The organism is Proteus appendicitidis (genome assembly GCF_030271835.1).
In the GTDB taxonomy this organism is placed as follows: domain Bacteria; phylum Pseudomonadota; class Gammaproteobacteria; order Enterobacterales; family Enterobacteriaceae; genus Proteus; species Proteus appendicitidis.
In genome coordinates this window covers 1,205,344-1,263,014 of the sequence record NZ_CP127389.1, presented here as the reverse complement: position 1 = coordinate 1,263,014, position 57,671 = coordinate 1,205,344, and the positions used below count along the sequence as shown (strand labels likewise).

The window sequence follows — 57,671 nt, the reverse complement described above, 5'->3', positions numbered from 1 at the left end:
CGTTCCGTGGAATGAGCTTGTTGTTAATGGGCAATTGAAAAGCAACGCAGAGCTAAAACAAATTTTTGAACTCGCAGATGTGAATTTATCACAACCGATTATTGTCACTTGTGGCTCTGGTATGACAGCAGCAATTTTATTTTTAGCGTTAACGGTATTAGGTTGCCAATCTATTGCGCTTTATGACGGCTCTTGGGCGCAATGGGGTGCTGAAAGCGCCCTGCCTTGTGAATGCTAATTTAATTGGTTTTTGCCTTAGAAAAAGTAAACCCGCATTATGCGGGTTTATTATCAATAACTATTTGATGCGAAAACATTAGCTTGCAAATACTTTTGCAAGATAGAGTACAACAATGGCACCAATGACAGCGACAACAAAACTACCAAAGTTAAAACCATCCACTTTGCCTTTGCCAAAGAAGCTACTAATTGCGCCACCAACAACCGCACCGACAATACCCAGAATACAGGTCCATATCAGACCAATATCATAAGAGCCAGGCATTAAGAATTTCGCTAAAATACCTGCAATCAGACCAAAGATAACCCAAGCAATAATTCCCATATTTCCCCCTAAAAATAGTCATGATATAAACAACATACCTAAAATTGTCACTTATTGAGTGTAAGTCGAAATAGTTATTTTTTCCAATTATTGGAGATAAGTAACATTATATTTAAGATAAATAGAGAGATTATGGCTTAGCAGACAAAAAAATAGTGCTGATTGATTAGCACTATTTTTTATCGAATGAGCGAATTTTTAAACTACAACGCTTCTATTGCAACCGCAATTTCTGGTGAGGTTTTTAGTGTTCGAATTTGCCTAAATAACTCATCTGCCTCTGGATACTCTTTGCGTAAATAGCTAAACCACTGCTTAATACGTGATGCATGATAAATCGTCGTATCGCCGCGCTTTTCTAAACGAACATAGCGCTTTAATAATTCAATAACCTCTTGCCAAGGCATTCTAGCTTCTATGCCTTTTACAACACGGCTTAAGTTAGGGGTATTCATGGCACCACGACCAATCATTATCGCATCACAACCTGTTGTGGCTAAACAGGCTAATGCATCTTCACGGTTCCAAATTTCACCATTAGCAATCACAGGAATTGAAAGCCTTTGACGAATATCTCCAATGGCTTGCCAATTAATTTTTTCCGCATTATAGCCATCTTCTTTTGTTCTGCCATGTATGGTGATTTCCGTAGCACCACCTTGCACCACAGCATCGGCAATTTCATGACTATGCGCTGAAGAATCCCAGCCTAGTCTCACTTTAACAGATACAGGTAACTCTAAAGGCACTGCGTCACGCATTGCTTTTGTTGCTTGATAAATCGTTTCTGGCTGTTTTAGAAGTGAAGCGCCACCGCCACTACCATTGACTGTTTTTGAAGGGCAACCGCAATTTAAATCAACGCCCCAAGAGCCTAAAGAAACCGCTCTAAAGGCATTTTCAGCCAACCATTGTGGATGTTGTCCTAATAATTGCACTCGCACCAATGTTCCACTTTTAGTGCGGCTTTCTGTCTGCAATTCAGGGCATAAGCGATAAAACGCTTTCGTTGGCAGTAATGAGTCTACAACTCGTACAAACTCTGTAATACAGAGATCGTAATCGTTAATCGAAGTGAGTAATTCTCTCACTAGGGGGTCTAAAACCCCCTCCATTGGCGCTAATAGAACTCGCACTTTTTAACCTCAAAACTCTTTTCTAGCTTTTGACCAAGGGCTTTGATTATCACTATCTTCATCACTTTTACGTGAACGACGAGGCCCTAATTTTCCGGTACGAGAGCCATCTTTGTTACGGTAGTTTTCTTTATTTTTATTACGTCCAGACTCTTTACCTTCGCTATCACCGTCTCTACGACTATTATTGCGATTGTCTTTACCACGAATATCTGCACGACCATGATTACCACCACTTCTACGCGGGGCATTATTCTTTGGTTTTTTATGTAAAGGTGCTGCTTTAATTGAAGGATCAGGATCGTAACCTTCTAATGCTAAACGTGGAATTTCGCGTTTTAATAAACGTTCAATATCCGCTAATAAACCATGTTCATCAACACAAACAAGCGAAATAGCCTTACCCGTTGCAGCTGCACGACCGGTTCTACCAATACGGTGAACATAATCTTCTGCCACTTGCGGTAATTCAAAATTGACCACATAAGGCAGTTGGTCGATATCAAGACCACGAGCCGCAATATCTGTTGCGACTAACGCTTTTAATTTGCCATCTTTAAAGTCAGCTAAAGCGCGCGTTCTTGCACCTTGGCTTTTATTACCGTGAATAGCAGCCGATTTAATTCCATCTGCATTTAAATGTTCAGCAAGCTTATTCGCGCCGTGTTTAGTACGCGTAAAAATAAGCACTTGTGGCCAATTTTCTAAACCAATTAAGTGTGATAACAACTCTGTTTTACGTTTTTTATCCACTAAATGAACATATTGATCAACAGATTCAGCAGCCGAGTTTTTTGGTGCAACCGAAATGCTCACTGGGTTATTTAAGAGTGAATTGGCAAGCCCTGTGATCTCTTTAGAAAACGTCGCTGAAAACAGTAAGTTTTGACGTTTTTTCGGTAATTTGCTAATCACTCGGCGAATATCGTGGATAAAGCCCATATCTAACATACGATCAGCTTCATCAAGCACTAAAACTTCAACGCGAGAAAGATCAACTGCATTTTGATGTTCAAGATCGAGTAAACGTCCCGGTGTTGCAATCAGTACATCAACACCGCCACGTAACTTCATCATTTGTGGGTTAATGCTCACACCACCAAACACGACTAACGAACGAATAGGAATATAACGGCTATACGCTTTTACGTTTTCAGCAATTTGAGCCGCAAGCTCGCGCGTTGGTGTCAAAATCAGCGCTTTAACAGGTTGGCGACCTTTTGTTTTTACTGCTGATTGAGATAACTTTTCCAATATTGGTAATGTAAAAGCTGCTGTTTTACCTGTGCCTGTTTGCGCACTTGCTAATACGTCTTTACCCGCCAAAATCGGCTCAATCGCCTGCTGTTGAATAGGGGTTGGGGTTTTATACCCTTGTTCATCAATAGCGCGGAGAAGCGCCTCACTTAAACCAAGCGATGTAAAATCGGTCAAAACAGTAGTCTCCTACAACCAGAACGTATAACACGGTGATTGAAATTAAAAATGACGGGCTTTCATACTGTCAATCTATAGGTACTATTACTCTATAGGTACTATCATTTCTAGGTATAGACAGTGATGAAAGAGAATGAACCTTGTTAGGTTAACCTAATAACCCCTATTCTAACAGTTTTTGCTATATTCAGAATACAAAAATAATTTTCAATAATAGATTACACTTTTTTTATTACACATCAGCTTTATTTGATTATTTATCACAAATTTTCCCTATTGTTCAATATCATCTAATATAATACGCCTTGTTATCGCTGTTTTTAATATCATTGGTTTTGTTACATTTTACTTAAGTAAGGTATCTTCTATTATGTCAGACACCCAACAGAAGACGACGCGTGGTGAACTAGCAAAACGACAATTATTGGAAGCTGCATGTGAGATCTTTGGTAAAAATGGGCCAGATGCCGCCACAACACGCCAAATTGCACAAGCTGCTCAACAAAATATTGCCGCTATCGCTTATTATTTTGGGTCTAAAGAAGGGCTATATCTCGCCGTTGCACAACATATTGCTGATCTTATTCGTCTTGATTTTGAACCGACAGTGGTCATTCTTGACGAATTTCTTGAACGACCTAACCCAGCAGAACATCTCCCTTTACTGCAAACGCTTATTACAGATAGCTTTTTGCAATATGCCCGCCTTGTGCTTGATAAAGAAAATATTCATCTTAGTCGCATTATGGCAAGGGAACAGCTTGTTCCAACCGAAGCATATTCCTTGATCCACCAGCAAGCGTTATCGCCTCTTTTAACGCGTGTAAACAAGCTATTAGCTATTTATATTGGTTTAGATGCTGCACTACCTGCAACGATGTTACATACTCACGCTATATTGGGAGAAGTGCTATCATTTCGTTTAGTCAGGGAAACTATCCTAAGACAAACAGGATGGGATAGAATTGGTAAAAATGAGTATCAGATTATCTCCAATACGTTAAAGACTCATATTACTTTATTACTCAATGGATTAAGAGAGATTTACACTAACAACCATCACGCATAAATAGAGTTATTATGAAAACTAAAAAAGTCAGTTTGTTTATTATCTTAATGATTATTATCGGTATTGTTGCAGGTATCTATTATTACGAAGAAAACAAAGAGTCTGAATTAGTACTCTATGGCAATGTCGATATACGTACAGTCAACCTTAGTTTTCGTGTGGCTGGAAGATTAGACACATTACAAGTTGATGAAGGCGCTCCTGTTCAAAAAGGGCAATTATTAGGTAAGCTTGATGATGCGCCCTATCGCAATGCACTAAATAAAGCTTATGGTGAGCGTGATAGTGCAATTGCGTCGCTAGCTTTAATGGAAGCGGGATATCGCACTGAAGAAATTGCGCAAGCTCAATCTGATGTGTCATTAAAGCAAGCTGCTTGGCAATATGCAGAAAATTTTTATAAACGCCAGCAAGATCTTGCTAACCGAAAAGTAATTTCAGCCAATGATTTAGACAGTGCAAGAAATAATCGCAATCAAGCGGCAGCCGCCTTAAAAGCAGCGCAAGATAAGCTTAATCAATATCAAAATGGTTATCGAAAAGAAGACATTGATGCGGCGAAAGGACAAGTTATGCAAGCTAAAGCCGCCGTTGCCCAAGCTGAATTAAACCTCCAAGACACGCAATTAATTTCTCCATCACAAGGTACTGTGCTAACTCGTGCTGTGGAACCCGGTACTATGTTATCGGCTGGAAGCCCAGTATTTACGGTATCATTAACTAACCCTGTTTGGGTCAGAGCTTATATCAGTGAAACTCACTTAAGCGAAGCTGTTCCTAATCGAGAAGTTTATCTCTATACCGATGGACGTAAAGATAAGCCTTATCACGGTACGATTGGTTTTGTTTCACCAACAGCCGAATTTACTCCAAAAAGCGTTGAAACACCGGAGTTAAGAACCGATTTAGTGTATCGCCTCAGAGTGGTTGTAACGGATGCTGATGACGCATTGCGCCAAGGTATGCCTGTCACCTTAAAATTTGCTTCCTCTCATTAAGTGCGGGGAAAAAATGGAACACACTGATTACACTATCGAACTTCACGGTGTTGAAAAGCACTTTACAGGGCTGGAAAAACCCGCTGTTTCGTCATTAACAGCCACCATCACTGGTGGCTCTGTGACGGGTTTAGTTGGCCCTGATGGCGCAGGCAAAACAACCTTAATTCGTATGCTTGCAGGATTATTAAAGCCTGATGCGGGTGATATTCGTATTTTAGGAATGGACCCACAAAAACAGAGTATCGATGTCAGAGCTATCCTTGGTTATATGCCACAAAAATTTGGTCTGTATGAAGATTTAACGGTATTAGAAAATCTCAATCTTTATGCTGATTTAAAAAATGTTGTGGGCGAGGAGCGTAAAAAAGTTTATCACCAACTGCTCACCTTTACCGATCTCACTCGCTTTACATCTCGCCTTGCAGGCAATCTCTCAGGAGGGATGAAACAAAAACTTGGACTGGCTTGCACTTTATTAGGTAGCCCTAAGGTTCTGCTTCTTGACGAGCCGGGCGTGGGCGTTGATCCCATTGCACGTCGCGAACTTTGGCAAATGGTGCATGCTTTAGCCAGCGATGGTATGTTGATCTTATGGAGCACCTCTTATCTTGATGAAGCAGAGCAATGTAAAAACATTCTCTTACTTAACAAAGGAGAGCTACTTTATAGTGGTATTCCTCAAGATTTAACAGCAAAAATGACAGGGCGCTCTTTTCTACTTAATGTTGAAGGTCATCAGCGTAGAAAAGTATTACAACAGGCAATTATTCAACCTCAGGTAACGGATGGCGTTATTCAAGGGCAATCCGTTCGTTTGATCCTGAAAAAACAGAGTAATCAAACTGAATTATTAAGCGCTTTGGGTAAACCTGATGCGAAGCTTATTCCTGCTACACCTCGCTTTGAAGATGCTTTTATAGATTTATTAGGAGGCGGTCCTTCTCATAAGTCTGAATTAGCTGAAATTATGCCTCAGATCCCCCCCGCACCTAATGAAACCGTAATTGAAGCGCAACAGTTAACCAAAATGTTTGGTCAATTTGCAGCGACCGATCATGTCAATTTCCAAGTGAAACGTGGTGAAATTTTCGGTTTATTAGGGCCTAACGGGGCAGGTAAATCGACAACCTTTAAAATGATGTGTGGTTTATTAGTCCCCACCAGCGGTAAAGCCCTTGTGCTAGGTATGGACTTGAAGGAAAGCTCTGGTAAAGCACGTCAGCATTTAGGTTATATGGCACAAAAATTCTCACTTTATGGCAACCTTAAAGTGGGACAAAACTTGAAATTCTTCTCAGGTGTTTATGGCTTACATGGCAAACAACAGCGCGATAAAATCAACGATATGATAACTGCCTTTGGTTTACAGCCGATGGTCAATCAAATCACAGAAACCTTGCCTTTAGGTTATAAACAACGCCTTGCCCTTGCGTGCTCATTAATGCACGAGCCTGATATTCTCTTTTTAGATGAGCCTACATCAGGCGTTGACCCATTAACGCGAAGAGAATTTTGGCTGCATATTAATGGTATGGTTGATAAAGGAGTGACCGTCATGGTTACCACTCACTTTATGGATGAAGCAGAGTATTGTGATCGCATTGGTTTGGTTTATAGAGGAAAAATCATTGCAGCAGGAGAGCCTGATTCTCTGAAAAAAATGGTTGCAAGCAAAGATAATCCAACGCCTTCAATGGAAGATGCCTTTATTGGTCTAGTGCTGGATTACGATAAAAAACTTGAAAGTGAAAATGATAAAGGGAGCGAAAAACATGCATAATTCAGCTCAATCATCTCATGTTCGCTTTTCTTGGCGACGTTTATATGCACTGTGTTTAAAAGAAACAAAGCAAATTACTCGTGATCCCAGTAGCGCCCTTATTGCTATTGTTATCCCACTTACTTTGCTGTTTATTTTTGGATATGGCATTAATTTAGACTCCAGCAAATTAAATATTGGCATTTTAACTAATCAACAAAGCCAACCAGCACAAGAGCTTGTTTACACCTTCACGAATTCACCATATATCAATGCAACTATTAGCGATAATCGGCAATTATTAATCGATAAAATGCAGGCGGGACAAATCCGTGGCATTGTGGTTATTCCGGTTAATTTTGCTGAATTACTGGCTCGCCAAGATACCCAAGCACCGATCCAAGTGATCACCGACGGCAGTGAGCCTAATACGGCAAACTTTGTGCAAGCGTATACCAAAGGGGTTTGGCAAGTATGGTTACAACAACAGGCTATCAGTAAAGGTATTGATACAACCCCATTAATTGAAGTAGAACCTCGTTATTGGTTTAACCCTGCGGCAATGAGTCAGCACTATATTATTCCGGGTGCGGTGACGATTATTATTACGGTCGTAGGGGCTATTCTTACTTCATTAGTGATTGCCCGCGAATGGGAAAGAGGCACTATGGAAGCCCTACTTTCCACTCAAATTACACGCACAGAACTCTTACTTTCAAAGCTTATTCCTTACCAAGTGTTAGGGAGTTTTGTCATGGTGTTATGTATGGTCGTCACAGTGTTTGTGCTTGGTGTGCCTTATCGAGGATCGTTGTGGATTTTAGGCGGGATCACCTCGCTCTTTTTAGCTACGGCTTTAGGAATGGGATTACTTATTTCCACACTAACGCGTAATCAATTTAATGCCGCAATGATTTCGTTAAATGCTGCATTTTTGCCCGCAGTTATGTTATCAGGCTTTGTTTTTGAAATTGATAGCATGCCCATTTTTATTCAAGTGGTGACCTATTTTATTCCTGCACGTTATTTTGTGAGTAGCTTACAAACACTATTTTTAGCTGGCGATATTCCATTGATATTAATGTTAGATATGTGGTTGTTGATCGTTTCTGCCATATTCTTTATTGGCTTAACCGCGTTAGCAACACGACGTCGATTAGATTAAAGGGAGAGTGTTTATGTTTTATCGTCTTCTCACCCTGATAATGAAAGAGTTACAGTCATTATTACAAGAGCCTCAAACGCGTATTATTTTAATAATGCCCGTTATCTTTCAGATGATCTTATTCCCATTTGCCGCAACATTAGATGTTACCAATGCCTCTATTGCTATTTTTGATGAAGATAATGGTAAACAATCTATTGAGTTAACCCAACGTATCGCCAAAGCAAGTGCATTCTCTCAAACTCTTTTGCTTAAAAATGAACATGAAATAAAAGAGGCTATTGATAATCGTAAAGCGCTTTTATTAGTTCGTTTTCCACAGAATTTTAGTGCTGATTTAGAAAGCAGCGTCCCGGTTAAATTGCAAATAATCCTAGATGGTAGAAATTCTAATAGTGCGCAAATTGCTGCTAATTATGTACAGCAAATCGTACAAAACTATCAAACTGAATTAACAGGCAATACACCTTCTTTGCTAAATAAAACAGAGCTTGTTGTTCGTAATTGGTATAACCCTAATTTAAATTATAAATGGTTTATTGTGCCCTCTTTAGTTGCATTAATTATTACCATTGGCGTTATGATTGTGACTTCACTTTCTGTTGCTCGGGAGCGTGAACAAGGTACGTTAGATCAATTGCTAGTTTCTCCTCTATCAACATGGCAAATCTTTGTCGGTAAAGCCGTTCCCGCAATGGTTGTTGCTGCTACTCAAGGCACTATTGTGTTAATTATTGGTATATTTGGTTATCAAATTCCCTTTTCTGGCTCCTTATTGCTGTTTTACTTTACTATGTTGATTTATGGCTTATCGTTGGTAGGATTTGGTTTATTAATATCGGCATTAAGTTCAACACAACAGCAGGCTTTTATTGGTGTCTTTGTGTTTATGATGCCCGCGATTTTATTATCCGGCTATATTTCCCCCGTAGAAAATATGCCTGTTTGGCTGCAACATGCCACATGGATAAACCCAATTCGTCATTTCACTGATATCACAAAACAGATCTACCTTAAAAATGCCGACATCACTGTTATATGGCACAGTTTATGGCCTTTATTGGTGATTGCAGTAGGAACGGGTAGCATTGCCTATTATCTTTTCCAAAGGAAGATAGCTTAAAATCTGTACTTTGATAACTAACTCTAATAGACTGATACCAAAGAAAAAATCAATAGGCGTGCAATATGCAAATCAGCAAACTACGACTTGAAAATTATGGTGTTTTTACTGATGCCGACATCACGTTAGCCACAAAAGATGGCAACAAGAATGGCTCAAATATTACTGTGTTTATTGGTAATAATGGTTCGGGTAAAACCAGTATTTTAGATGCTATTGCAACAGGTTTAAGTTGGTTTGTAGCGAAGCTTGAAGATAAAGATGCTCAGGGTAAATTTGCAAATAAATCCAAAATTAATGTGTCGTCTGATTATTGCCTAATTTCCTTTCTCAAAAGAGATATCGAACAAGAAACCAATCTTTCATTTTATAAATATCATGATGATCTCTCACTAGAATTAATTACAGCACTTAAAAACTCAAAAAAATATGCATTAGGCTCATATGCAATAGATTCTGATCTAGCTCAGTACGTATATAACCGTTATAGAATTTCCTCAAGACAAACAAAGTATCATAGAAATTATCCTATTGTTGCCTACTATGGTGCAACTCGCCACACTTATGACTCAACAATTAATACTGCAATTCAGCCTATTAATAGTCATCCATTTGATATGTTAGCGGGTTATAACGGGAGTTTAGAAGCTAAAACAGATTATGCCGATTTCTTTGCTTGGTTTCGTTACCGTGAAGATATCGAAAATGAAACGGCACCTCACACAAGCATTATGAAATTGTTAGAAAAACATACTGATGTAAACAGTGAAATTTACCAAAGTATGTTAGCCGAGCAAAAGAAATTGCAAGATAAAGCACTCACTGCGGTACGCGAAGCCATTAAAATTTTCTTATCTGATGGTAGTTCAACAATTGAAAATATCTATATTGAGCGTACACCCGATCTTTCAATGAAAGTAGTTAAAGACGGTACTCACTTTTCAATTGAACAGCTCTCTTATGGTGAAAAATCACTACTTGCCATGATTGGTGATATTGCACGCCGTTTAACGCTTTTAAATATAACTTTGGATAATCCTTTAGAAGGCAAAGGCATTATTTTAATTGATGAGCCTGACGTCCACTTGCACCCTCAATGGCAACGACGATTAATAGCTTTATTGGATAAAACCTTTCCTAACTGCCAATTTGTATTAACAACGCACTCTCCGTTATTAATCAGTGATCACAAAGATATTCTTGTTTATAGCATTGAAAAAGGTCAGGTTGAAAAAGTCTCTTCGCCTTATGGGCAAGATATCAATAGCGTACTGTCAGAAATTATGGATACTGACTTTATCAATCAAAAAGTACAAAGCCAAATTGGCGATGTTCTTGATGCTATTCAAAATGCCGATATTGCAACAGCAAAAGATTTACTAACTGAGTTAGAAAAAGAGATTTCTACCAATAACATCGAAGTCGTAAAAGCACGGTTATTGCTAAAGAAAAAGGAAGTTCAACTTGAGAAAAATCAGCAAAAGAAATAATTATGAACCCACAAGTTTAACTCAATGGAAAAGGCAAAATAAACATAAAAAATACGCTGATTTAACCTCAGAAATTCGAACAGAAATAAGAGAAGTATTGCTAGAAGAGCAGTTCTATTTATGTGGTCATTGTTGTCAGCAAATAAAATCAATTCATGACTGCCACAATGAACATATCGAACCTCAACAATTAGCACAAAATAAAACGCTTGAGTTCTCTAATCTTATCGCCAGTTGCAATGCTAAGAAACAATGCGGCAATTCTCATCAACATCACGCACTTCCCCTCACTCCACTTATGGATGAGTGTGAGACTGAATTACAGTTTTCAATTAGTGGTAGAGTTAATGGTGTAACTTCCCGTGCTGAAAAGGCAATTGAAATACTAAATTTAGGCTCTAGCACTCTTCCCAATAACTTATTAATCAGTAAAAGAAAAAACGCTATTGAACAAATTCTATTTATTAATGGAATTGATCCTAGTCAAGGACTAGAAGATGATGATTTACTTAATGATTTAATCATAGAACTAGCAAAACCTAATGATGATGGGAAACTAGAAAGCTTTTCACCTATTATTATTAATATATTGAAACAGTGGTTAACTTAACAGTAAGAGTAATAATGACTTCTTTTATTTTTGGTGTTCACGTTCTCTTTGTTGTCGGTTATTAAGCCCTGAAGGGGCTTTAGTGAGGTTAACTATTACGTCTTGGTTACGAGATAATTAAACTTCATTCTATTTCAATTGGGTAACGACAGAAAAAGCCCCTTAATAAAAGCACAAAAAAATCCCACAACTTATTAAAGCTATGGGATTTATTTTTATGCTGTTTTTAAACTAGGTTTACCCGTAGATACCGTTAAAATTAACGACGGTCGCCTAAAATACGCAGTAACATTAAGAACAGGTTGATGAAATCTAAATAAAGCGTTAATGCCCCCATAATTGAATAACGGCGCATATTTTCTTTATCTTCTTGGTTAATTTCATTACCCATATCTTTTAATTTTTGTGTGTCATACGCGGTTAAACCAGCAAAAATTAACACACCTGCGTAAGAGATAACCATGCTCATCATGGAGCTTTGCATAAAGATATTCACGATAGAAGCAATAATGATACCGATAAGCCCCATAAACAGGAAGCTACCCATACCCGTTAAACTACGCTTAGTGGTGTAACCGTAAATACTTAATGCGCCAAACATTGCCGCACAAATAAAGAAGGTGCTCGCAATTGAAGATGCAGTATAAACCAGTAATACGCTTGAGATAGTCACACCCGTTAACACGGAATAGAGCATAAATAATGAGGTTGCCATTACACCACTCATTTTATGAACCATACCGGATAACACGAAAACTAACCCTAATTGAGCAATGATCAGACCAAAAAAGACGATCTTGCTTGAGAAAATCATTGATAATAATGTTTCGCTTGATGCAACGTAGAATGCAACAAACGCAGTTAATAACAGACCTACAGTCATCCAACCATAAACCTGAGCCATAAAGGTTTGTAGGCCAGAACCTGTGCGCTGTACTATTGAATCATTTGAACGTGAAAATCGATCCATGATGATTACCCTTTAATCATAGTGATAACGTTAGGTTTAACAATAACGTTTATTTCAGTAAAAAGCCCATTATGGACTCATTAGAATTTAATTTTATCACACTGATTTTACATTTCCATGAAATAAACTGTATGAAATGTCATCACAAAATAAATTTAGGTAAAGTAATGTAGCGTTTAATTGAACGTAATAATTTATTCCCAACGCTCGGCTGAATCATAATCACTTTGGCGTGCATCCACCCATCTATCGTTATTTTCAGAAAGCCCTTCTTTTTTCCAAAACGGTGCGCGTGTTTTTAAAAAGTCCATAATAAATTCAGCGGATTCAAACGCACTATTGCGATGAGAACTGGTGACACCAACAAACACTATCTCTTCACCAATTTGCAAAGTTCCAACGCGGTGAATAACACTTACACGTTGCAAAGGCCAGCGAGAGCGAGCTTCATTCACAATATCTGTCAGTGCTTTTTCAGTCATTCCCGGATAATGCTCAAGGGTGAGTGTATTCACTTCATCACCTAAATTATGATTGCGAACTTTACCCGTAAATGTCACAACAGCGCCATCGCTGTCACACTCTGAAAGCCATTGGTATTCATCACCAACACTAAAATTTTCGGTTTGTACTGAAATGCGAGTTGATGCGCTCATCTTATCCTCCTGTAACAGGTGGGAAAAAGGCGATTTCATCACCATCATTAATAACGTGAGAGCCTTGAACAAAGGATTGGTTTACCGCAGAAAGTAATTTGCCATCTTCTAATGCGAGTGACCAACGATCACCTTTAGTAATTAAGGCGTTACGTAAATCATCTACTGTGTGGTATTTACAATCTAATTCGAGAGAATCAACACCCACTAATTCACGGACTTGAGCAAAGAAAAGAACCTTAATCATGCTTCCACCTTAAAGTGACCTGATTTACCACCTGTTTTTTCTAATAAACGTACAGGTCCTATCACCATATCTTTTTGAACGGCTTTGCACATATCATAAATCGTCAATGCCGCTACCGATGCCGCAGTTAATGCTTCCATCTCAACCCCTGTTTTACCCGTTAAACGGCAAACAGATTCAATGCGTACGCGGTTAGATCCAGTGAGTGCTTCTAAACGCACTTCGACTTTAGTTAATAACAGCGGATGACATAACGGGATTAACTCCCATGTTCTTTTTGCGGCTTGAATACCTGCAATTCTTGCAGTCGCAAATACATCACCTTTATGATGTTTACCTTCGGTGATCATGCTTAATGTTTCTGCCGACATTTCAACAAAGGCTTCAGCACGCGCTTCTCGCACTGTTTCAGCTTTAGCGCTAACATCCACCATGTGAGCTTCACCGGCAGCATTAATATGAGTTAGTTGAGACATGCACAACTCCTGAAATTAACGAAATAACAGAGCGAAAAACTACCCACCAATCACAGATAAGTTCGGTGTAATACCGCTATCGCCTTGATGAAGAAAATGAGTTTCTCGTTTATGAAGAAGACCACCTTGAATACGCTGTTGTAATGCTTCTTGCTGACTATCATCAGCAAGCAGATCACGTAAAGGAATACCATTCTCACCAAATAGGCAAAGATGGAGATTACCAATAGCTGAAACACGTAAACGGTTACAAGTTAAACAGAAGTCTTTTTCATAAGGCATGATAAGACCTATTTCACCTTGATAATCAGGATGGGTAAATACTTGAGCAGGCCCGTCACTGCGAGCGCGAGGAATTTGTAACCAACCTTCGTTAAGTAAGCGCTGGCGAATCACTTCACCAGACAAATGAAAGCGGTTGAATATATCACTACCATCACCGGTTTCCATTAACTCGATAAAACGCAGTTGGATAGGTCGGTCTTTGATCCAACGAAGAAAATCTGGGAGGTTTTTATCATTCACATTGCGCATTAGCACAACGTTAACTTTTACTTTTTCGAAACCCGCGGTAAATGCAGCATCAATACCTTCCATTACTTGGCTAAATTTATCTTGTCCTGTAATAGCATGGAATTGACGAGGATCGAGGCTATCAACACTCACATTAATTGCACTTAAACCAGCATCACGCCATTGTGCAACATCTCTGGCTAAGCGATAGCCATTGGTTGTTACTGCAATTTTTTTAATTGCCGGATTGTCTTTAATGGTTGCGATAATATCAGTAAAATCACGACGCATTGTAGGCTCCCCACCTGTTAGGCGGATCTTTTCTGTCCCTAACGCGGCAAAAGATTGTGTCAGTCTGCTGATTTCATCTAACGAAAGAAATGATTTATGACCGTTAGGCTTATAACCATTAGGTAGGCAATAAGTACAACGAAAATTACACACGTCTGTAATTGAAAGACGTAAATAGAAAAATTTGCGGGAAAACGCATCAACGAGTTGTTGCATAGTAACACCTTTCCAAATCGGGAGATGCTGGCATTTCTACCTTGCACCCTGGTGACTGGTTTCGTCACGGCCAGAACATCATATCTTGTAAATACATGACTTAGACATTAAGGCTAGGAGTTAATCTTTACCTGTTGTTCACAGGTTTCTAATACCTATATATTTATTGTGGATTCTACCTTCTAATTTTTCAAAAAGCGAATAATGTTTTCGCTATATAATTTATAATACAACGACTTACGACACTTTAGTCACTCTAATAACATAAGTAAAAACGCTTTCATTGATTAAATATTAGGCTATCAAAAGTGAAATTAAACTAGGAATGTGATGAAATCACGTCGTGATCATAGGCTTAAAATTTAATTGTGATAAATTAGCGGCAAATTTTTAAAGATGAGTAGAACAAATATGCGAAATCGCACGCTAAGTGATTTAGATCGTGTTGTTGCCCTTGGTGGTGGTCATGGCCTTGGACGTGTGCTTTCAGCACTCTCCTACTTAGGCTCTCGTCTTACTGGTATTGTTACAACAACTGACAATGGCGGTTCTACTGGCCGTATTCGCCAAGAAGAAGGTGGTATTGCGTGGGGAGATATGCGCAATTGTATTAATCAGCTAATTACTGAGCCTTCCGTTGCTTCTGCAATGTTTGAATACCGCTTTTCTGGTACAGGCGAGCTGGCAGGGCATAATTTAGGTAATCTAATGCTTAAGGCACTTGATAACTTAAGTGTTCGACCTTTAGAAGCCATTAATCTTATCCGCGGATTATTAAGAGTGAATGCTCACCTTATTCCTATGTCTGAACAAGCCGTTGACCTTATGGCGATAGATGACCAAGGAAATGAGATTTATGGTGAGGTCAATGTTGATATTTTACCTAAGATCCCCCAAAAGCTTGATCTCTACCCTAAAGTGCCTACTACACGAGAAGCCATTGAAGCGATTGAACAAGCCGATTTGATCTTAATTGGTCCCGGTAGCTTTTTTACCAGTTTAATGCCTTTGTTATTACTGCCAGAGCTTGCACAAGCATTGCGTCGTAGCAGTGCAACAACGATTTATATTGGTAATCTAGGCAAAGAGCTAAGCCCTGCAGCAGCCAGTATGACGATGTCTGATAAAATCGCCATGATGGAGAATTATATTGGTTTACAAACAATAGATGCCGTGATCATTAGCCCTGAAACACAATATGAATCGATGAAAGGTCGATTAATTGTACAAGCTCAATTGGAAGCCAAAGATATTCCTTATCGTCACGACCGCCATCTATTAGGTAAAGCTATTGAGTTAACGTTGCAACAATTAGGGCAACGTAATGCATCACCTCAAACCGTTAAATAATATTTAATGACTTGCGTTCATAAAAAAAACCGCATCTGCAATAAACAGCAAGTGCGGTTTTTTGTCGATAAAAACACAATATCACTATTGGTTTTCAACGTGTTATTAGCTATGCGTTAGTTATTAGCTATTAAGCTGCTTTAATGTAATACGCTGGCTAATTGCTTCTTCAATTTCATCAAGCGTCATTGGTACATCATTTTTCATCAAACCAAGACCCGCTACGGTACGAGAAAACGACATTAAATCTAATGGAGGTAGCTCCATGATCCAGTTCTCTTCTGTTGCCAACGTGTCTGCAGCATTCAGAATATTTTGTATAACATCCGTAAAAGCTTGATGAGAAGATACCCAATCTTGATCGCCACTGGCCCAAAACCAACGGGCTGCAATAAAATTTCTCCACATATCTTCCCATCCATCATAGATCCGACGCAGCATTGATGCGCTCATTAATGACCATGTTTGGGCTTCTTGTTGAGTAATATATCCTTGTTGGCAACCTTCTAAGCAGAGCTTGTTAAAACGGCAGAGATCCCAAATAAGGTATTTCACATTTTGGATATTCATGCGATTTGTGCTCATCATATCGATTTGCCATAAACGCTCATTTTTATCGTGTTCAGTTAGCTCAGAAAGTAAAATATCATTTTTTAATGACTGAACATCGTCTTCTTTACCATCCAAAATTTGGTCGCGTAGCTGATAAAAATCATTAGTATGGCCTTGAGTGAGCAACCAAAATAGTTGATAGACTAAATCCCAACGGTCGTTAATTCCCCAACCTGCTGATAATCCACCATCATCTTTACCTTGGTCATATTCGTTATATGCCCACTCATTCATTGCAGCATAAGGTGCAGCAACATATAAACCCCATTCGTTGGGTGACAACTGAGCTGACGTATTTTCTGCTTCAGATAAAATAGGCTCTTTCCCTACTGTTGGTGATTTTGAAAACTCACTGTCTTGTATAGCAACTTTACGTAACCACTTAAAAAGTAACACAACAAAAATAATCCCAATAATGATACCTAGTGACTTTGGAAACACTGAAAAAATATCAATAGCCATTACACTCATCCACTGTCCTTAATGTCTTTTTTATCTTTGTAAATATATTGACGCTTTGTTTGTGGTGATATTTAAACAGTTGAACGCCATTAAGGGAATATCAAACTAGGCAAAAAATGGAAGATAGAAAGTAAAAAGGGATAATTTCATGCAAAAACACAAATATCCCTTTATTGTATTGCTAGCTGACGTTATCTAATTAAGAGTTAGCAATAAACTGAGCGCGTAATGCTTGCAACTTATCACGCGTACTCGCTGCTTTTTCAAATTCAAGATCTTTTGCGTGTTGATACATTTCGGCTTCTAAACGTTGGATCTCTTTTTCCAATTCAGCCGTAGACAGCAACGGATAATTATCATGAATCTCTGTTGCTTTGTGCCCTTTCTTATTACGTCCCTGAGAAGGCTGACCAATTTTAAGAATATCACCAACTTTCTTATTTAATCCTTTAGGCACAATGCCATGTTCAAAGTTAAACTGTTGCTGTTTCTCACGACGGCGTTCAGTTTCGCTTATTGCTCTCGCCATTGAATCAGTAATTTTATCACCATATAAAATCGCTTTACCTTCAAGGTTACGAGCCGCACGCCCAATTGTCTGGATCAATGAACGCTCTGAACGTAAGAAGCCCTCTTTATCAGCATCTAAAATTGCCACCAAAGAGACCTCTGGCATATCCAAACCTTCTCGCAGTAAGTTAATACCCACTAATACATCAAACTCACCTAGGCGCAAATCACGAATAATTTCGACACGTTCAACAGTATCAATATCAGAGTGTAAATAGCGAACTCGTTCACCATGCTCTTCAAGATATTCTGTTAAGTCTTCTGCCATTCGTTTTGTCAGTGTGGTAACCAGTACACGTTCATTTTTTGCTGCACGAATACGTATTTCAGAAAGTAAATCATCAACTTGTGTTGCCACAGGTCGTACTTCAACAATGGGATCAAGTAAACCTGTTGGTCTTACAACTTGCTCAACAATTTCATCACCCGATTTTTCAAGTTCATATTTACCCGGTGTTGCTGAAACATAAATCGTTTGTGGTGCTAATGCCTCAAACTCTTCAAAACGTAATGGACGGTTATCAAGCGCAGAAGGTAAACGAAAGCCATATTCAACTAAGGTTTCTTTACGCGAGCGGTCACCTTTATACATTCCACCAATTTGAGGAATAGTAACGTGTGATTCATCAATCACTAATAAACCATTAGCGGGAAGGTAATCAAACAAAGTTGGTGGTGGCTCACCAGGACCTCTACCTGATAAATAGCGTGAATAGTTTTCGATACCGGAGCAATAGCCCAACTCATTCATCATTTCGAGATCAAATTGAGTACGCTGTGTCACGCGTTGCTCTTCAACGAGTTTATCGTTAGCTAAAAGTACTTTGCGTCTATCTGCGAGTTCTTTTTTGATTTCTTCCATCGCTTCAAGAATACGCTCACGAGGTGTGACATAGTGCGTTTTAGGATAAACAGTAAAACGAGGCACATTGTAATGAATTTGCCCCGTTAAAGGGTCAAACAGTGAGAGGCGCTCGACTTCTTCATCAAATAGTTCAACACGTAATGCATAATCATCAGATTCAGCAGGAAAGATATCAATCACTTCACCACGGACACGAAATGTCCCCCGCTGAAAGGCTTGATCATTGCGAGTATATTGTAGATCAGCAAGGCGACGTAAAATGGCACGCTGGTCGATTATCATGCCGTTAGTCAGATGAAGCATCATTTTTAAATAACTATCAGGATCACCTAAACCGTAAATAGCAGAAACTGATGACACAACAATAACGTCTTTACGTTCTAGCAAGGCTTTAGTCGCAGATAGACGCATTTGCTCAATATGTTCGTTCACAGAAGCATCTTTTTCAATAAAGGTATCAGAGCTTGGAACATACGCTTCAGGCTGATAATAATCATAATAAGAAACAAAGTATTCCACTGCATTTTCAGGGAAGAATTCTTTCATCTCACTATAAAGCTGTGCTGCCAGTGTTTTATTTGGCGCTAACACCATAGTCGGACGATTTAGATTGGCAATCACATTGGCAATTGTAAAGGTTTTACCTGAACCTGTTACCCCTAAAAGAGTTTGATGAGCAAGACCATCATCTAATCCTTCACAGAGTGAGGCAATAGCGGTAGGTTGATCACCACCCGGTTTAAATTCAGAATGCAGTTTAAAATCTTTGCTCATATTTTCTTCTCCTCGCGAACCCTCCCTATAATACTGGATAAAAATCCAGCTTCAATCTCTATCTGATAAAATTTATCTGAATAATTAGCATAAGTTATCCCCAGTTTTGAAACTGGGATTTTTTCAAAAAGCAACCCCCCTCTTTTATTAATTATTCAAAGAGACACGTAGACTTTCCTTGCGCTATTGATTTTATTTAATTAATTGATACATAAAGATTAAAAATAAAAGTTGAGAATAACGCCAATCTTTAGCAATGCCTTGTGTTCTCTCTATTCAGAGTATTTTTATAATGGTAATACACAAGGTTATCCACAGGAATAGTGGATAACTGCACAAAGTTGTTATCTCTCGGTAGGTTACGTCTTTTTTTCCACCTTAAAATATCCCTAAAAATTGACGAAATTTATTTTTTTTATTTTTTTATTGGTATAAAAAATAGACTTTTATAATTTACTTAATAACGGTCTATCAACTTAGTTTTAAACAGGAAAGATCAAGGTAAGAAGTAAAATTATGCTCTTTTACGTCATTTAAATAGGGTATTTTGCCTAAGAATGGTGCTTTAATGTGCTGTTTTAATGTTGCCAAATATTCTTTTTGATATCGCCCCGCAGGTTCAACTTCATTTGCAACCCAACCCGCCAATGTTAAACCAGACTGAATAATTGCTTGTTGCGTTAATAACGCATGATTAATACAACCCAATTTAATACCTACAGTCAAAATAATAGGTAACTTTTCATTGATAGCCCAATCAGAGAAAAATTGATTTTCTGACAGTGGAGTAAACCAACCACCAGCACCTTCGACTAAAACCCAATCCGCTTGCTGCTTTAAGTAAGACAAGCCCTCTGACATCACATCAAAATCAATAGGCTGATTCATTTCTTGGCTAACAATATGCGGCGATGTTGGTGTTTCAAAACAGTAAGGGTTAACGCGGTGATACTCTAACTTTACCGTACTGGATTTTTGTAGTGTAAGTGCATCTGAATTACGTAAACCTTCATTTAGCCACTCACTTCCTGATGCAACAGGTTTATAGCCCGCGGTTTGATATCCTTGATGTGCCGCACATTGTAATAATGCGCTACTCACAACCGTTTTACCCACTTCGGTATCTGTACCTGTTAAAAACCATATTTTAGCCATGAGATATTTTTCCTATAACAATTTGATAAGTGAGTAAATATTTCCCTGAGTCTGTTTTCCATACATTTTCTAGCGCGCAAAATTTCTGTCGTGTCATTAACCCTTTTTGGCGATCACCTTGCACAAAATTGGCACCCACTCCCTTCAAAGAGGCAAAGAGTGCATGTAATGAATCATATTGCTCCGTGACGGTTTCAGTAGAAAATTGGCAATCAAAGCCAGCACAAGCTTTTTCAATATCGTGAAGGGATAAAAAAGGGTTAACATGTTCATGCCTATCAAGCGATTGCCAAGCATCTCTGACTTCTTGTAATGTCAACGTAGCAAGAGTTGAAAAATAAAGTGCGCCTTTTGCATTAACTGTGTTCATTAATGTTTTAATCGCGCCAGATAAATCATCACACCATTGCATAGCTAAATTACTAAAGACAATATCCACGCTTTGTGGCGCAATCGCACAGTGCTCGATATCACTTTGTAGATAACTATTGGCCCGCTGTTGCTGTTTTGCCACTTGCAACATTGAATGTGACAAATCAAGGGCAATAACAAACTTACCTTGTTGCTTCCATTTTTGACTGAAATATCCGGTTCCACATCCTGCATCTAACACAATATAGCCATTATCATGACGTGCTAAATCCATTAATTTATTACCGCTATAGCGCTGAATATTGGCGTGATTATCATAATGAGTCGCCGCTTTACCAAATGTTTGAGCTATACGTTGTTTATCTGTTTTGACTGAAGAAAGCATGAAGCGTCTCGATTAACAGCTTAATATCTGAAAGGTGATGGCGAGTCGTTAACGTTATTCGTAAACGCGCACTTTGAGGTGGTACTGTCGGTGGGAAGATAGCTTTTACCCAAAGCCCTTTAGATTGCAGATAATCTGAAAGTGTTTGGCACAATTGTTCATCACCAATAATAACGGGTTGAATAGCAGTTTGCGAAGGCAATAATTTAATAGGGAGCGAAGCAACACCTTGGTGAAAAATATCAATTAATTGTTGAAGATATTCCCGCTCATTATCTGCTTGCTTAATAACATTTAGAGCAGAGTTTAAAGCGATAGCTTGTGCCGGTGGCATTGAAGTACTGTAAATAAGATGGCGAGCATATTGTTCAAAAAACTCTGCGGTTGGCTTGTTACAAAGCACAGCCGCCCCACTGACACCAAAAGCTTTACCAAAAGTTACGACCAATATTTCAGGTTTAATACCCGCTTCATCACAACTGCCCCGGCCTTCTTTACCTAAAACACCAATACCATGCGCATCATCGACCATTAACCAGGCATGGTGCTTTTGGCTTATTGTTGCTATTTCTCTTAATGGTGCTTTATCCCCATCCATGCTAAATACCCCTTCTGTTACCACAAGGGTTTTATTAGCAGATGTTTTATTAAGTCGTTGAGATAAAGAGTCCGAAGAATTATGCAAAAATCGCCACAATGTAGCGGGTGATAATACTGCCGCTTCCATTAATGAAGCATGGCAAAGTTTATCAGCAATAATAGCATCTTCTTTTTCCATTAATGCCGAAATAACGCCCTGATTGGCACTGTAACCTGATGAAAATAACAGCGCATTATCGTAACCCAACCAATCTGCAAGATGCTGTTCTAATTGCATATGAGCTTGTGTAAACCCTGTGATATGCCCTGAACCGCCACTCCCCACACCATATTCATTCGCACCTTGTTGCCACGCGTTAATCACATCGGCATGTTGGCTAATACCTAAATAATCATTACCTGAAAAATTAAGGTATTTTTCGCCTGATATCGTGGTTAAAAAGCGCCCATTAGAATGATTTATCACTTGGCGCGTTCGCCATAATGGCGTATTTCTACGCACATTAAGTTTTTCATCTAAATAGTTTTGCCAGCTCATTACAGTGCCGCATTATAAAATTGTTCAGTGTCTTTATTGATAACAGCGTGCATTAGCGCTTCTTCTTGCTGATTATCGCCCATTGATACCGCTAACCGCTCTGGATTTAAGCCTAACTTACGGAATAATTGGTGATCTTTATCTTCAGTTGGATTGGTTGTTGTTAATAATTTGCAACCGTAGAAAATCGAGTTAGCGCCAGCCATAAAGCAAAATGCTTGTGTCTGTTCACTCATTTGCTCTCGCCCAGCAGAAAGACGGACATAAGAGCGCGGCATCATAATACGAGCAACGGCGATAGTACGGATGAAATCAAATGGATCGACATCCTCATTATCAGCCAATGGCGTACCTTTGATTTTGGCAAGCATATTGATAGGTACACTTTCAGGAGGTTGTGGCAAATTCGCTAATTGCACTAACATTGCAGCGCGATCTTTAACCTCCTCGCCTAACCCTAAAATTCCGCCAGAACACACTTTAATGCCCGCATTGCGCACTTTATCAAGCGTATCTAAGCGATCTTGATAGGTACGTGTTGTCACGATACTGCCGTAAAATTCAGGTGAGGTATCAAGGTTATGGTTATAAAAATCCAGCCCTGCATCGGCTAATCGGTTAGCTTGTGAATCATCTAATTTGCCGAGTGTCATACAAGTTTCCATACCCAGCGCTTTCACTTCTTTTACCATTTGCTCAAGGTAAGGCATATCACGCTCATGCGGATTTTTCCATGCCGCCCCCATACAAAAACGCGTTGAACCTGCTGCTTTTGCTTTTTTCGCAGATTCAATCACTTGCTGCACTTCCATTAAGCGCTCTTTTTCTAATCCTGTTTTATATCGCGCGCTTTGGGCGCAATATTTACAATCTTCAGGACAAGCCCCTGTTTTAATAGAAAGCAAAGTACTCACTTGAATTTGCGAAGGGTCAAAATGTTGGCGATGAACTTGCTGTGCCTGAAAAACTAAATCTAAAAATGGCATATCAAACAGTGCTCTGGCTTCTTTTAGTGTCCAACGTTTTAGTGCGCTCACAATACAATCTCCTGTTTAAAAGTGATTGCCAGTTTAAATAATAGGGTTATCATGTCAACTAAAATTGATCACCATTGGTTTACATGATTAAGTGAAAAATAGAATGACACCTGAAGATATCGCTTTCGATTTACGCCATATTTGGCATCCATACACTTCGATGAGTAATCCGCTACCTGCTTACCCTATCGTCAGTGCAAAAGGCGTTGAACTAGTCTTGGCTGATGGTAGAAAACTGATTGATGGAATGTCTTCATGGTGGGCTGCCATTCATGGATATAATCACCCAGAACTCAATAATGCCGTTACAACACAGCTAAGCCATATGTCTCATGTGATGTTTGGTGGCATTACTCATCCACCAGCAGTATCACTTTGTCGAAAATTATTAGCGATAACTCCAGCGCCTCTTGAATGCATATTTCTAGCCGATTCTGGTTCAGTTGCTGTTGAAGTTGCACTGAAAATGGCATTGCAATATTGGCAGGCTAAAGGTGAAAAACGCCAACGTATTGTGGCGTTAAAACAGGGTTATCATGGCGATACCTTTGGTGCTATGTCGGTGTGTGATCCGGATAACTCCATGCACAGTCTTTACAAAGGTTATCTGCCTAATCATCTTTTTGTGGATGCACCAAAAACGGGTTTTTATGAAGAGTGGAACCCAGCTGATATCCACTCATTACGCTCAACACTAGAGCAACATCATCAAGAAATTGCTGCCGTTATGCTTGAACCCATTGTTCAAGGTGCTGGTGGAATGCGAATTTATCATCCTGAGTACTTAAAGCATGCAAGAGCACTGTGTGACGAGTTTGATGTACTACTTATTGCAGATGAGATAGCCACTGGTTTTGGTCGAACAGGTAAGCTGTTTGCCTGTGAACATGCTGAAATATCGCCAGATATAATGTGTGTAGGTAAAGCATTAACGGGTGGTTATATGACCTTATCAGCAACCTTAACTACGCGTCATATTGCCGAAACCATCAGTCAAGGTGATGCGGGATGCTTTATGCACGGTCCTACTTATATGGGAAATCCTTTGGCTTGTGCTGTTGCAGACGCCAGTTTATCTCTATTAGCAAAAGGTGATTGGGTAAACCAAGTTGCAGAAATTGAAAAACAATTAAAATGTGAGTTATTACCGTTAAAACAGGCTAAAAGTGTTAAAGATGTACGCGTATTAGGTGCTATTGGTGTGGTTGAAATGAACGAGCCTGTCAATATGGCAAAACTGCAAAAAATCTTTGTGGATGAAGGTGTTTGGATAAGACCTTTTGGCAAGCTAATTTATATTATGCCACCGTTTATTATGCCACCAGCAAACCTGACTAAACTTACCCAAGCTATTGAGAAAGTCGTTAATCTCTCATAAATTTTTCATAAAAAATAAACCTCTAGCAAGGTAATATTTTGCTAGAGGTTTGCAGTAACTTTTATACTATGATAGTTACTTCGTCACAACCGTCACCCACATAGCGCCTTTGCCTACTGGGTAACACGCTAACTCAGTTAATGCCCCAGTGTGTTTATCAATACGAGAAACCGACGCAAAATCTGATTTTTGACCACAAGAAATCAGATAATTTCCGGTATTATCAAGATTAAAGCCACGAGGCTGTGTTTGTGTAGGGTAATAACCCACAGGTTGCAAATAATCACCCGCTTCTGAAATTGTCATCGCACAAATAAAGCTTTCAGAACGTTCGCTTGCATAAAGAAAACGTCCATCCGGTGTAATATGAATATCTGACGCCCAACGAGTACTGTTGAAAGTTTCAGGGACGATATCCACCGTTTGCATTAAACGATATAAATCCCCCATACGACGATATACATTGATTGTCGCATCTAATTCATTAAGGCAGTAAAACACATCACCATTAGGATGGAATGCCATATGACGAGGACCTGCATTTTGTGCTGTTGTTAGCTCTTCAGTACCCGCTTCTGTTAAACGACCGTCTTCTGATAAATCAAATAAACGAATATGATCTTCACCTAAGCAAGGCACAATCAGTTGTTTATTATTCCAATCAATATTAGATGAATGAGGCTTATTTAAGCCTTCAATAATTTGAATAGGTGATTGAGGTATCCCCTGCGCATTAATAGGCAAAACAGCTAAATTACCTTGATGATAAGAAGGAACAAACAAAAAGCGCCCCGTTTTATCTAAGCATAAATGAACAGGTGTACTTGGAATGGAAGTGATAGCCTTTTGCTCTAACTGACCATCGACAGCAATCGCAAATGTCACCACACTAAAATGAGGACGAATACCCACATAAAGGTATTTTCCATCAGCACTTGCAATCATGGGTTGCACTTGCCCTGCAACCTCAACAACCTGCAATAAATCCATTTCACCTTCGGTGTTTAACGCATAAACATGAATTTGCTGACTCTCTGGACTTGCTACGTAGACTACCTGTTTCATTCCTTCTCCTTAAAATCCATTACCCATTGATTTATAAAGAATAATAGAAAAACCAACGTTTGATTGTAACGATTAAGCTAGTTTATCTTTTATTGGTTAACGTGTAACATCAACACCATTGCATCTTAATACTATCAAGGGGCTTATTTATGTCATATCGCGTTATTGCTTTGGATCTTGATGGCACACTGCTTGATGACCAAAAACGTATCCTGCCAGAATCTTTAGAAGCACTCAATCTTGCAAGAAAGGCAGGTGTTAAAGTTTTAATTGTAACAGGTCGTCATCATGTTGCTATTCATCCATTCTATCAAGCACTCGATCTTGATACCCCTGCAATTTGCTGTAATGGAACTTACCTTTATGATTATATTGGTAAAAAGGTATTGGAATCCGACCCATTAACCACGCAAGAAACTAGCGCAGTATTAGATCTCATTAAACAAACAGATGTACATCACTTAGTTTATGCTGATGATGCAATGATGTATGACCAACTCACCGCGGCAGTACAACGCACACTTAATTGGGCAGATACTCTCCCTATCACACAGCGCCCTAATCTTATTAAAGTCGATGATTTTTATAAAGCGATGCATGATGTTAATGCCATTTGGAAAATTGCCACTACAACGCCTGATCACGATGAATTACATGCTTTAGTTGAGAAAATTGAGCAACAAGTTGGCTTAGAGTGTGAATGGTCTTGGGTTGATCAAGTTGATATCGCTAAAAAAGGCAACAGTAAAGGGCGTCGTTTACAACGTTGGGTGGAAGCGAATGGTATGAAGATGAGTGATGTTATTGCTTTTGGTGATAATTTTAATGATCTTAGCATGTTAGAACATGTAGGCTTAGGTGTTGCAATGGGTAATGCCTCAGATGAAGTAAAAGCACGTGCCAAAATGGTCACAAAAGTAAACTCACAACCAGGTATTGCAGAGACTATCCATAAATATATTCTGTCTTAGCCCTATTTTTACATCACCCAAAAGACAAAAACCTCATCAAAGATGAGGTTTTTTTATCGACAAATACAACTAAAAAATCAAAGATGGCGACTTAACGAAATACTTTTTATTTGCGCATAAAGCCATTGCCCTTCTTGGATATTCAATTCATCTTTTGCCCAAGGCGTGATCCTTGCCCATAAATAGTTACCATCATTGACCAGTTTCACATCAACTTGGCCATCATTTTTAATAGTTTCAACTACTTTCATATGTAAGATGTTACGGATACTGCTATTTGAAGGACGAGTTGTTGTTAATGACACATCAGAAGCATCAATACGCACACGCACATCACGACCGATTTTCGCCTCTATTTGAGGCAACCACAGCACTTGATTACCAAAAGCCGTTGCTGTCATATCGTAATGACTATGGTGCTCTACTACCATTACATTAGCGATGCTACTTAATGTCTCTTTTTGTAACCAAGGACGTAACGCACTACTTGCCCATACATCTTCAAGTTTACCTGTCGCCTTAATTTTTCCTGCATCCATTACAATGACGTTATCAGCAAGTCGAATAATTTCATCAAGGCTATGACTCACATACAAAATAGGAATTTGTACATCTTGTGAGAGTTTTTCTAAATACGGCAATAACTCACGTTTACGCGGTAAATCAAGCGATGCTAAAGGCTCATCCATTAACATAATATCGGGCGCAGTTAACAACGCTCGCCCTATGGCAACACGCTGTTTTTCACCACCAGATAAGGTAATAGGAAAACGTGAGAGTAAATGTTCGATACCTAATAAGTAAATAATACGATCAAACTGTACTTTCATTGTTGGTGACATACCGTAAAGCAGATTTCCTCTTACTGTGTAATGAGGAAACAGTCTGGCATCTTGGAATACATAGCCCACTTTACGTTTTTCAGGCGGCAGATAAATTTTCTTTTCAGTATCAACCAATGTGTGATTATTTAATACAATTCGCCCTGAATCAGGTTTGGTTAAACCGCCAATCACATTAATTAGTGAAGTTTTACCCGCACCAGATAAACCAAAGACCGCAGTAATACTCTCTGTTGGCAGTTCAGTATTGACTTCCAGACGCAGTGATCCTAGCGTCTGTTTAAAATTCATCTCTAGCATACGCCCCCCAATCTTTTACGACCCCAACGAGTTAGCCACTCTGAAGCCATTAAAGAGACGAGCGCCAAAATAATTGCAATTACACATAAACGGGCGGCATCCATTTCCGCCCCCGGTGTTTCAATCAAGGTATACATTGCCAGAGGAATAGTTCTTGTTTCCCCCGGAATATTGGAGACGAAAGTGATTGTTGCGCCAAATTCTCCCAATGAGCGCGCAAATGCCAGCACAATCCCTGCGATGATCCCTGGCATAGACAAAGGTAACGTTATGGTAAAAAAGACGCGTATCGGTGATGCCCCTAAGGTTCTCGCCGCTTGTTCCATACGTTGATCGACAGCTTCTAATGCTAATCTGATAGCCCTTACCATCAGTGGAAATGCAACGACTGCAGAAGCAAGCGCTGCGCCTCGCCAACTAAAGGTAAAGCTAAAACCAAACCAGTTATACAACCATTCACCAATAAATCCGCGTCTCCCCATACTGATCAGTAAAAGATAACCGACCACAACAGGTGGCAGAACTAAAGGTAAATGGATAATGCTATCAAGCAATGATTTACCGGGAAAACGTACCCTAACTAAAAGCCAAGCCATAAAAATGCCAAAAGGTAGACTGATAATAACTGCGACAGTCGATACCTTAAGGCTTAGTATGATAGCTTGCCATTCGTATTCACTTAACATCTCCAAAAGTATAATTCCTACAGTGGGCTAAAGCCGTATTTCTTAAAGATTTCTGCGGCTTGAGGTGTTTTCAGATAGTCATAAAAATCACGAACTGCTTTATTGTCCTGACCTTTTACAACTGCCATTGGATACTCAACAGGTTTGTGGCTATCAGCTGGGAATACGCCGACCACTTTCACTTTATCACTCGCAACCGCATCAGAACCGTATACGATACCTAATGGTGCTTCATCACGTTCAACTAGTGCCATACCGCTACGTACGTTATTAGTACGAGCCATATCTGGGCTTACTGTATCCCATGCACCTAAATATTCTAATGATTCTTTTGCATAGATACCAACAGGCACATGATCCGGATCGCCAACAGCTAATTTTCCGCCATTAAGTAAGGATTTCCATTTGGTTTCCTTATTAATAACAACGTCATTTAATTTACTATCTTTAGGGGCAATGAGTACTAAATCATTACCTAATAGTGTATGACGTGAATCTGCAACCATTAAGTTTTTATCGATTGCGTAGTCCATCCACTGCTGATCTGCTGAAATAAACAGATTTGCAGGTGCGCCTTGTTCAATTTGGCGAGCCAGCGTTGAAGATGATGCATAAGATGCAACAACTTCAGTTTGCTTTTCTTGCTTATATTGTGCCGAAATTTCATTAAGAGCATTGGTAAGAGAAGCGGCCGCAAATACCGTTACTTTTTCCGATGCAAAACTTTGACTGACTAAAGCAAAAGAGATAACCGCACCAGCAAGTAACTTACCTGATAATTTTTTCATGTTCTAATTCCACTTAAATTAAAGGATGACCACGCTGTATATACCAAGATACAGCGTAAAATGAAAGGATTAGATGTGAGAAACAGGTTATATATCAATAAATATAACCATAAAAATAGCGGGTAAAAAACAAATAGAAAAAAGGCTATATACTCTAAATAATTCAAGTCACAACGCTACGGCTTGAAGTATGACGAGTATAGTGAGTAAAAAAATAGCCCTTCAATATAAAGGGCTATTCTAAATCAGGGAGGGAGATTTTATGATTTTTTGTCTGCTTTTGGTTGACTTGGTGAAATCAGGTTAAACACTTCACCTAAACCATAAATAATGCCCATAATGAGTACCATTACAACAGGTACCATCAAGAGAGCGAACCCTAAACTTTTCAATAATTCAAGCATGATAACCTCTTTATCATGGTATATTCGGAAAGCCAGAGTTGGCATTTCTTCACGAATAACGAATAATAACGCTATAGTTGTATATATTCTAGAGAATTATCGCTTTGTGTCGGCACAAAAAATGCGATAAACACACAAAAAAGAAGAAGCCTATCATTATGCAAGCAGAAATATTATTAACCCTTAAACTTCAAGATAAGCTCTTTGCCGATCCTCGTCGCGTTGCATTGTTAAAACAGATCAAAGCGACAGGTTCAATTAGCCAAGGGGCAAAAATGGCGGGCATTAGTTATAAAAGTGCTTGGGATGCCATTAATGAAATGAATCAACTCGCAGACGAACTTCTTGTTGATAGAGCAACGGGCGGCAAAGGCGGTGGTGGTGCAACCCTTACTCATTATTGTGAACGCTTACTTCAACTTTACGATCTGCTAGGTCAAATTCAACAAAAAGCCTTTGATGTATTGAAAGACGATTCACTCCCTCTTGATAGCCTTTTAGCAGCGATTTCTCGTTTTTCATTACAAACCAGCGCTAGAAACCAGTTTTTTGGTACGATTATTGAGCGTGATAACTTGCAAGTTCAGCAACATGTTAGTGTGCAACTTGCAGATAGAAAAACGACTATTCGTGCGGCTTTAACAGAAAAAAGTGCAGACCGCTTAGGTCTGAAAAAAGGCAAAGAAGTACTGATCTTAATTAAAGCGCCATGGGTCAATATTGAAAAAGGCTCCTCTTTAACACAACAATATGATAATGCCCTTTCAGGCACTTTAACCCAAATAGAGACGGGCAGTGAAAACAGCGAATTAGTGGTGACATTAGAAGGCGGACAAGAAGTGTGTGCCACCTGTTCTAATCAGCATGTTAAAGAGCAAAAACTACATATTAATGACAGCGTAACGGCTTTATTTAATGCCGATCAAGTGATTGTCGCCACGCTGTGTTAATTATTAGTATGGTTGCTTTTCAATAAAAAAATAAAACCATTACTTAGTTATTATTTTAGAAATAATATTAAGTGATGGTTTTATCTATATTTTTAAATAGAATGTGGAATAAATTCAGGTATTAATTAAATCTAATTTGGCACTATTCAAAATGGTCATAAAATTATCTAAATTAAATTTATGCTTCACATCTTTACTGAAACACCGGCTATCATTAAAAAATTCAATTTCTATTTTATCGGCTCCACTATCTTTATTTAATTGACAAAGCATTTGTTTTTTATATGAAATTTCAACAGTAATATTCTCATATTTATTGTCACTTACAAAATCGATTTCAAAGTTAGAATCTATCATGAGTTATTACCTCTTTTAGGATCAAGAAAACCGGAAAAAGAATCATCTGCATTATATCGAACACCTTGCCCATTAGGTAATCTATATTCAATTCCACCTCTAGATAATTCGGTTTTAATTGTGGATGGGTTTTTCAATAATTTTTCTATAAAAATATTTATTACATCCCATTATTCTTTGGTTGTTCTTGCAGGCACACCTAATTATAGAGTTTTTGATTTAACATAACTTGGTAAAATCTCAGCACTTTCCTTTCTTTCTCCAGAATATTTATCCATTTAAGTATTTTTAAATAAAAACCACCACCTAATTATTATTTTTAAAATAATATTAAGTAATGGTTTTGGCTTGATTAATATTTCTATTAAAAATTAGTAGCTAATTTGTTTATTCTGAATACATGCGAGTAAAATAATCGCTAATTTTATTATTATCGAGCAATCTATCTTTGGTAAAATCAAGACTATCAGAAACTACAATATATTTTCTTAACTCTTCTAGAATATCTTCTATCGTTGCATAAATAGTTGGAACAATAAAACGAAAATAGTCACCCATTTTTGTTTCACCCTCATAGCCAATGGGATAATCTTCTCCTATAGATTGCTCCTCTAATGCTTAAAAATAAAACATTCCCATTTTAGCCCCTATTCCCGCATCAGAATGATTCCTATCCCATTTTTAAATTCAAAATCAAATTCTTTTATTATTTTTGATTTGTCATATTTTCTATAAGTATAACTTAAATATAAATCAACAATATAGTTAGCATTCTTATTTATTTTATTGTTGTATTTTTCTGATTCACCATCAATATATTCAGATAAGTCATCCAAATATAATTTAATATCAGGTATCGATAATAGTGCTTTAGGTAACCACCCACTATTGTTATTATACATTTTTTCTAAATACCCTTGATTATCCATGGCAACCCACGCATATGTGTAAGATGAACCTGGTACCCATTCTGAAATTAGAGATAAAGCCATATATCCTTATTTTAATTAATAGGTCCATCCCATCGTAATTGATGACGTAATTCATTAGGAACCAAGTTAAATAACATTTTAATATACTTGATATTACCATCATATAATATACTTATTTTTGAATTGCATTTTTCAGTATATGTTTTAGCTTGAAAATTTAAAAATGAAATATCACTTTCATCAAAATTTTGATTAAGTATTTTTTTTGGTAAATTATGAATTAACTGTAATTCGTAATAACAAGATTTATCTTTTGCTTTTGCTATCATTCCTCTAGACTGAATATTTCTTAATTGAGGCAAAATCCAATACATCATATCTATGTATATTTCATTTTTAGTCATTATTTTTATCTCTTAAAATAAACATTATTAATATAATATCAGCTAATTAAACTTCACAACTAATACAACGCCTAAAAGCTTTTTTTATTGAAGCGATTAATACTTTGTCAATATAATGGATTTTTAACGTTATAATTGCATTGTTATATATAATTTATTAATCTAATATTCCATCTATAAACTATCATTTAATTATCTCAATATTTGATAAAGCAATAATCTCTTTCATATAACGATGATATTGTTTCCCATTTTTCATAATAGCATAATCTTTTTTACATAATAACCTAATTCATCATCAATAATATTATTAGGTAAAACTTTATAGCCTCTTTTTAAATCCATTATGTAAATGGAATATCCGGAAAATGTGACTAAAATATAGTAATCACCATTACAATAAACTCTTGCCTCTAGTGTATTTTTTTGGATAAAAACATTAATTACTCCTCAATAATCGTAATATTAACTTTTATATTTTTTGACTATGCATTTTTAATAGAACTATTAATTAAATCCCATTGTTCTTTGGTTGTTCTTTGGTTGTTCTTGCAGGCTCCCCTAATTATAGAGTTTTTGATTTAACATAACTTGATAAAATCTCAGCACTTTCCTTTCTTTCTCCAGAATATTTATCCATTTAAGTATTTTTAAATAAAAACCACCACCTAATTATTATTTTTAAAATAATATTAAGTAATGGTTTTGGCTTGATTAATATTTCTATTAAAAATTAGTAGCTAATTTATTTATTCTGAATACATGCGAGTAAAATAATCGCTAATTTTATTGTTATCGAGCAATCTATCTTTAGTAAAATCAACACTATCAGAGACTACAATATATTTTCTTAACTCTTCAGGAATATCTTCTATCGTTGCATAAATAGTTGGAATAATAAAACGAAAATAGTCACCCATTTGGGTTTCACCTTCATAGCCAATGGGATAATCTTCTCCTATAGATTGTCCCTCTAATGCTTCAAAATAAAACATTCCCATTTTAGTTGCTAATTCAGCATCACAATTTTTTTTATTTTCTAACCTAAAATTAAAACTATTAATTATTTCTTGTTTATTTTTATATTTTTTATATACCCAGCTAGAATATAGGTCTATAAGGTACTCACCTTTTTTATTTACATCATTACTATATTTTTCAGAGTCTCCATCGATATATTCACATAAATCATTAAGAGATTCTTTTATATTATTTATTTTTAATATACATTTAGGTAACCATCCATACCCATTATTTAGCATCATTGAAATACATCCATTTTTATCCATAGCAATCCATGAATGATTTCTTGCTTGACTAGGATACCAGTTTATATCAAGTAACAATCCCATATATACTCCCTAGTGCTAATCATCTAAAAAAACTCTAATACAATTTTTACATGTATCAACAAATGCTTCTTCTGGCATAGTAGATAAATCATAACCGTAAGCTTTTCTGGGGCGATATGCCTGAGAAATTCTAATATCTTGAGGTTTTATCCCCTTTCGAATCAACTGATCTGCCGCTAATACTTCACCACATCCTCCACAATATAATCACAGTGTACTGTTTTTGTTCCAACTCTAGCATCACCTAATACGCACCGTTATCACCAATTAGGTTGGCACCTTCTGCATGGAATTGACTGCCAATATTGCTTAATAGTGCAGTTTTAAAATTATCAATAAAACTACCGTCTTGAATGGCAGTACCCAGGGTTAAACTGACGACTGAGTGTGAGGCAACACGCTGTGCAACTTGATTCCATGTGGCATTATCAGTAAGCAATAACTTGCCTGTTTAGGGTAAAGACACAACTGCTTGCGAAACTAAAGAAGCGAAACCGTTAATGCCTGTTCTAGTGATTGCTCTTTTTGGGCTTTAATATCCGCAGTTATACCTTTAGGCACATCAATCGTTAGCTTTCCGTCAATATAAAGTTCAGGTAATTATTGCTATTCTTTGTTAATTATTAGCATAATTATTTTTATTTAGTATCCATTTAAATTTTACGACTAATACAACGCGTAAAAGCTTCTTTTATTGAGGCACCTAAAACCTCATCACTACAATTAGTTTTTAATGTAATAATTGCACTATCGGGTATTCCCTCACCTACCCAATGATCCATACGTAAATGGTTTAGAGGACTAATAGTAATTTCATCATCTGTAAGATCTAAGCTACATCGATTCATATTATTAAAAAGTGCTGTTTTATTTTTATAATCATACTGTTTGATTATTTTTTTATCCAGTCTTGATAAGATTTTTTATCATTATACATTTGATGAAACTGATCTGAATTTCCTTTAATTTGCTCACTTTTAATCAGAGCGAGTTTTGCATAATAACCTAATTCTTCATCAAGAATATCATTAGGTAAAACTTTATAGCCTTTTTTTAGATCCATTATATATAGAAAGTGGCCAGAAAAAGTTAATAAAATATAATAAGCATCATTATAATAAACACTTGCTCTTAATTTATTATTTTTTAATTTAAACATATACTATTCCTCAATAATCGTAATATTAACTTTTATATTTTTTGACGATGCATTTTTAATAGAACTATTAATTACATCCCATTGTTCTTTGGTTGTTCTTGCAGGAACACCTAGTTATAGAGTTTTTGATTTAACATCACTTGGTAAAATCTCAGCGCTTTCCTTTCTCCAGAATATTTATCCATTTAAGTATTTTTAAATAAAAACCACCACCTAATTATTATTTTTAAAATAATATTAAGTAATGGTTTTGGATTGATTAATATTTCTATTAAAAATTAGTAGCTAATTTATTTATTCTGAATACATGCGAGTAAAATAATCGCTAATTTTATTATTATCAAGCAATCTATCTTTGGTAAAATCAAGACTATCAGAGACTACAATATATTTTCTTAACTCTTCAGGAATATCTTCTATCGTTGCATAAATAGTTGGAACAATAAAACGAAAACAGTTACCTATTTTGGTAAATTTACCGCAACAAGTAGTTTTAACCTTAATTTTTTATCCTTTATTTTTTTTGAATATAAATCTAATGATGATATATTGATATCTTTAAATTCACCATTAAATCTAGATAATTCAAACTCAACAATAGAATCTTTATTAACTAATAATGTATACAGATCATAATCTTCTTCTAAAACATGCTCCAAACAATATACACTTATTATATTAGAGAATCTATTTTTTAAAAGACAATTAATTTTTTCATTTTTTAGAATAGAACCTTCATTTTTAATTAACCTATCCTTAATAATCATTTCTTTTCTAGAACCAATTAATTTCATTTTAGTCTTCCTGGCGTTACCGTTACTAAATTACCCAAATTATCCGTTAAAATTGTTATGATATTCGTTGAGTTTTTAGTAAATTTATCAATACCAATATATTTATCTAATATAATAACTCTTTCATACAATTTTTCATCTTTACTATTGATGATTCTACTAATTTTTATTTTTGAAATATCATTACTTTGAAGTATTAGCTTTAAATCTACTTGACTTATAGTGAATTGGCTAGCATTTTTATCTGAAAAATGCCGATGAATCACATGTACCCAACCACGCTTTAAGTTACCATTATCAATATTAATCCTAGATTGAACAATAGGATATTCTAATTCATTTTTAGAAACTACTGTTTTGGCTCCATTAGATACTTTATATCCATTCGTAGTTACTCCTGAATATGCTATAAGTTCCCCGTTGTTGATTATTTCAATAACTTTTTTATTTGCTGCTATTAATAATTTTTCTTGTTCTACTATCGGTTTTATAGCAGTAATATTTAATTTACCTGACGTTATTAAAGACTTTGAGCTATTAGTTAACATGCTAGAAAAAGCTTTAGCGCTTTCTTCTGAACTTGCTAACACCTTATAACCGCTGCCAAAAGTGACGCCTGCTATTGCTGCTTCTGGAGCCGATATCCCTGCAATATTAATACCTAGCTGATTAGTACAATAAACCCAGTTAGCTTTACAGGTATTAAATGCAACTTGAGCAATAGTGATAAGTTCAGGTGTTGCTGCAATAACAATATGACCAGCAATAAAACTTACACTTCCTCCTAAGCCAAAAGCGATTGCAACCATTCCTGCATTTTGTCGATTTACAACTCTTTCTGCTGCTGCAACATCTCCCTTCGAAGCAGCGATCATATCTTTATTATTTTCTAAGGCTAAATTAGAAAACATATGCTCACTGTAATTATGCCGATAAACCAACTCAGCAGAATTAGCCGCAGAAAATACGCCCTCAGGCTTACGAGTCACAATAGCGCCTGTCAGTGCACCAATTAATTTAGTGAGCTGTGTTTTTCCTTCATTGCCCTGTAGTGCCTCTTGAATTAATGCAACTTGTCTGTCAGTTTCATTTAAATAACTAGGCTCAAATAATTTACTTTGTAGTGATATCGCCGCTATTTCTGCCGCTAAGGCACCCGCGACAGCTCCTGTAACACTGCCTCCTGCAATTTCTGCACTAATACCCGCCACGACGGCATGACTTAAAACCTTTCCTGCATGCCCTAATACCGCACCGTTATCACCAATTAGGTTGGCACCTTCTGCATGGAATTGACTGCCAATATTGCTTAATAGTGCAGTTTTAAAATTATCAATAAAACTACCGCCTTGAATGGCAGTGCCCAGGGTTGAACTGACGACTGAGTGTGAGGCAACACGCTGTGCAACTTGATTCCATGTTGCGTTATCAGTAAGCAGTAACTTACCTGTTGAAGGTAAGGTTCCTCCTTGGATTGCCTGATCCCAACCCATAAATTGGTCAAGACCTTGCAATGCCCCTGCAACCACCATACTTGTAACGACAGACTTGACAGTATCGCTACGACCGAGTGATTCAATAGTTTTATAAATACTGCCTTTGTTCTCAGCTAAAGAGACTGCAGCTTGAGATACTAAAGAGGCAAAACCCGCTTGTGCCACAACCGATGCTGTTGAAGCCACACTGGCTGATGCGCCTGCCGCAATGGTGGCTTCACTTGCCATTCCACCAATGGTTGCCGCCGTTGCAGTACCGTAAGTTGCAACCCCTACCGCGATAGCAATGACCGCACCGACAACAGGATTTAATTGCTGAGTTTTATCATCCCAATTGGAATAAGTGTCTTTAACTAAATTCCAATTAATATTTTCTTGACGTTGGAGATCTTTAAGCCAAGCATATTCTGGTGTATTACTTAAAACAGTTAATGCTTGTTCTAATGATTGCTCTTTTTGGGCTTTAATATCTGCAGTTATGCCTTTTGGGGCATCAATTGTGAGCATTCCACCAATATAAAGTTCAGGTAATACCCATATTCCTTTGGTATATCCCTGATCACGCTGAGTAATATAAATATCTTTTGAATTGGTAATAACTTGTTTAAAGGCAGTGTTTTTTACTGCTTTAAAATTAACTTTTCCTGTTTTACTGGTTAACTTGGCATTTTTTGCTGTATCAATTTTAGTAGCTTCTAAAGTGATATCATCTTTAGCAAATAAATTAATATTGCCATTTGCAATAAACTCGGTGACTTTATTATTTGTATTATAAGAGGTTTGAGTAACTGTTTTTTTGAATGTGCAGAAAGTCCATTTTCTACATTTTTTCTTTTTCTCTTCGTAATAACTGTTTTCTTCCATCGCTTGCGCGTAAAGAAATCCGCCTTTAGCGGCAATATCCATCTCTTTATTTGCAGTTAATTTTGACGCCTGAAATAAAATACTACCTTCAGATAATAGTGTTAGATTATTGCCACTATTAATTTCAGTACTAATTTGTTTGCGAAGATCTTCTAATTTAGATCCTACTTTTTTACGAAAATGTGTTTGCACTGATCCCAATTGAATATTGCCACCGCTTGAAATGGTGACGTCACCCTCTGATTTAAATACACTTCCTTCTGTGATTAATGTGCCCGATGACGCAATAGAAATACCTTTATTTCCCGTAATGGCCGTTGTGGCATACTGAATATCTTGAGCATCTTCATGGGGATCTTTAATAGCAGAATAAGCATTTGCACCCAGCTTTATACTCCTGCCTGCTAATGCAATGACTTTATCCTTTGAATTTAATACTGTTGAACTTAAATCAATATCACGAGCAGCATTTAAAATAAGGTTATTGTCTGAAAATAACTTAGATTGTAATTGAGGATAATGAATATCACTAAAGAAGGGATCGGCTTCTTTTATTGATTTGGATGAGAGAAAAATATCCTGACCTGCATTGAAAGTTATGGCTTTATCACTGTTATATTTTATTCCTTGACTAATAATATCTTTACCGGAAGTAAAAACGATATTGTTATTACTATCCCAAACCCCCATATTAATTAAAAAGTCTGGAATATATCCACTATCTCTGATAAAAGGCACTAAATTAAAAAGAAAAGATTCATCACGATTTATTTTAATATTTTCTAACGCAAATAAATTTATTTCATTAGATTTATTAATTATTACATTTGAAATGTCAATATTTTTTCCAGAGTGAAAATCTATTTTTTCAGAAATATCAATATATGGTGATTTAATACCTTTTAGAGTATAAAAAGTGGTTGGATTAAATAAATGACTAATATCTCCCTTTTTAGTTGTAGTAGAAAAATATTTTGCGGCCACATCTATATTCTCAAAATTTATAGCATCAGTCGCTGTCAAACTTATATTTTCATCAGCCAATAATTCTGAATTATTTATATTTATATTTTTATCAGCAATAATAGATAAAGAATCCTTCGCTGTTAAATTTAAAGAAATATTCATATTATTAGCGTTTAACAATATATTCTTAGCTAATATAGCGTTTTCAAAATCTGATAATCCTCGGAATTTTTTTATTTCTTTTCCTGTAGATGGTAGCTTGCGCTCTAAATCTATACTATTTTTAAAATCTAATACTAAGTTATTACCTGCTTTTATTATATAATCAGAAACGTCATTTACAGAAAATTCATAATGACTCCCCGTTTTCACAAAAGGTACGAAATGACTTATCTTATTGAACTTAGCTTCATCAAGTTTATATTTAACTATATCATCACGATAATAAAACTTAGAATTATCATGAGAATACACATCCCATTTATTAAGATATCCAGAACGATAGTAATATAATTTTGCATTACTGCCTGTTGCAATTAAATTATTATTTGCAATAATTCTAGATTGATTATTAATAAACTCATTAGATTGTATATATAAGTTATTCCCTGAAGAAATAACACTTGGAACATATTGTTCACTTTTTTCAAAATATAAACGTTCTACATTAACTCCTCCATTATTTTTTAAATCTAAGATATCAAACCATTTTTTATCAGAAAAATCTTTTAATTCAGGGAATAAAATAACTAAAAGAAAATCATCCGTAGGACTTCTGGAAGGAGAGAGGAGGTGATTACCGATATTTATAGAAAGTTTAGAATCAGGCTCTTGTTTTATTTCTTTAAATAAAGGTGTAATAGATTCATTAACCAACTTCTTTGTCCGAATAATCAAATCACCCTTTTCTGTTTTTATCGTGGCGGATTGATTTTCAATTAAACTACTGGGATCACCCTGTGCATTTTTTTGTACCCATAAGTTATCTTTTGCTTGAACAAGTGCCTTTTCGCCTTTATTAGTGAGTTTGTCTGCAAATAAACGCATATCTTTTTCTGAGATAATTTCACTATGATTAGTTAGCGCATGAGTTGCTAACGTAATATCCCTTTTCGCTTTTAACTTTGTATCACGATTAATTTGTAGTTCTTTACTGCTAACATTAATATCTTTTTCAGATTGAATATTGCCATTAAAGGTAATTTTTCCATCAACAGTTAAATTCATACTGTTTTGAGTTGTCTGAATATCACTTAAATTAACACCAACTCCCTTTTCTGTGCTGACTAGGCGTATTTGATTAGCATACATTCCCCCCAGTGCTTTTGTATCAATAGATATTGTCGGTTTTATACCTTCTCCATTAAGGTTATTTACCATTCCTTTTTCAAAATCAATCCGGTTATTTCCTTGCATTAAAGAAAGATTTTTAGCATTTATTTTTCCATTTAATTCAATACTACGACTAATAATGTCAGCATAATTTTGCAGTACAGTATTCATACCCTGCTTGCCAACAACAACACTGCCTTTTTTCACTTCTATTGCCGAATAAGCACCTTGAGGATTAAATTGAGGTTTTCCTGTTGTGAGTGTAATTGCTGGGGTATTAATAAACGAACAACCATCACACGTAATACCATTCGGATTTGCAATTAAAACGTCTGCTTGTTGTCCTGCAACTTCTAATTTACCTAATAACTGTGAATGTCCATTTCCCACTACCTCATTAATAATTAAATGCGCTGCATTACCTTTTAAATTAGTATTAGCATTCACTTTTTTAGCTAATTGAGTATTAATAGGTATTGTTGCATTATTAAGTACAACACCTTGTTTACCGACGTTAAAAGAGTGAAATTGATTATGAGAAACACCAGTATCATTAGGTGTTGCAATATTAATAATAGGAACGGTATTTTGCTGACTTATTTTTATTGTTTTATCGGATGGAGTAATTACAGAACTCCAAGCGGGATGTAATGGGTAAATAGCAGTTAAATAAATAATGCTATAACTAATTAAACGCTGTTTTCGAGAAATATCCTTTTCGTCCATAAAAACTCCAAATTTTAAATAGCCAAAGAAATAGACCAAAATAAAGACCAATGATCTGGTTTTAGTGATTTTGGGTAAATTAACGGTTTACTAATTAATATCTGAGAAAAGAAAATGGAATGATAAAGAGAAGCACCTATTGCACTTCCAATTACTTTATTCTTATTTGTTTCATATTTATCTGAATAAGCAACACCATAATCAAGCGCGAAAATAAAATTAACATCACCTAAAAAGTAACTTATTTTTGGTGTATTTATTTCATTACGCCAATAAAAACCACTATTTGCATTCAAGTTTGTTTCTTTATATCCACGGACTGCTTTTATTCCATCAATCGCTACTTTCTCTACACTATAAAGATTATCTGGCGTATATTGCCCATAAAATGATGTAATGTAGGAAAATTTATTAATAAATAAATGTTGATAGCTTAAATTTATGCTTAATTTTCGGTAATGACTACGAGGCGAGTTTTCAGCAATATAATCAGATGATGCACCAAAAAAAGAAAGCCCCATTTCTACCATTGGACTAATCGTTAAATATCCTCGTTTGAGTGTTAAATTATATTGAGGGCTAAATGATAAAGAGGTTAATGTGGGGCTATTTATTCGTATTTCTTGTTGTGCTAATTGTGTCCTTGCTTTTTTATGTTTCAAAAAACTCTTTAATATTATTCGTTGCTTATTATTACGATAAACTAAACGGCTAATATCAAATTGCTGATCGCTATTTTTGTTTTTATAAGCGTATTGAATATCATGACTGAAGAAAGGATAAGAGGATTGACTATGAGATAATTGATACTGATAAAACCAGTATCCATAAGGAATATTTACACTTGCCGAATAAGAACGAGAATAGTGCGAACGAGATAAATCTATATTTGAACTTAGTGAAAAAGCCCATTGTTCGCCTAATCCAAATAACGAATCTATTGTTGTGATATTGGCTAGTAGAGTTTTACCTGTTATTTTATTACCTGAATTATCAACGGTTAATTGATTTTTAAAAGGATATTTCTTATTATTTGTAACAATAAAAATAGATGAATATCCCACACTATCGCTAGGTTTAATATCCAATGTATATTGTGCCGTTGTTAATCGATTAAGTTGTTCAAGCCCATACTCTAAATCACGTAAATTAAGTCTTTTTTCTTTGTACGATGGAAAGATAATATTGACTAATCGAGAAGAAATATTATCAATGAAAATATCTTTTATTTTTCCCTCTATGACTTTAATTGTAAGTTTATTATTAGAGAGATCTTGATGAGAAATAAACGCCTGTGAAGTGATATAACCTTTCACAATATATTCATTTGTTATAATATTAACGATACTATGTATGTCATTTGCTGTTAAACATTGGTGTAAATATTTTGATATTAATTTATTCTGTTTTTTATCACTTAATATATCAGCATTTTCTATTTTAACTTCATTAATTAAAGAACAATTATTTTCATTAACACCGTGATTATTAATATCGGAAAAACTCATTTCACTTACTAACATTAGTAATAAAAATAATAAAAATTTAATCCTTTTATTTTTAAATTTATGCATATAGAAATCATCCTTGAGTAATTTTTTATATAATTACATAAACTTTATGACTAAATAGTTATCATTTTTTAAAAGGCACTTAAGCTTTTTTCACCTAAGAATAATTCAACAAATATTGACAATTTTTAGTTAACCCGATATTGGTAAGTACTCTACTTGCTCTAAAAGCTACGGATAATAATAATGAAATACTTGCAACTCAAAAAAACACAATTTCGATTAAACAATACCCTCTGTTTACAAATTAATGATTTAACGATTAATGAAGGTGACAGTTGGGCATTTGTAGGCAGTAATGGAAGTGGAAAAACCGCATTAGCAAACGCATTATGTCAAGAAGGTGTATTGCTATCAGGGGAGTTCATTAATACCTTTACTCGGCCAATTAGCCTCTCTTTTGAAAAACTACAAAAAATGATTGAAGAAGAGTGGCGTCGTAATAACACCGATTTACTCAGTGAAGGTGAAGAAGACACAGGTTTAACGGTTGCTCAAGTTATCCAAATGCAGGTAAAAGATAATGATAAGTGTCTTTTATTAGCAAAACAGTTTGGTGTTGAATACTTATTATCAAGACGTTTTAAATACCTTTCTACTGGTGAATCTCGTAAAATACTGCTTATTCAACTGTTAATGAATGAACCTGATCTATTAATTTTAGATGAGCCTTTTGATGGATTAGATGTTGATTCTCGTCGAGCACTAAATGAATTACTTACACTATTACATCAACAAAATCTGACGATTGTACTCATTTTAAATCGTTTTAATGATATTCCTGATTTTATTCAACATGCAGGTTTACTTATTCATTGCGAATTAATCGCTAAAGGCGAAAAGGAACATATTTTATCTGATTCTGTGATCGCACAATTATCTCACAGTGAAACACTTAAAAGCTTCACATTACCTGAACAAGACTCGTCAGATGCGATCCCACAATTATCTCCCACTCTTTCTCCAATCATTTTAAAAAATGGTGTAGTGAGTTATAACGATAAACCCGTACTTTATCATTTAACATGGGAAGTCAAACCTCACCAACATTGGCAAATCTTAGGTCCTAATGGCGCAGGAAAATCGACATTATTAAGCTTAATTACTGGCGATCACCCTCAAGGCTATAGTAATGACTTAACATTATTTGGCCGTAAAAGAGGAAGTGGCGAAACGATATGGGAAATTAAACGCCATATTGGTTATGTCAGTAATGCCTTACACCAGAGCTATCGTGTCTCTTCAAGTGTAAAAAATGTCATTATTTCAGGATTTCATGACTCAATTGGTATTTATCAGGCTATTACAGATAAACAGCTTAAACTCGCTGATGAATGGTTAGCATTGATTGGTTTAACAGCCCATGCCAATAATCCATTTCATGCCTTATCATGGGGACAACAACGTTTAGTGTTAATTGTTAGAGCGTTAGTTAAGCACCCTACTTTGCTTATTCTAGATGAGCCACTGCAAGGATTAGACACAACAAATCGACTCTTAGTGCAGCGTTTTATTGACATCATGATAAGCCATAGTAATACACAGCTTTTATTTGTGAGTCACCATCAAGAAGACGCACCATTATGTATTACTCATCGATTGACTTTTATTAAAGACGGTGAAATTTATCGCTATCAGCAAGAAATTTGTTAAAGATGGATTTTTACTGTCATAATCAGGGCAATGATTTTAGAAATTAACGCTAAAATTAGGTCTGAATTTTTTATTTAAATCGACATTTTTTGCTTGTTCTTTAAACAATAACAAATAAAAAGTGTGTCGTTTTTATGGACGCTAGTTTCGTCTATTTTTTATACAAAACGGATATTTTGTTTTTTTACGCCGATCCCGCTAGATTAATAGCTTGAACGATTAAGCAAAAGGTGTGACAACTGTGCAATAATTCATCGAACAAACGACATTTTTGACATAATCCCCCTTGTTTTGTCACTTATGTTTGGCGTTCTTGTCGATGATCCATATAATGATTGAAGTGCTAATTTTAAACTTATATTAAGAAAGTAATTATAGGAGTCTAAACTATGGCAGTAACTAAGCTTGTGCTAGTTCGACACGGTGAAAGTGTATGGAACAAAGAAAACCGTTTTACAGGCTGGACTGACGTTGAGCTGTCCGAAAAAGGCCGTAATGAAGCGCAAGAAGCAGGTAAACTGCTGAAAGCTGAAGGTTTTGCTTTTGACTATGCATATACTTCTGTTCTGAAACGCGCAATTCACACCCTGTGGAACATTCTTGATCAAGTTGATCAACAATGGCTGCCAGTTGAAAAAAGCTGGAAATTAAACGAACGTCATTACGGCGCTCTGCAAGGCTTAAACAAAGCTGAAACCGCTGAAAAATACGGTGACGAGCAAGTTAAACAATGGCGTCGTGGTTTTGCAATCACTCCACCAGAATTAACTAAAGATGATGAACGTTTCCCAGGTAAAGATCCACGTTATGCATCTTTAACTGCAGCAGAACTGCCATTAACCGAAAGCCTAGCGCTGACTATCGATCGTGTAACCCCATACTGGGAAGAAGTGATTAAACCGCGTGTTGCTTCTGGTGAGAAAGTTATCATCGCTGCGCACGGTAACTCACTGCGCGCTCTGGTTAAATACCTAGACAACATGAGCGAAGATGAAATTCTTGAGCTGAATATCCCAACAGCTGTACCTTTAGTTTACGAATTTGATGAAAACATGAAACCAATCAAACGTTACTACTTAGGTAATGCTGACGAAATCGCAGCAAAAGCAGCCGCTGTTGCTAACCAAGGTAAAGCAAAATAATTTTACTTTTATTTTGAATTACACAAAAAAATGCCACTTCATTTCATAATGAGTGGCATTTTTTATGCTTTAAATTTAATTATTACGCTTTATTACGACGGGTCACTACCGCATCTGCTAATTGGCGTAATAGCGTTTCGGTATCATCCCAACCAATACATGCATCAGTGATGCTTTTGCCATAAACTAAAGGCTCACCGCTTTCTAATGATTGACTACCTTCTACTAAATGGCTTTCAATCATCACGCCGATTAATGCTTTTTCACCTGCGCTAATTTGTTGACAAATATCAGCACCAACTTCCATTTGTTTCTCAAATTTTTTGCAACTATTTGCGTGACTGAAATCTACCATGACGTTTTGTGGTAAACCGGCTTTTTTAAGCCCTTCTTTTACCTTAGCAACATGCTCAGCGCTGTAATTTGGCTCTTTACCACCGCGTAAAATAATATGGCAATCACCATTACCTGCCGTGCGTACAATTGCAGAATGCCCCCATTTAGTCACTGAAAGAAAACAGTGTGGCGATCCCGCAGCATTAATCGCATCAATCGCCACTTTAATGGTGCCATCTGTACCATTTTTAAAACCAACAGGGCAAGATAGACCAGATGAAAGCTCACGGTGAACTTGTGATTCTGTCGTACGAGCGCCAATTGCGCCCCAACTCATTAAATCAGCAACGTATTGAGGCGTTATCATATCTAAGAACTCGCCAGCCGTTGGCAAGCCACTATCATTAATCGTTAATAAAAGATTACGAGCAATACGTAAACCTTCATTAATATCAAAAGTATGATCCATATGAGGATCGTTAATTAAGCCTTTCCAACCTACAGTCGTGCGCGGTTTTTCAAAATAAACACGCATTACAATTTCAAGTTTGTCTTTCAACTCTTCTCTAATAAGACTTAAACGTTGTGCATACTCCAGCGCAGCTTTCGGATCATGAATAGAACAAGGTCCAATTACCACTAATAGACGATCATCTTTTCCTGCTAGGATTTGATGAATAGCTTCACGGGCATGACGAACTGTAAAAGCCGCATTATCAGTCGCTGGAAACTTTTCCAATAAAGCCACTGGCGGTAAAAGTTCATTAATTTGTGTTATTTTAAGGTCATCATTTTGATAATTCATTCCCGTGTATCCACTCTATGTTATCTAGTCAATGTTATTATTGCTTTTCCAATCTAACCATTCGTTTTCTATCTGTAAACACCCTTTCAACCTAAAGCACCTATAGTCACCTTTCTAAAAATTTCAATATAAAGGGAAATAGCGCATTTAAGCAAAATAATGATTTGTAATTGCGTTAATAATAAGAATAAAAACAATGAATATTAAGGCTGGAGAGAAAGATAACTCTGCCAGCCTTTTTTATTAGGAGAGATAATTATTTCTGCTAGAGCGTTTTGCTGTTTTGATCCACAAACGAGAACCATTAATCGCGATAGCCAGTAAGATGATATATTCAACAGACATTGCATAAACACCTTGTTTGTAGAATATAACAATACTAATCACGTTAATAACGGACCAAACTAGCCAATTTTCAACTAATTTCCGTGTCATTAAGATCATCGCGACAATAGAAAGAACCGTCATTGCAGAGTCCCAGAATGGGTAAGCATCTGGTTCAAGAACGGGTGTAGCTAAATTTGCACCAAAGACATTTAATATATCAACAGCGACAACAGCTAAATAGCCAAATACAGTATCAATATTGAAAGTAAGAGCGGCAATGGCTGCTATCGAAACAACGATTAAAAAGAGACGATGACTTGATTTTAACCAGCGTATTCTCAACTCGGCCTGCTCAAAGTCATTCACTTTGCTCCATGCATACCAGCCATAAATATTGGCAGCGAAGAAGAAAATTTGAAGTAATAAGCTTGCATATAGTTGAATTTGGAAAAATATAATGGCAAATAAGGTGACATTAATCAGTCCAAATAAATAGTTAATAATTTTTTCCTGACTGGCAAGCCAAATACACAATAGTCCAGCAATAGTACCGACAGCTTCAATCCATGAAAGCGGATATCCCCCCTCTCCTAACGGAATATTGACTAAAATATTATTGATACTAAACCAACTCATGACATCCATTTTACAACCCCGCCTTAATCATAGAAAAAAACAAAGAAAATATGGGTTATTGCGACATCTTTGCAAAGTAGTAAAGATATATTATAAATTCATATTTATAATAGTACTGTGTTTTTGATACTGAACATTATGTTGCGAGTTAATAAAAATAACAAATAAATGTTTTATATACTAAACAAATTATTCTAATTCACTTTTTAAACAATAAAAACGACAAATAACTTTATACATTTTACTTACTAGAGAGAAATATGGAGCCAACAACACGTTTAATCGATCGCATGCTATCTTTTGCCCTCCTTGATCCTAGAATCGAAGCTGTAGTGCTAACTGGATCATTAGGACGTAATAAAAAGATAGACAGTTATTCTGATATTGATATAGAGCTTATCGGTTATGGTGCGACTGAACTCGCAAAAAACCAACACTGGTTATCACAATTTGGTGATAGCTTAGTTAACTTACAATTAGAGTGCGAAGATCCTAAAGGTAAACTTTGGCCTATTTATTTACATGTTTTAGCTCAAGGCCGCAAAATGGATATTATGATGGCAGAGCCTGAGCGTATTTTTAACATGAAAAGTGAAGGGCTTAGTCCAGTTTACCAGCGTGGATATCAAATCCTACTTGATAAAACAGGTTTATGTGACGGGCTTCCTGAAATTAGCGTTATAACACCTCCTGTGCTTTCAAAAGAGCAAGCTTACAGTGATGCTCAAGAATTCTGGTTTGAAGCCACACAAGCCGCTGTAGCGATTCTGCGCCATGAGTTTTGGTTTGCTAATTATCGCATGAATGATATGCGTGAATGGTTGATAGCCTTACTTGAACAAGTTGCATTACAAACATCAACACAAGATGTGTGGTATCAAGGGAAAAACTTAAAAGAGTGGCTACCTAAGTTTTATTCATTACGTTCATTAGAAAGCACACTTGCAATGAGTACGCCTTATGAAGCTGCCGCCTCCCTTTCTATAATGATGGCATTTTTTCTTGATGTGTCAAAACGACTCAATCACCCTATTGATACTGCGATAAAAACGCAAGCGCTTATCTCTAATTGGCTGATCGACAATGAATTTTTGACTGAGAATGAATATACCCAGATTACGTCATCGGTTGTTTGTCATTACTGATTTCAATGTGATTGTTAATTAAAGCGAGGTAGTTTTTTCAATTTTGAGAAAGCTATCTTCATTGTGTAATCAAACAATGAATTGCATTATCAAAAAATAGCTAAGAGCTTGTTTACTGTTCTGTTTAGGGAATGATAGATATACGGGAAGGGGTTGAAATGGTGGGTCGTGGGCGATTCGAACGCCCGACCAATTGATTAAAAGTCAACTGCTCTACCGACTGAGCTAACGACCCATTTCAATAAAACGGATTGGTGTTCGAAAATGGTGGGTCGTGGGCGATTCGAACGCCCGACCAATTGATTAAAAGTCAACTGCTCTACCGACTGAGCTAACGACCCTTTTTCGAACTCGCCACATTCTCTGTGGCAACGGCGGGTAATAATACTGATTTAATGTTTTTGTGCAACGTTTTTTTTCAAAAAAACATTCAACCGTTGAAAAAACAATCATTTAACCCCGAAAATGCAACATTTTACATTACGGGGCCAATAATTAGAGTGTTCCTAGCTGCTTTTGCGCTAATTTAGCGCCAGTGCTATTTGGATATTGCTTAATCACTTGTTGGTAAACAGCTTTAGCATTATCCTTTTGCCCTTTCTCTTGCATGATCAAGCCAATTTTATAAAAGGCTTCACTTGCTTTTTGAGATTTTGGATAGTTTTTAACAACAATAGCAAATGTACTTGCCGCCTGATCCTTATTACCTTTTAGATAATACATCTGACCCAACCAAAATTGTGCATTTGATTGATAGCTAGACTTCGGATAGTTATTGATAAAGTTGTTTAATTCAACAATTGCCTTATCGTAATCTTTAGAATTCAATACGATATCAATTGCTGCATTATAATCGGCCTTCTCATCACCTTGTCCTGAGCTAGTTGCCGCAGAAGGTGTTGAAGAAGCAGTATTATCAGGTTGAGTGTCTTCTGTTGATGTTGAAGCTCCGCCACCAAGGCTATCTAATTGTTGATAGATATTGCGTTGGCGTTCAACAACTTGATTTAACTGGTACTGATTTTCCTGAATTTGACCACGTAACATATCAATATCACGCTGAGAATCAGCGAGTTGTTGCTGTAATTGGGTCAAAAGCTGGCTGTGAGCATTTGAAAAACGCTCAAGTTGGGCGAGTCGTTCATCGGTCGAACCTGAACCGATATTACTGATTGGCGCTTGGGCAATAGCGGCTACAGGAGCCGCTACGCCAACCAGTAACAACAGACTCATCAAGAAAGGTCTGAAGTTACTGTTGTTCATGCCGTTCTCTTAGTAATCCAGTACTGCACGACGGTTTTTCGCATAAGCGGCTTCGTCATGACCCAGTACAGCTGGTTTTTCTTTACCGTAAGAAACGATTGACAGTTGATCAGCAGATACGCCTTTACCTTGCAGGTACATTTTCACAGCGTTTGCACGACGTTCGCCCAGAGCGATGTTGTATTCTGGAGTACCGCGTTCGTCAGCATGACCTTCTACAGTGATACGTACTGATGGATTTGAACGCAGGAATGCTGCGTGTGCATCTAACAGGTTAGCGTAGTCTGAGCTAATGTCATATTTGTCAAAACCGAAGTAAACGATGTTTTGTTGTTTCAGTTGTTCTAATTGCTGACGTGCTAATTCTTCAGCAGTAGGACCTTGTTCAACAACTGGTACATTATTTGTATCAGTTTGATCGTCGTTTTTGTTTGAGCTACATGCTGCAACAGCAACGAGTGGTAATGCTAACATCAACCCTTTAAACACTTTGTTTAATTGCATCTCTATTTGTTCCTTTATTTGTTTGCCATACATAATTTTTATGCATCACATAAACGGTGACCAGGCAGGTGATTTAACCTGACCGTCAGTCGCCGGAAGACGCGCTTTGAAACGTCCATCAGTCGATACTAGCTGCAAAATGGTGCCTAAGCCTTGTGTCGAGCTATAAATAACCATTGTGCCATTAGGAGCGATGCTTGGCGTTTCATCCAGAAACGTATCTGTTAGATATTGTACGGAATTCGTTTCCAGATCCTGCTTAGCGATATGTTGCCTACCGCTTTCAGAACTCACCATAACTAAGAAACTACCATCTGGGCTTACTGCTGGGTTTTGGTTTTGTTTACCTTCCCAAGTAATACGCTCTGGCGTTCCACCGTTAATATTAACCTTGTAAATTTGTGGACGTCCACCTTGATCTGAAGTATAGACTAAGGTTTGTCCATCTGGCATCCAATTTGGCTCGGTATTATTACTTCTGCCATTGGTTACCTGTGTCATATTCCCACTCGCTAAATCCATAACATACAGATTTAAGCTACCGCTCTTAGAAAGAGCAAATGCAAGTTTAGAGCCATCAGGTGAAAACGAAGGTGCGCCATTATGTCTTGGGAATGATGCAATTTGGCGAATTTCACCTGTTGCTAATGTTTGTACCACTAAAGCAGATTGACCACTTTCAAAGGTTACATATGCAAGTTTAGCACCATCTGGCGACCATGCTGGTGACATTAATGGCTGTGATGAACGATAAACACGATCTTGGTTAAATCCATCATAATCTGAAACGCGCAATTCATAAGGATATGCGCCACCATTTGTCACAACAACATAAGCAATACGTGTACGGAATGCACCACGAATACCCGTCAGTTTTTCAAAAACTTCATCACTCGCGGTATGTGCAGAGTAACGTAACCATTTAGATGGAACTTTAAACTCACTTTGAGATAAAACCGCACCTGGAGAACCAGCAACATCAACTAGCTGATAACTCACTAAATATTGACCATCCGCTGATGGTTGCACACGTCCTACGACAACAGAGTCAATGCCCAATGCAGTCCAAAGTGCAGGTTGGACTTCAGAGGCAGTAACTGGTTGTTGAGGTATACGAGATACATCAATTGGATTGAATTTTCCGCTATTACGTAAATCAGCCGCAATGATACCAGCAACATCTTCTGGCATTTGACCTGTGCCTTCCCATTTAAAAGGAACAACACCGATAGGGCGTGCAGTATTCACCCCTTGTGTAATTTCAATTCGAACTTCAGCGTTAGCCAGAGTGGTTACGCATAAAATTAAAAGCCCGAAAATAACATTTAATGCCTGCTTCATCATGTCTCCCTTTTATTATTGCGGTTATTACGCAATAACGCACAGAATAGTAACAAACGCTTTTCAACAACACCATACAACACATCAATAACATTCTAAAATAGCTATAAATTAGTGTATGTTTTCCTACTATCAGACAGTTTTATGGCTTAAACTCAATTGTTGGTGATTTTACTTTCTCGTAAATATCCTTTGGTGGCTTAGGTAATGTCGCCATTTTCGCCGCTTGTAATGCGACTTGGCATAAAGCCGGATCTCCACCTACCGCTTTCGCACTTATCAACATTCCGTCTGGTGCAATACTTATTTTAAGGTCACACTTACGACCTTTATACAAATCAGAATCAAAAAACTTCTGTTGGATAGCAACTTTCACTTGCCCTGTATAGCGATCAATACCCGCATCATTCGCACCAGTACGATTTCCACCACCTTGACCTGCTGCAGAAGCACCACTTTGTTTACTACCGTCAGCCACTAAACCATCAAGTAAACTATCTACTGCTTTACTTTGCTGTTGAGCAGCCGCTTTTGCCTTAGCTTCTGCTGCTGCTTTAGCTTTCGCTTCTGCGGCAGCCTTTGCTTTAGCATCGGCTTCAGCTTTAGCTTTTGCATCCGCTTCTGCTTTGGCTTTTGCATCGGCTTCAGCTTTGGCCTTCGCTTCTTCTTCCGCTTTTTGTTTCGCGGCTAATTCTGCTTGTTTCTTCGCTTCTGCTTCCGCTTGTTTTTTAGCGTCTGCTTGTTCTTTTAAGATGCGATCACGCTCTGCTTTCGCTTGTGCAGCCGCTTCTTCTGCAACTTTTTGTTCTTCTTTTGCTTTAGCGGCGGCTAATGCAGATTCACGTTTTTGAGCTTCTGCCGCCTCTTTCGCTTGTAAACGTTCAACTTCTAACGTTTTCAAACGTTCTTGTTCTTTCACTTGCTGCTGACGCAACTCTTCTTCTTGTTGCTCTGCACGCTCTTTTCGCTCTTGCTCGGCTTTTTGGACGTTAGCTTGTTGCGCTTTTTGCTGGTTATACTGTTGTACCACCGCATTAGGATCAACCATAATAGCATCAATAACTTGTCCATCAGATCCACCGCCACCACCTAAATCCCATTTCTGAGTTAATGACCCCCAGATAAGCAATGCGATAACAAGTAAATGCAAGGCGGTAGACAAGATAACTGAACCGCTCAATTTACTTCGGGTTGGTTTCGTCTTCTTTCCCACGCTATCATCCAAACTTATTTCAACCTAATTACATAGGCTGAGTCATTAAACCTACAGATTTAACACCTGCTTGACGTAACATGTTGAGCGCTTTAATTATCTCATCATAAGGAACATCTTTAGCACCGCCAATAAGAAAGACAACTTTCGGATTTTTTTCCAGTTGTCGTTTAGCTTCAGCCATAATCTGTTCTTGTGGTAATAATTCTAATACTTCCTGATCAACACGAATGTTATATTGCCCAACACCTGCAACTTCAACAATCACAGGAGGATTATCGCTACTTGAAACAGTTTGTGTCTCTGTTGCTTCAGGAAGATCAACCTCAACACTTTGCGAGATAATCGGTGCCGTAGCCATAAAAATAAGTAACAGCACTAATAATACGTCGAGCAAAGGAACAATGTTAATCTCTGATTTTACGCCTCGGCGGCTACTGCGACCTCGTGCCATCAGCTCTCTCCTTCTGCGTTAACTATTTCTTTTCTGCGGAGGCAAAAGCTTGGCGATGTAAAATCGTCAGGAACTCTTCCATAAAGTTATCGTAACTTTGTTCCAGTTTATTTACACGCTGCGTAAACCGGTTATAAGCCATAACTGCGGGGATTGCCGCAAATAAACCGATAGCTGTTGCAATCAGCGCTTCAGCAATGCCGGGTGCTACCATTTGTAATGTCGCTTGTTTAACACTACCTAATGCAATAAATGCGTGCATAATCCCCCAAACTGTACCAAACAGACCAATATATGGGCTGATAGAGCCAACAGTACCAAGGAAAGGAATATGATTTTCTAAAGATTCTAATTCACGGTTGAAAGAGACACGCATAGCCCTTGATGCACCATTAACAACCGCATCAGGAGCATGGACGCTTGCTTGATGCAAACGGGCAAATTCTTTAAAGCCAGAATGAAAAATTTGCTCTGAACCAGATAATTCATCACGACGTGCTTGGCTATCTTTATATAAACGAGCCAAATCAGTACCTGACCAGAATTTATCTTCAAAATCTGCAGCTTCACGATCGGCGGCATTCAGAACTTTAGTTCGCTGAATAATAATCGCCCAAGATGCAATAGAAAATCCGATTAAAAGCAACATGATCAACTTGACTAAAAGCCCTGCTTTTAGGAAGAGATCGATAACATTCATGTCAGCCACTACTTAAACTCCGCGATAATGGACTTAGGAAGCGCTACTGGCTTCATTTTTGATGAATCTACGCAGACAATGAGCACTTCTGCGCTACATAATACACAACCATCTTCATTAATAATCTTTTGAGAAAATGTCATCGAAACACCACGCAATGCGGTAATTTCACTTTCTACTTGCAAAAGATTATCAAGTCGAGCTGGCGCAATATATTCTATTGATAATTTACGTACAACAAATGCAACATGATTATACTCCCGTAAATCATGCTGATGAAAACCTTTTTCTCTGAGTAGTTCAGTTCTAGCGCGTTCAAAATATTTCAGATAACTGGCGTGATAAACAACACCACCGGCATCAGTATCTTCATAATAAACACGAACAGGCCAAAGAAACTGCATATTACCTTCCTTACATTTCCCGAGTTAAGTCCATAAATAATGTAGCTATAGGTTACCTAACTATACTTAAGAGGTCGCTCTAAGGGAATCGTAGTAACGTAAAGAATAGAAAACGCAGTTTTCAGCCGCCAATCATAAACTCTTCTTTGCAACACGCAATATGCTTTGTGCTCTGAATAGAAAAAATATTTTTATTAAGACAGCATAAAAATGCTTGCTAATTAGAAATTTATAGATTGTCTAATTTAGTAGTATTATTTTTAATGATAAAAAAAACCAGTTAAAAAACTGGTTTTTCATATAAATCAATCAATTATTTGAGATTGGGGTTTCATGAAGATAGTACCATTGCCAACTCTCATCATGAGAATTGCGTCTCAATAACACCACAGACTCACGTCTAAGAATTTTCTTATTTTCACTATGTGTTTCTTGATATCGGACAAGCGCCAAACAATCTGACTGGTGAATTATTTTATAATCATCCGTTTTTATTTTCAGACCACTTCTTTTTCCTGCATTTTGTTTGAACATCGCGATAACTTCATCATAACTCACCGCTTTTCCGCTGATCCCAACCATTGAAAATTCTGGAGATAAGAGATTTTCTATTTTTGTAATGGCAGTAATTGATAGTGGATATTGTGTAAAAACCGTTTCAATTTCATCATGCAAAGATTTAATGCTTTCTATAATTAAATCATTATTAAAATTCATCTTGTATTTCCTGTGTAATAACTTTTTTCTTTAATGTAAATAATAAAGTAAGAGGTAATATACCTATCAATGCACATATTAAAAAAGTCATGCTATAAGCAGTTTGTGGTAAACAAAAAAGAGAAAGAATATTAAATAACATAGCAACCATAGTTGCCCCGAGACTAAAAACAACTTGCCTGTTAATATTCCAAATAATACTTGCTTGAACTAACTTCTGCGCACTAAAGTCATACAATGCCGTGGTTTGAGCGGTGTTAGCACCCACTCCCCCACCCACTCCGATAATTAGATATGCAATAATAAGTAATGGAATATCTGTATTACTATTTACAATACTCAATAAAGCGATACCAATACTATGTAATAGCAACGCAATAATAAATAAGCGTTTCATACCTAATTTATTATAAAGCGAACCACTTATTGTCATCGAAATAAAGGCACCCAGTGCATACAACAACATAAAAACACCTGTACCTTGACCTGTAAATTTTAAATATTGTTGTAAATAAAAAATAGCGAGAATATTTACGCCAGTAAAAACACCCGGAATACAGTAATAAATAAAAATAGAGAGTGATAGATTTCTATTTTTTAATAATGCTAAATTAATAACCGGTGATGAATGGTGCCGATAATGATAATAATAAAGTACAGCAAAAATGATTGAAAGTACGGCAATCAATAAAGCAAGTAATGTTGAGTGATATTCACCATAAGCAGATAACGCGAACAATCCAGATACAATGATCAAACTAATAAGAATGATACCTTTAATATCAGGCATAGCGTTTTCTTTCGGTAAAGGCTCTTTTACCCAGATAAAGGCTAGAAACGCGGTTATCAATGAGAATGGAATATTGCTATAAAAAACCCAACGCCACGAAACAACATCAACAATAAATCCACCTAATGTTGGCGATATCGCAGGTGCAATCAAGGCTATTGCCATAATAAGTGTTGATATTTTACTTCTCTCATGCCCTTGAAAATATTGAAAAGTTAATGCTTGCCCAATTGGGATTAACAGCCCACCACTCACACCTTGAATAAAGCGCCAAAAAATAAGTTCGATAAAAGAGTGAGAATATCCCACTAATGCAACTGATAAACTAAACATCAACATTGACGTTACCATCAATGCTTTAATTCCAAAACGTTGAGATAACCAATGACTCAAGGGAATAATTAATGTTAATCCTAAAATATAACTATTTGAAACCCATGTAACAGAAACGATAGAGATCTGCATATCATCGGCAATTGCAGGTAATGCAATAGCTGACATAAAAATGTTAATACAATCGATAAAGAAGCCCAGCAAAAATATAGATGCAATTCGATAACGGTAAGTCATAAAAATCCTCCGGGCATAGAGTACGGAAGATTGACGAATTTCGTCTATCTGACAAAATAGAACTTATTGTTTAATCAGAGTAAACAATCATGCAAAATCAAATTGATCGAATTCGCTCGTTTATTGCTGTTGTCGATACGGGATCATTTACTCAAGCAGCAAAATATTTGCGCCTCAGTAAATCGATGGTAAGTATTCATATCAAGGCGTTAGAAACAGAATTAGATGTATCATTACTTAATCGTAATACTCGTCGATTCTCACTGACAGAAACAGGAGAAATGCTTTATCAGGATTTTCGCCAAGTGTTAATTCAATTAGAACAAACATTGGATAAAGCGCGATTAGGTCAACAAGAATTACAGGGATCGTTGCGGTTAAGTTCAACGGCTGAATTTGGTGAACACTACATTTTGCCATTACTTAATCAATTTATGCAGTTGCATCCGAAGCTAAAAGTACAGTATGCGTTTAATTCTTCTATTGAGGATTTAATAAACCATAAACTTGATCTTGCTATTCGTCTTGGCACATTAAAAGACAGTAATTATCGGTCTACAAAACTGGCTGATTATGAGATAAGTTTGGTTATCTCACCTCATTTGTTGCAAAAATTCTCAATAAAAACCATTAATGACTTGAGCGCTATTCCTTATTTAGCAAATAGTAATTTGCGCCAAAGTAAGCTTTCAGCCTCTTCAGAATTCAATACCCTACTTTCTCAATTAGCTCAAGATGCCTATTTCGAAACGAATACTATTGCTGCATTAAAGAAAATGGTACTTTCGCATGCTGGAATGACTATTTTGCCACATTGGTATATTCATCAAGAATTATTAGAAGAAAAATTAGTGGTGCTGTTTCCTGAACTATCGCTATTAACACAATCC

56 protein-coding genes, 2 tRNA genes, 2 pseudogenes and 1 riboswitch (2 of these 61 only partly in view) are annotated in these 57,671 nt (G+C 36.8%); of the genes and pseudogenes, 16 read left to right on the top strand and 44 right to left on the bottom strand.

The features are described 5' to 3' along the window. Window positions 1–238, top strand: partial view of a 3-mercaptopyruvate sulfurtransferase gene (sseA, locus tag QQS39_RS05830; RefSeq protein ID WP_285805544.1) — the end only. 605 nt of this gene lie to the left of the window's left edge; the window shows 238 of its 843 coding nt (coding positions 606–843); the start codon falls outside the window, past its left edge; it ends in the stop codon at window positions 236–238. Between the two features lie 78 nt (window positions 239–316). On the opposite strand, the gene QQS39_RS05825 is transcribed toward sseA, so the two are convergent. From QQS39_RS05825 to rhlE, 3 genes are all read right to left on the bottom strand, one after another. Continuing rightward, a complete protein-coding gene (locus tag QQS39_RS05825; protein WP_151434627.1) occupies window positions 317–565 on the bottom strand; it encodes a GlsB/YeaQ/YmgE family stress response membrane protein in 249 nt (82 codons plus the stop codon). 203 nt (window positions 566–768) lie between these two features. Next, on the bottom strand, window positions 769–1,701 hold the full coding sequence (gene dusC / locus QQS39_RS05820; RefSeq protein WP_151434626.1) for a tRNA dihydrouridine(16) synthase DusC: 933 nt from the start codon (window positions 1,699–1,701) through the stop codon (window positions 769–771). Window positions 1,702–1,710: 9 nt separating this feature from the next. After that, the gene (rhlE, locus tag QQS39_RS05815) at window positions 1,711–3,135 is read right to left on the bottom strand and encodes an ATP-dependent RNA helicase RhlE (RefSeq protein ID WP_285805543.1); all 1,425 of its coding nucleotides are present in this window, start codon (window positions 3,133–3,135) and stop codon (window positions 1,711–1,713) included. 373 nt (window positions 3,136–3,508) lie between these two features. On the opposite strand from rhlE, the gene QQS39_RS05810 reads away from it, so the two are divergent. The 7 genes from QQS39_RS05810 to QQS39_RS05780 all read left to right on the top strand — a co-directional run bounded on the left by QQS39_RS05810 (window position 3,509) and on the right by QQS39_RS05780 (window position 11,355). Next, window positions 3,509–4,207, top strand: coding sequence for a CerR family C-terminal domain-containing protein (locus QQS39_RS05810; protein ID WP_151434624.1), 699 nt, complete (start codon window positions 3,509–3,511; stop codon window positions 4,205–4,207). 11 nt (window positions 4,208–4,218) lie between these two features. Further along, a complete protein-coding gene (gene hlyD, locus QQS39_RS05805) occupies window positions 4,219–5,205 on the top strand; it encodes a secretion protein HlyD (RefSeq protein ID WP_100159490.1) in 987 nt (328 codons plus the stop codon). A 13-nt stretch (window positions 5,206–5,218) separates the two neighbouring features. Next, entirely contained in the window at window positions 5,219–6,988 is a 1,770-nt protein-coding gene (locus QQS39_RS05800; protein WP_285805542.1) for an ATP-binding cassette domain-containing protein, read from the top strand. After that, complete coding sequence (locus tag QQS39_RS05795) at window positions 6,981–8,132, top strand: ABC transporter permease (protein WP_285805541.1); 1,152 nt, start codon at window positions 6,981–6,983, stop codon at window positions 8,130–8,132. The genes QQS39_RS05800 and QQS39_RS05795 overlap by 8 nt, the downstream gene beginning before the upstream one ends. A 13-nt stretch (window positions 8,133–8,145) precedes the next feature. Then, entirely contained in the window at window positions 8,146–9,255 is a 1,110-nt protein-coding gene (locus QQS39_RS05790; RefSeq protein ID WP_151434620.1) for an ABC transporter permease, read from the top strand. 65 nt (window positions 9,256–9,320) lie between these two features. Then, the gene (locus tag QQS39_RS05785; protein ID WP_285805540.1) at window positions 9,321–10,745 is read left to right on the top strand and encodes an AAA family ATPase; all 1,425 of its coding nucleotides are present in this window, start codon (window positions 9,321–9,323) and stop codon (window positions 10,743–10,745) included. Further along, window positions 10,720–11,355 carry a retron system putative HNH endonuclease gene (locus QQS39_RS05780; RefSeq protein ID WP_151434618.1) on the top strand — a complete coding sequence of 212 codons (636 nt, stop codon included), beginning with the start codon at window positions 10,720–10,722 and terminating at the stop codon, window positions 11,353–11,355. The genes QQS39_RS05785 and QQS39_RS05780 overlap by 26 nt, the downstream gene beginning before the upstream one ends. Window positions 11,356–11,614: 259 nt before the next feature. On the opposite strand, the gene QQS39_RS05775 is transcribed toward QQS39_RS05780, so the two are convergent. The 5 genes from QQS39_RS05775 to moaA all read right to left on the bottom strand — a co-directional run bounded on the left by QQS39_RS05775 (window position 11,615) and on the right by moaA (window position 14,724). Continuing rightward, window positions 11,615–12,325 (bottom strand): Bax inhibitor-1/YccA family protein, encoded by a 711-nt coding sequence (locus QQS39_RS05775; RefSeq protein WP_151434617.1) that lies wholly within the window; start codon window positions 12,323–12,325, stop codon window positions 11,615–11,617. A gap of 194 nt (window positions 12,326–12,519) precedes the next feature. After that, complete coding sequence (gene moaE, locus QQS39_RS05770; protein WP_151434616.1) at window positions 12,520–12,981, bottom strand: molybdopterin synthase catalytic subunit MoaE; 462 nt, start codon at window positions 12,979–12,981, stop codon at window positions 12,520–12,522. A gap of 1 nt (window position 12,982) precedes the next feature. After that, the gene (gene moaD / locus QQS39_RS05765) at window positions 12,983–13,228 is read right to left on the bottom strand and encodes a molybdopterin synthase sulfur carrier subunit (protein WP_160230090.1); all 246 of its coding nucleotides are present in this window, start codon (window positions 13,226–13,228) and stop codon (window positions 12,983–12,985) included. After that, complete coding sequence (moaC, locus tag QQS39_RS05760; RefSeq protein ID WP_023581221.1) at window positions 13,225–13,704, bottom strand: cyclic pyranopterin monophosphate synthase MoaC; 480 nt, start codon at window positions 13,702–13,704, stop codon at window positions 13,225–13,227. Before moaC ends, moaD begins: the two co-directional genes overlap by 4 nt. A gap of 39 nt (window positions 13,705–13,743) precedes the next feature. Then, window positions 13,744–14,724, bottom strand: a complete 981-nt coding sequence (gene moaA, locus QQS39_RS05755; protein WP_285805539.1) for a GTP 3',8-cyclase MoaA — start codon at window positions 14,722–14,724, stop codon at window positions 13,744–13,746. Continuing rightward, window positions 14,714–14,856: riboswitch (molybdenum cofactor riboswitch) on the bottom strand. Its footprint overlaps the gene before it by 11 nt. 279 nt (window positions 14,857–15,135) lie before the next feature. Here moaA and yvcK point away from each other — a divergent pair. Then, complete coding sequence (yvcK, locus tag QQS39_RS05750) at window positions 15,136–16,074, top strand: uridine diphosphate-N-acetylglucosamine-binding protein YvcK (protein WP_151434613.1); 939 nt, start codon at window positions 15,136–15,138, stop codon at window positions 16,072–16,074. Window positions 16,075–16,197: 123 nt separating this feature from the next. Here the strand turns inward: yvcK and QQS39_RS05745 are convergent, their stop codons facing one another. The 6 genes from QQS39_RS05745 to bioB form a co-directional block, all read right to left on the bottom strand. Then, the gene (locus QQS39_RS05745) at window positions 16,198–17,148 is read right to left on the bottom strand and encodes a DUF1266 domain-containing protein (protein ID WP_285805538.1); all 951 of its coding nucleotides are present in this window, start codon (window positions 17,146–17,148) and stop codon (window positions 16,198–16,200) included. Between the two features lie 199 nt (window positions 17,149–17,347). Then, complete coding sequence (gene uvrB / locus QQS39_RS05740) at window positions 17,348–19,357, bottom strand: excinuclease ABC subunit UvrB (protein WP_285805537.1); 2,010 nt, start codon at window positions 19,355–19,357, stop codon at window positions 17,348–17,350. A 471-nt stretch (window positions 19,358–19,828) separates the two neighbouring features. Continuing rightward, the gene (bioD, locus tag QQS39_RS05735) at window positions 19,829–20,512 is read right to left on the bottom strand and encodes a dethiobiotin synthase (RefSeq protein ID WP_285805536.1); all 684 of its coding nucleotides are present in this window, start codon (window positions 20,510–20,512) and stop codon (window positions 19,829–19,831) included. Next, entirely contained in the window at window positions 20,505–21,269 is a 765-nt protein-coding gene (gene bioC / locus QQS39_RS05730) for a malonyl-ACP O-methyltransferase BioC (protein ID WP_285805535.1), read from the bottom strand. Before bioC ends, bioD begins: the two co-directional genes overlap by 8 nt. After that, window positions 21,244–22,407 carry an 8-amino-7-oxononanoate synthase gene (gene bioF, locus QQS39_RS05725; RefSeq protein ID WP_285805534.1) on the bottom strand — a complete coding sequence of 388 codons (1,164 nt, stop codon included), beginning with the start codon at window positions 22,405–22,407 and terminating at the stop codon, window positions 21,244–21,246. The genes bioC and bioF overlap by 26 nt, the downstream gene beginning before the upstream one ends. Beyond that, complete coding sequence (gene bioB, locus QQS39_RS05720) at window positions 22,407–23,444, bottom strand: biotin synthase BioB (protein WP_196570368.1); 1,038 nt, start codon at window positions 23,442–23,444, stop codon at window positions 22,407–22,409. The genes bioF and bioB overlap by 1 nt, the downstream gene beginning before the upstream one ends. A 103-nt stretch (window positions 23,445–23,547) precedes the next feature. Here bioB and bioA point away from each other — a divergent pair, with 103 nt between their 5' ends. Then, the gene (gene bioA / locus QQS39_RS05715; RefSeq protein WP_285805533.1) at window positions 23,548–24,822 is read left to right on the top strand and encodes an adenosylmethionine--8-amino-7-oxononanoate transaminase; all 1,275 of its coding nucleotides are present in this window, start codon (window positions 23,548–23,550) and stop codon (window positions 24,820–24,822) included. 75 nt (window positions 24,823–24,897) lie between these two features. Here bioA and pgl read toward each other — a convergent pair whose 3' ends face one another. After that, the gene (gene pgl / locus QQS39_RS05710) at window positions 24,898–25,887 is read right to left on the bottom strand and encodes a 6-phosphogluconolactonase (protein WP_151434605.1); all 990 of its coding nucleotides are present in this window, start codon (window positions 25,885–25,887) and stop codon (window positions 24,898–24,900) included. Between the two features lie 149 nt (window positions 25,888–26,036). Here pgl and QQS39_RS05705 point away from each other — a divergent pair, with 149 nt between their 5' ends. Further along, window positions 26,037–26,858, top strand: coding sequence for a pyridoxal phosphatase (locus QQS39_RS05705; RefSeq protein ID WP_151434604.1), 822 nt, complete (start codon window positions 26,037–26,039; stop codon window positions 26,856–26,858). A 77-nt stretch (window positions 26,859–26,935) separates the two neighbouring features. Here the strand turns inward: QQS39_RS05705 and modC are convergent, their stop codons facing one another. The 4 genes from modC to QQS39_RS05685 all read right to left on the bottom strand — a co-directional run bounded on the left by modC (window position 26,936) and on the right by QQS39_RS05685 (window position 29,878). Beyond that, window positions 26,936–28,000 (bottom strand): molybdenum ABC transporter ATP-binding protein ModC, encoded by a 1,065-nt coding sequence (gene modC / locus QQS39_RS05700; RefSeq protein ID WP_109373972.1) that lies wholly within the window; start codon window positions 27,998–28,000, stop codon window positions 26,936–26,938. Further along, window positions 27,994–28,686: a molybdate ABC transporter permease subunit gene (modB, locus tag QQS39_RS05695; RefSeq protein ID WP_151434603.1), complete on the bottom strand. Its 693-nt coding sequence runs from the start codon at window positions 28,684–28,686 to the stop codon at window positions 27,994–27,996. Before modB ends, modC begins: the two co-directional genes overlap by 7 nt. 17 nt (window positions 28,687–28,703) lie before the next feature. Continuing rightward, on the bottom strand, window positions 28,704–29,474 hold the full coding sequence (gene modA, locus QQS39_RS05690) for a molybdate ABC transporter substrate-binding protein (RefSeq protein ID WP_075672737.1): 771 nt from the start codon (window positions 29,472–29,474) through the stop codon (window positions 28,704–28,706). Between the two features lie 260 nt (window positions 29,475–29,734). After that, window positions 29,735–29,878: an AcrZ family multidrug efflux pump-associated protein gene (locus tag QQS39_RS05685; RefSeq protein WP_071788544.1), complete on the bottom strand. Its 144-nt coding sequence runs from the start codon at window positions 29,876–29,878 to the stop codon at window positions 29,735–29,737. A gap of 158 nt (window positions 29,879–30,036) precedes the next feature. On the opposite strand from QQS39_RS05685, the gene modE reads away from it, so the two are divergent. Further along, window positions 30,037–30,828, top strand: a complete 792-nt coding sequence (gene modE / locus QQS39_RS05680) for a molybdenum-dependent transcriptional regulator (RefSeq protein WP_151434602.1) — start codon at window positions 30,037–30,039, stop codon at window positions 30,826–30,828. Between the two features lie 114 nt (window positions 30,829–30,942). Here modE and QQS39_RS05675 read toward each other — a convergent pair whose 3' ends face one another. The 12 genes and pseudogenes from QQS39_RS05675 to QQS39_RS05625 all read right to left on the bottom strand — a co-directional run bounded on the left by QQS39_RS05675 (window position 30,943) and on the right by QQS39_RS05625 (window position 42,784). Continuing rightward, on the bottom strand, window positions 30,943–31,185 hold the full coding sequence (locus QQS39_RS05675) for a hypothetical protein (RefSeq protein ID WP_151434601.1): 243 nt from the start codon (window positions 31,183–31,185) through the stop codon (window positions 30,943–30,945). Further along, the gene (locus QQS39_RS18755; RefSeq protein WP_490250189.1) at window positions 31,182–31,322 is read right to left on the bottom strand and encodes a hypothetical protein; all 141 of its coding nucleotides are present in this window, start codon (window positions 31,320–31,322) and stop codon (window positions 31,182–31,184) included. The genes QQS39_RS05675 and QQS39_RS18755 overlap by 4 nt, the downstream gene beginning before the upstream one ends. 250 nt (window positions 31,323–31,572) lie before the next feature. Further along, window positions 31,573–31,743 carry a hypothetical protein gene (locus tag QQS39_RS05670; RefSeq protein ID WP_285805532.1) on the bottom strand — a complete coding sequence of 57 codons (171 nt, stop codon included), beginning with the start codon at window positions 31,741–31,743 and terminating at the stop codon, window positions 31,573–31,575. A gap of 89 nt (window positions 31,744–31,832) precedes the next feature. Continuing rightward, window positions 31,833–32,177, bottom strand: a complete 345-nt coding sequence (locus QQS39_RS05665) for a hypothetical protein (RefSeq protein WP_285805531.1) — start codon at window positions 32,175–32,177, stop codon at window positions 31,833–31,835. 11 nt (window positions 32,178–32,188) lie between these two features. Then, window positions 32,189–32,521, bottom strand: a complete 333-nt coding sequence (locus tag QQS39_RS05660) for a zinc ABC transporter substrate-binding protein (protein WP_151434598.1) — start codon at window positions 32,519–32,521, stop codon at window positions 32,189–32,191. Window positions 32,522–33,270: 749 nt separating this feature from the next. Beyond that, window positions 33,271–33,873, bottom strand: a complete 603-nt coding sequence (locus tag QQS39_RS05650) for a hypothetical protein (RefSeq protein WP_285805530.1) — start codon at window positions 33,871–33,873, stop codon at window positions 33,271–33,273. 250 nt (window positions 33,874–34,123) lie between these two features. Next, window positions 34,124–34,324 (bottom strand): annotated as a pseudogene (locus QQS39_RS05645) (DUF637 domain-containing protein); the annotation flags it as partial. 202 nt (window positions 34,325–34,526) lie between these two features. After that, window positions 34,527–35,032: pseudogene (locus QQS39_RS05640) on the bottom strand (contact-dependent growth inhibition system immunity protein). A gap of 3 nt (window positions 35,033–35,035) precedes the next feature. Next, window positions 35,036–35,104, bottom strand: a complete 69-nt coding sequence (locus QQS39_RS18705) for a hypothetical protein (RefSeq protein WP_432711556.1) — start codon at window positions 35,102–35,104, stop codon at window positions 35,036–35,038. A 389-nt stretch (window positions 35,105–35,493) separates the two neighbouring features. Beyond that, the gene (locus QQS39_RS05635; protein ID WP_069369151.1) at window positions 35,494–35,826 is read right to left on the bottom strand and encodes a hypothetical protein; all 333 of its coding nucleotides are present in this window, start codon (window positions 35,824–35,826) and stop codon (window positions 35,494–35,496) included. Next, window positions 35,823–41,210, bottom strand: a complete 5,388-nt coding sequence (locus QQS39_RS05630) for a DUF637 domain-containing protein (protein ID WP_285805528.1) — start codon at window positions 41,208–41,210, stop codon at window positions 35,823–35,825. Before QQS39_RS05630 ends, QQS39_RS05635 begins: the two co-directional genes overlap by 4 nt. Before the next feature lie 14 nt (window positions 41,211–41,224). Continuing rightward, window positions 41,225–42,784: a ShlB/FhaC/HecB family hemolysin secretion/activation protein gene (locus tag QQS39_RS05625; RefSeq protein WP_285805527.1), complete on the bottom strand. Its 1,560-nt coding sequence runs from the start codon at window positions 42,782–42,784 to the stop codon at window positions 41,225–41,227. A gap of 183 nt (window positions 42,785–42,967) precedes the next feature. On the opposite strand from QQS39_RS05625, the gene modF reads away from it, so the two are divergent. Together modF and gpmA are read left to right on the top strand one after the other, a co-directional pair. Next, window positions 42,968–44,434 (top strand): molybdate ABC transporter ATP-binding protein ModF, encoded by a 1,467-nt coding sequence (modF, locus tag QQS39_RS05620; protein WP_285805526.1) that lies wholly within the window; start codon window positions 42,968–42,970, stop codon window positions 44,432–44,434. Window positions 44,435–44,823: 389 nt separating this feature from the next. After that, window positions 44,824–45,576, top strand: a complete 753-nt coding sequence (gene gpmA, locus QQS39_RS05615) for a 2,3-diphosphoglycerate-dependent phosphoglycerate mutase (RefSeq protein WP_099075932.1) — start codon at window positions 44,824–44,826, stop codon at window positions 45,574–45,576. An 82-nt stretch (window positions 45,577–45,658) separates the two neighbouring features. On the opposite strand, the gene aroG is transcribed toward gpmA, so the two are convergent. Both aroG and pnuC read right to left on the bottom strand, forming a co-directional pair. Then, window positions 45,659–46,717 carry a 3-deoxy-7-phosphoheptulonate synthase AroG gene (aroG, locus tag QQS39_RS05610; protein WP_151434593.1) on the bottom strand — a complete coding sequence of 353 codons (1,059 nt, stop codon included), beginning with the start codon at window positions 46,715–46,717 and terminating at the stop codon, window positions 45,659–45,661. 243 nt (window positions 46,718–46,960) lie between these two features. Beyond that, window positions 46,961–47,689: a nicotinamide riboside transporter PnuC gene (pnuC, locus tag QQS39_RS05605; protein WP_285805525.1), complete on the bottom strand. Its 729-nt coding sequence runs from the start codon at window positions 47,687–47,689 to the stop codon at window positions 46,961–46,963. Between the two features lie 251 nt (window positions 47,690–47,940). Between pnuC and QQS39_RS05600 the strand changes: the two genes are divergently transcribed. Further along, window positions 47,941–48,825: an aminoglycoside 6-adenylyltransferase gene (locus QQS39_RS05600; RefSeq protein ID WP_285805524.1), complete on the top strand. Its 885-nt coding sequence runs from the start codon at window positions 47,941–47,943 to the stop codon at window positions 48,823–48,825. Between the two features lie 159 nt (window positions 48,826–48,984). Here QQS39_RS05600 and QQS39_RS05595 read toward each other — a convergent pair. The 11 genes from QQS39_RS05595 to QQS39_RS05545 form a co-directional block, all read right to left on the bottom strand. Then, a tRNA-Lys gene (locus tag QQS39_RS05595) sits at window positions 48,985–49,060 on the bottom strand. 30 nt (window positions 49,061–49,090) lie between these two features. Continuing rightward, window positions 49,091–49,166: transfer RNA gene (locus tag QQS39_RS05590), tRNA-Lys, on the bottom strand. A 154-nt stretch (window positions 49,167–49,320) separates the two neighbouring features. Continuing rightward, window positions 49,321–50,088: a cell division protein CpoB gene (gene cpoB / locus QQS39_RS05585; RefSeq protein ID WP_285805523.1), complete on the bottom strand. Its 768-nt coding sequence runs from the start codon at window positions 50,086–50,088 to the stop codon at window positions 49,321–49,323. 9 nt (window positions 50,089–50,097) lie between these two features. Further along, window positions 50,098–50,592, bottom strand: coding sequence for a peptidoglycan-associated lipoprotein Pal (pal, locus tag QQS39_RS05580; RefSeq protein WP_100159459.1), 495 nt, complete (start codon window positions 50,590–50,592; stop codon window positions 50,098–50,100). 45 nt (window positions 50,593–50,637) lie between these two features. Continuing rightward, window positions 50,638–51,933: a Tol-Pal system beta propeller repeat protein TolB gene (tolB, locus tag QQS39_RS05575; RefSeq protein WP_099075927.1), complete on the bottom strand. Its 1,296-nt coding sequence runs from the start codon at window positions 51,931–51,933 to the stop codon at window positions 50,638–50,640. 142 nt (window positions 51,934–52,075) lie between these two features. After that, window positions 52,076–53,146, bottom strand: coding sequence for a cell envelope integrity protein TolA (tolA, locus tag QQS39_RS05570; protein ID WP_151434589.1), 1,071 nt, complete (start codon window positions 53,144–53,146; stop codon window positions 52,076–52,078). A 28-nt stretch (window positions 53,147–53,174) separates the two neighbouring features. After that, the gene (tolR, locus tag QQS39_RS05565) at window positions 53,175–53,600 is read right to left on the bottom strand and encodes a colicin uptake protein TolR (RefSeq protein WP_023581195.1); all 426 of its coding nucleotides are present in this window, start codon (window positions 53,598–53,600) and stop codon (window positions 53,175–53,177) included. A 22-nt stretch (window positions 53,601–53,622) separates the two neighbouring features. Next, window positions 53,623–54,309: a Tol-Pal system protein TolQ gene (gene tolQ, locus QQS39_RS05560; RefSeq protein WP_075672726.1), complete on the bottom strand. Its 687-nt coding sequence runs from the start codon at window positions 54,307–54,309 to the stop codon at window positions 53,623–53,625. Next, window positions 54,309–54,704, bottom strand: a complete 396-nt coding sequence (gene ybgC / locus QQS39_RS05555) for a tol-pal system-associated acyl-CoA thioesterase (protein WP_151434588.1) — start codon at window positions 54,702–54,704, stop codon at window positions 54,309–54,311. Before ybgC ends, tolQ begins: the two co-directional genes overlap by 1 nt. A gap of 309 nt (window positions 54,705–55,013) precedes the next feature. Beyond that, on the bottom strand, window positions 55,014–55,421 hold the full coding sequence (locus tag QQS39_RS05550; RefSeq protein WP_151434587.1) for a DUF4440 domain-containing protein: 408 nt from the start codon (window positions 55,419–55,421) through the stop codon (window positions 55,014–55,016). Beyond that, complete coding sequence (locus tag QQS39_RS05545) at window positions 55,411–56,781, bottom strand: MFS transporter (protein WP_285805522.1); 1,371 nt, start codon at window positions 56,779–56,781, stop codon at window positions 55,411–55,413. The genes QQS39_RS05550 and QQS39_RS05545 overlap by 11 nt, the downstream gene beginning before the upstream one ends. Window positions 56,782–56,870: 89 nt before the next feature. Between QQS39_RS05545 and QQS39_RS05540 the strand changes: the two genes are divergently transcribed. Beyond that, a protein-coding gene (locus tag QQS39_RS05540) for a LysR family transcriptional regulator (protein ID WP_151434585.1) crosses the window boundary here: on the top strand, window positions 56,871–57,671 show its 5' portion. The gene runs 87 nt beyond the window's last position; 801 of the gene's 888 nt are visible here — the first part of the coding sequence; the start codon lies at window positions 56,871–56,873; the stop codon falls past the right edge of the window.

Bases quoted from the DNA above. Each gene is read 5' to 3' on its own strand.
- QQS39_RS05550 (WP_151434587.1), bottom strand. From the start codon at position 55,421: ATGAATTTTAATAATGATTTAATTATAGAAAGCATTAAATCTTTGCAT.
- pnuC (WP_285805525.1), bottom strand. From the start codon at position 47,689: ATGGATGTCATGAGTTGGTTTAGTATCAATAATATTTTAGTCAATATT.
- moaC (WP_023581221.1), bottom strand. From the start codon at position 13,704: ATGTCTCAACTAACTCATATTAATGCTGCCGGTGAAGCTCACATGGTG.
- QQS39_RS05685 (WP_071788544.1), bottom strand. From the start codon at position 29,878: ATGCTTGAATTATTGAAAAGTTTAGGGTTCGCTCTCTTGATGGTACCT.
- pal (WP_100159459.1), bottom strand. From the start codon at position 50,592: ATGCAATTAAACAAAGTGTTTAAAGGGTTGATGTTAGCATTACCACTC.
- QQS39_RS05665 (WP_285805531.1), bottom strand. From the start codon at position 32,177: ATGGCTTTATCTCTAATTTCAGAATGGGTACCAGGTTCATCTTACACA.
- moaA (WP_285805539.1), bottom strand. From the start codon at position 14,724: ATGCAACAACTCGTTGATGCGTTTTCCCGCAAATTTTTCTATTTACGT.
- modE (WP_151434602.1), top strand. From the start codon at position 30,037: ATGCAAGCAGAAATATTATTAACCCTTAAACTTCAAGATAAGCTCTTT.
- bioA (WP_285805533.1), top strand. From the start codon at position 23,548: ATGACACCTGAAGATATCGCTTTCGATTTACGCCATATTTGGCATCCA.
- QQS39_RS05625 (WP_285805527.1), bottom strand. From the start codon at position 42,784: ATGCATAAATTTAAAAATAAAAGGATTAAATTTTTATTATTTTTATTA.
- QQS39_RS05790 (WP_151434620.1), top strand. From the start codon at position 8,146: ATGTTTTATCGTCTTCTCACCCTGATAATGAAAGAGTTACAGTCATTA.
- QQS39_RS05635 (WP_069369151.1), bottom strand. From the start codon at position 35,826: ATGAAATTAATTGGTTCTAGAAAAGAAATGATTATTAAGGATAGGTTA.
- gpmA (WP_099075932.1), top strand. From the start codon at position 44,824: ATGGCAGTAACTAAGCTTGTGCTAGTTCGACACGGTGAAAGTGTATGG.
- modC (WP_109373972.1), bottom strand. From the start codon at position 28,000: ATGCTAGAGATGAATTTTAAACAGACGCTAGGATCACTGCGTCTGGAA.
- QQS39_RS05630 (WP_285805528.1), bottom strand. From the start codon at position 41,210: ATGGACGAAAAGGATATTTCTCGAAAACAGCGTTTAATTAGTTATAGC.
- QQS39_RS05785 (WP_285805540.1), top strand. From the start codon at position 9,321: ATGCAAATCAGCAAACTACGACTTGAAAATTATGGTGTTTTTACTGAT.
- QQS39_RS05545 (WP_285805522.1), bottom strand. From the start codon at position 56,781: ATGACTTACCGTTATCGAATTGCATCTATATTTTTGCTGGGCTTCTTT.
- ybgC (WP_151434588.1), bottom strand. From the start codon at position 54,704: ATGCAGTTTCTTTGGCCTGTTCGTGTTTATTATGAAGATACTGATGCC.
- modF (WP_285805526.1), top strand. From the start codon at position 42,968: ATGAAATACTTGCAACTCAAAAAAACACAATTTCGATTAAACAATACC.
- aroG (WP_151434593.1), bottom strand. From the start codon at position 46,717: ATGAATTATCAAAATGATGACCTTAAAATAACACAAATTAATGAACTT.
- QQS39_RS05705 (WP_151434604.1), top strand. From the start codon at position 26,037: ATGTCATATCGCGTTATTGCTTTGGATCTTGATGGCACACTGCTTGAT.
- modA (WP_075672737.1), bottom strand. From the start codon at position 29,474: ATGAAAAAATTATCAGGTAAGTTACTTGCTGGTGCGGTTATCTCTTTT.
- moaD (WP_160230090.1), bottom strand. From the start codon at position 13,228: ATGATTAAGGTTCTTTTCTTTGCTCAAGTCCGTGAATTAGTGGGTGTT.
- QQS39_RS05810 (WP_151434624.1), top strand. From the start codon at position 3,509: ATGTCAGACACCCAACAGAAGACGACGCGTGGTGAACTAGCAAAACGA.
- QQS39_RS05745 (WP_285805538.1), bottom strand. From the start codon at position 17,148: ATGGCTATTGATATTTTTTCAGTGTTTCCAAAGTCACTAGGTATCATT.
- QQS39_RS05775 (WP_151434617.1), bottom strand. From the start codon at position 12,325: ATGGATCGATTTTCACGTTCAAATGATTCAATAGTACAGCGCACAGGT.
- QQS39_RS05670 (WP_285805532.1), bottom strand. From the start codon at position 31,743: ATGGGTGACTATTTTCGTTTTATTGTTCCAACTATTTATGCAACGATA.
- QQS39_RS05825 (WP_151434627.1), bottom strand. From the start codon at position 565: ATGGGAATTATTGCTTGGGTTATCTTTGGTCTGATTGCAGGTATTTTA.
- QQS39_RS05675 (WP_151434601.1), bottom strand. From the start codon at position 31,185: ATGATAGATTCTAACTTTGAAATCGATTTTGTAAGTGACAATAAATAT.
- QQS39_RS05650 (WP_285805530.1), bottom strand. From the start codon at position 33,873: ATGGGATTGTTACTTGATATAAACTGGTATCCTAGTCAAGCAAGAAAT.
- tolB (WP_099075927.1), bottom strand. From the start codon at position 51,933: ATGAAGCAGGCATTAAATGTTATTTTCGGGCTTTTAATTTTATGCGTA.
- bioC (WP_285805535.1), bottom strand. From the start codon at position 21,269: ATGCTTTCTTCAGTCAAAACAGATAAACAACGTATAGCTCAAACATTT.
- bioD (WP_285805536.1), bottom strand. From the start codon at position 20,512: ATGGCTAAAATATGGTTTTTAACAGGTACAGATACCGAAGTGGGTAAA.
- yvcK (WP_151434613.1), top strand. From the start codon at position 15,136: ATGCGAAATCGCACGCTAAGTGATTTAGATCGTGTTGTTGCCCTTGGT.
- bioF (WP_285805534.1), bottom strand. From the start codon at position 22,407: ATGAGCTGGCAAAACTATTTAGATGAAAAACTTAATGTGCGTAGAAAT.
- moaE (WP_151434616.1), bottom strand. From the start codon at position 12,981: ATGAGCGCATCAACTCGCATTTCAGTACAAACCGAAAATTTTAGTGTT.
- QQS39_RS05800 (WP_285805542.1), top strand. From the start codon at position 5,219: ATGGAACACACTGATTACACTATCGAACTTCACGGTGTTGAAAAGCAC.
- QQS39_RS05660 (WP_151434598.1), bottom strand. From the start codon at position 32,521: ATGACTAAAAATGAAATATACATAGATATGATGTATTGGATTTTGCCT.
- cpoB (WP_285805523.1), bottom strand. From the start codon at position 50,088: ATGAACAACAGTAACTTCAGACCTTTCTTGATGAGTCTGTTGTTACTG.
- hlyD (WP_100159490.1), top strand. From the start codon at position 4,219: ATGAAAACTAAAAAAGTCAGTTTGTTTATTATCTTAATGATTATTATC.
- QQS39_RS05600 (WP_285805524.1), top strand. From the start codon at position 47,941: ATGGAGCCAACAACACGTTTAATCGATCGCATGCTATCTTTTGCCCTC.
- tolR (WP_023581195.1), bottom strand. From the start codon at position 53,600: ATGGCACGAGGTCGCAGTAGCCGCCGAGGCGTAAAATCAGAGATTAAC.
- modB (WP_151434603.1), bottom strand. From the start codon at position 28,686: ATGTTAAGTGAATACGAATGGCAAGCTATCATACTAAGCCTTAAGGTA.
- uvrB (WP_285805537.1), bottom strand. From the start codon at position 19,357: ATGAGCAAAGATTTTAAACTGCATTCTGAATTTAAACCGGGTGGTGAT.
- pgl (WP_151434605.1), bottom strand. From the start codon at position 25,887: ATGAAACAGGTAGTCTACGTAGCAAGTCCAGAGAGTCAGCAAATTCAT.
- QQS39_RS05795 (WP_285805541.1), top strand. From the start codon at position 6,981: ATGCATAATTCAGCTCAATCATCTCATGTTCGCTTTTCTTGGCGACGT.